A 45,002-nucleotide genomic window follows, 5' to 3' on the forward strand; every position below is an offset into this window, starting at 1 on the left:
ATTAGCAAGACTTATATGACCAGAGTAGAAGGGGAAAATACAAGACTAAGGCATTATCTAGCTAGACTACATCGCAAGACTCTTTGTTATTCTAAATGTGAGGAAATGCTCAAGCATTCTATTAAATTATTAATACATTACTTGAAGTTTGACGATATTCCCATTCCTGGAGCATTCATACCTTGATTCAGCAACGCCAGAAAGCCCTGTGTGGAAGTGCTGGCTTGACAGCTAAAGCATTGTTTGGAGAAGGAAATTATCGCGGTTCTCAAAAAAGTGAGGTATGCCCACGGATGCCTATGCCCTATGCCCTATGCCCAGTCGTACTTCATCCGCTTGAAAGGCTATACACACCTATCGCGTTCATTTAACTAAAATCCATTGGGCGATGCTGAAAATGCTAGCACCCAAACCGGCGGCGATCGGGATTGTCACCACCCAAGCCGAACCAATTGACTGCAAAGTTTTCCAGTGTACCGATTTCCAACCTTTAATCAGCCCGACTCCCACAACTGCACCCACTAAAGCGTGGGATGTGGAAACCGGCAAACCCAAGCGAGATGCTAATAATACTGTGGTAGCTGTGGCTAATTCCGCGCAAAATCCGCCGCTGGGTTCGAGTTTGATGATGTTTTCCCCGACTGTAGCGATCACTTTTTGACCCCAAATGGCTAAACCGATGACGATTCCTGCGCCTCCGAGGACTAAAATCCACAGGGGAACGTTAAAATCTTCTAGGGGAAAGGAGCCTGTGCGCTGGATGTAGACGATCGCAGCTAAAGGCGCAACTGCATTACCTACGTCGTTGGAACCGTGTGCAAATGCCACAAAACAAGCACTCAATACTTGAAATCTCGCCATCTGTTGCTCGATCGAAGAATGTCTGAGGGGGAGAGGGGGGGAGGGGGAAAATATTTCCTCTTGCTTATTCTTTCTATCCGTTACACCGGTGAAATCCGTTACAAAATCCGTTGTTAAACTTCCCTCTTCTTTCTTCCCTCTTCCCTCTTCCCTCTTCCCTCTTCCCTCTTCCCTCTTCCCTCTTCCTTCTTCCTTCTTCCCTCTTCCCTCTTCCTTCTTCCTTCTTCCTTCTTCCTTCTTCCCTCTTCCTTCTTCCTTCTCTAACTTTTTCCAGCTATTGAGGGAAAGCCCGATCGCCGCAATACTCCCGATAGCAATCGCAATATCGTGAATTGGCAGATTCCAGCCAAATCGATCGCGCGCGAAGTCGATCGCGCCTGTCTGCACCAAAGCCACATCCACAACAGACGGCAATACAATTATCCCAAATACACTCAGCAGCGCCGCACTCAGCCAAGGTATCCACTCGCGCAGTTGAAATAGAGGATCGGGGCGATCGAGAATCCAATGCTTCACCCCACTATAAAATAGTGCAGCTAAAGCACCGCTAGCAAAAGGTGTCGCCACCCAAGTTAACGAAATCCTGCCGATAGTCGGCCAATCAACCGCATGAATTCCGGCTGCTACCCAGCTAAAACCTGCGATCGCACCTACCACCGCATGAGACGAAGAAACCGGCAAACCTAGACTGGTAGCGATTTGCAGCCACAATCCGCAAGCTGCTAGCACTGACACCATCCCGATTAAAAATACTTGCGGTTTGGCCGCGAACATTTCTTCATTCACAACTCCTGTAGCGAGAGTTTCGGAAACCCCTTGCCCGAACAGCACGGCGCCGGCAAACTCTAGTATGCCTGCAACAATTATTGCTTGCCGCAGCGTGAGCGCCTTCGAGCCTACCGATGTCCCCATGGAGTTCGCCACATCGTTAGCCCCCAAGTTGGCGGCGACGTACAAAGCTAGTATCGCGATCGCCCCGAGTTGCAGAAATACGACCAAGGAAGTATTTAACATAGAAGTTTTTTGACATAAATCTGGCAGTTCGATATATGATAAGGGATTGTGAGTTTTGGAAAATCCCGTCAGGAACTCAGAGGCTCAAGCCACTGAGCTTGTAAGAAATTACAAGCTGTTCTGACCAGACCCCTCAATTGCGAGGAGACGTTATTCAGGTCACGACACCGGCGAATGCGACGCCAGTTTTCCGCTCTGTCATCTGCAATTAAACAGTTTTAAAGTCACTGAAACAGTGTTGCAGGTCTAACAAGCCTTTATAACCAGGTCGAGGCGAACATTACCCCGCAAGGGAGATTGAGGCAACCATACCTCACTCTTTGAGGCAACCATACCTCTCCAACCCCCTTTCAGGGGATTGACGGGGACTAAAGTCCCCCCTTAGAGTTTCCCTCTCAGGTCTAAAGACTCTGAGTTTCCCACTTACCGAGTGTTTTTTATGAAAGGCGCAGAAATAATCCGTTCGATCGAGACGGAAGAAATAAATAGAGTCAAGGTAGAACTAAGCAAAGTTCTACCAGAAATTTACGTAGGCGACACCGTGCGCGTCGGCGTGAGAATTAAAGAGGGCGCGAAAGAACGGGTTCAGCCCTACGAAGGAACTGTGATTGCGATGCGTAACGGCGGCATCAATGAAACAATCACTGTGCGCCGGGTGTTTCAAGGCGTCGGCGTGGAACGGGTGTTTTTGATTCACTCGCCCCGCATCGCAACTGTCCAAGTCATGCGCCGCGGTAAAGTCCGCAGAGCTAAACTTTACTACCTGCGCGATCGCGTGGGCAAAGCTACTCGCGTCAAACAGCGGTTCGATCGCTCTCTGTAGGAATGCACCCAGCTTCCTCTTGGAGAGACAGAAAATGGGAAATTGAAAAATTAAAAAAAAAGTTTCCCATTTCCGAGCGCACTGTGTTAAAATAGAAATCTAGAGGTTAAGCGAATCAGCAACCTCACCTGTGCGCTCTTAGTTCAGTTGGTAGAACGCAGGTCTCCAAAACCTGATGTCGGGGGTTCAAGTCCTCCAGGGCGCGCTGAATCACCAAAATTTTAATTCTGCCCGAAAGCGCCCGGATAATTGGCTGGAAACAGCCGAAACCGAAGACTTTCGGGTAGAATTAATTTTTGTGGGCGGTTCGCAACAAAGGCCATCAACAAATGCTCGGTTTAAACAGTTGACAGTTGACAGTTGACCTGGGACAGCGAAGTGATAAGAACGAAGATTTAAGCTCCGTTCTTATCATAATCTGCCGACCTGAGTAAGGGCTTCAAACCCCGGCTATTCTGTGGCTTCTGGCTCGTCGGTTTCGGCGATCGGCATTTACACCGTTGATGGCTTAGGCTTGTAAAAAAGTGCTGGCTTTGGATTTGAGATTTTGGACTTGGGCGTAAGTGGTTAGTGTCAAAAAATCAAAGAGCCGCGAGCCACTCACAAAATCTAAAATCTAAAATCTGAAATCTGAAATCGCAAGGGGGATTCGATCGTGGCGAAAAAAGACGAAGCTCAAGAAACTCAAGAAATGACTGCGCCTGGGTTCGATCCTGCGGGTTTTTTTAAGGAAACTAGAGAAGAACTCGATAAAGTGGTCTGGCCGAGCCGCCAGCAGCTAATTAGCGAGTCTTTGGCCGTGCTTTTGATGGTAATCCTCTCAGCAAGCCTGATCTATTTGGTGGATAACTTCTTTAACTGGGGCGCAGGAAAGGTGTTTGGGCCATGACTTTTGCATCAGAAGAATCTGATTATTCCACAGAAGCGACGGGACAGGCAGCATCGCCAGATAAGCCGGAGATTCAGGCTCGCTGGTATGCTGTTCAGGTAGCCTCAGGCTGCGAGAAGCGCGTGAAGGCAAACTTGGATCAGCGGATTCAAACTTTGGATGTTGCCGATCGTATCGTTCAAGTCGAAATTCCGCAAACTCCAGCGATCAAAGTCGGCAAAGACGGTTCCCGGCGCCAGTCAGATGAGAAAATTTTCCCCGGCTACGTACTCATCCGTATGTATATGGACGAGGATACGTGGCAGGTGATTAAAAATACCCCGAACGTAATTAATTTTGTAGGGGCAGAGCAAAAACGCCGCTACGGGCGCGGCAGGGGTCACGTCAAACCGCTACCTCTGAGTCATTCGGAAGTAGAACGGATCTTCAGAAACGCTCAGGAATCAGAACCAGTTGTCAAAGTATCGATGGCGACAGGAGACCACGTTGTGGTACTTTCCGGGCCATTTAAGGATTTTGAAGGTGATGTGATTGAAGTTAGCCCGGAACGGAACAAGCTCAAAGTTTTACTCTCGATTTTTGGGCGCGATACGCCTGTAGAATTAGAGTTCAATCAGGTTCAGAAACAGAACTAACTAATGGCAAAGAAAGTTGTTGCAGTAATTAAGTTGGCGATTACAGCGGGAAAAGCCAACCCAGCTCCTCCGATCGGCCCAGCCTTGGGTCAGCACGGCGTCAATATCATGATGTTTTGCAAGGAGTACAATGCTAGAACCGCAGACCAAGCAGGTCTCGTGGTTCCGGTAGAAATTTCGGTTTTTGAAGACCGCAGTTTTACGTTTATTCTCAAAACCCCTCCGGCGTCGGTTTTGATTCAAAAAGCTGCTGGCATTGCTAAGGGTTCGGGTGAACCTAATCGCAAGCAAGTAGGGACAATCACACAGGCTCAGTTGCGAGAAATCGCTGAAACTAAGATGCCTGACCTTAATGCTAATGATGTTGAAGCTGCTATGAAAATTGTAGCGGGAACAGCTAAAAACATGGGCGTGGCGATCGCGGATTGAAGTCAGTTGACAGTTGACAGTTGACAGTTGACAGTTGGCAATCAATAATTTTCGGTGTTGAAGCTGAAATCTTCAAGCTGAAATATTCAAGCTCAAGTCGCAAGTCTTAAGTCGATTCAGGGGGAGAAGCAAAGCTTCGCTAGGAATCGCAAATGTTTTAGATTTATGAAAAAACCGCAACGGTTCAATTATTCAATCTAAAATCTCAAATCTCAAATCGATTAACCCCAAAAAAAACAATGGCAAAGAAAGTATCGCGAAGACTGCAAGAACTGCAAAAGAAAGTTGAAGACAGACCTTACCTACCAATGGAAGCTCTGCAACTTTTGAAAGAAACAGCAACGGCCAAGTTTGGCGAATCTGCTGAAGCTCACATCCGTTTGGGAATTGACCCGAAATATACTGACCAACAGTTGCGGACAACTGTATCGCTGCCAAAAGGAACTGGTCAAGTAGTCAGAATTGCGGTGATTGCTAAGGGCGAAAAAGTTAAAGAAGCTCTGAATGCCGGCGCAGATATTGCTGGTTCTGAAGAGTTGATCGAGGAAATTCAAAAGGGCATGATGGACTTCGATTGCCTGATTGCTACTCCAGACGTGATGCCGTTGGTGGCAAAATTGGGTCGGTTGTTGGGCCCGCGCGGCTTGATGCCTTCTCCAAAAGGCGGCACAGTGACGACTGACATTGCTCGGGCGATCGACGAATTCAAAGGTGGTAAACTAGAATTCCGTGCCGATCGCACAGGCATCGTTCATGTTATGTTTGGCAAGGCAGCTTTCTCAGCAGAAGATTTGCTCGTCAACCTTCATGCTTTGCAAGAAACAGTTGACCGCAACCGTCCTTCTGGTGCGAAAGGTCGCTACTGGCGCAGTTTGTACATATCCGCAACCATGGGCCCATCGATCGAAGTCGATATCAGTGCCCTGCGCGATACCAAACTTGATGCTGCTTAGCAAGAATTAAGCCAAAGGCAGAAAGTAAAAGACAGCTTCGGCTGTCTGTGTAAATCTCTCACGAGATTTGCTGCATACCCTTGCTAATGTCTGCCGGATGGTGATAGCCTAATCAAAAATCAATAAGCTGAAGACCGCAGGTGCCGAGTGCTTAATTTCCTGCCGAGGCTGAAGAAATAAAAACTGAAGAAAATAAATTAAAAAGTTATATCTTTTAATTCCTAATTCTTAATTTTTAATTCTCTGCCCCGGCTATAAGGTTGGGGTTTTTGATTGGCAGTTTGAGATCCTAAAAGGAGGTGAAATTAGTATGGGCAAAAGTTTAGCAGTAAAAAATGAGATTATTGCAGACCTCAAGCAAACCTTGAGCGAATCTCAACTGGTAATCGCGATCGACTACAAAGGCTTAACTGTTGCTGAAATCACAGATTTGCGGCGGCGTTTGCGTCCCAAAGGCAGCAGTTGCCAAGTGGCAAAAAACACGCTAATGCGAATTGCTGTTGAAGGCAATGAAACATGGCAGCCGATACAGGAATTGCTGACAGGTACGTCGGCGTTTATGTTCGTGCAAGAAGATATTGGCGGCGCGATTAAGGCTTACCAAGAATTCCAAAAAGCTTCCAAGAAGACGGAAGTTCGCGGCGGCGTGATGGAAGGACGGGTGCTGAAAGAAGCTGATGTTAAGGCATTAGCGGATCTGCCGTCGAAGGAACAACTTATGGCTCAAATTGCTGGCGCTATCAACGGTGTCGCAACCAAGTTGGCTGTGGGTATCAATCAAGTTCCTACTTCGATCGCACGCGGTCTCAAAGCTTATGCTGAAAAAGACGGCGATTCGACAGAAGCACAACCTGAAGCAGAAGCACAACCTGAAGCAGAAGCAGAAAGCGTATCTGCTTAGTCATTAGTCATTAGTCATTAGTCATCAGTCATTAGTGTTAATCCACAGGCTGAAGACTGGAGACGAGAAACTAATGATGGAGGAGCAATCCCAAATCCCAAATCCCAAATCTAGAATCGAATTAGGAGTTTAACGAATGTCTACTGCAACCGACGAAATCTTAGAAAAACTGAAGACTCTGACTTTGCTCGAAGCATCTGAATTGGTCAAGCAAATTGAAGAAGCTTTCGGCGTCAGCGCTGCTGCTCCTGTAGGTGGCATGATGATGATGGGCGGCCCTGCTGCTGCTGCCGAAGAAGTAGAAGTACAAACTGAGTTCAGCGTGATTTTGGAAGAAGTTCCTGCTGACAAGAAAATCGCAATCCTGAAGGAAGTCCGCGCGATTACCGGTTTGGGTCTGAAGGAAGCGAAAGACTTGGTAGAAGCCGCACCTAAGGCAGTTAAGGAAGCTATTGCTAAGGAAGCTGCTGAAGAAATGAAGAAGCAGCTTGAAGCTGTGGGCGCCAAGATTGCTATCAAGTAGTCATAGACTGTAGCCGGCAGGTTTCTACCTGTCGCTATTTGACCTCAGTTTGCAGTGCAGACTGAGGTTTTTTTCATGATGGAAAAAGGAATCTGTAGAGTGTGGATGCACCGACAATCTCTAATATCAAAATAATACTCGCGAGCGGGGACGATCGCACTCAAAGAAAAAATGCTTTCTCTATTCTCTCCCTCTGTGTCCTCTGCGGCCTCTGCGGTTTAATAATTCCGGTAAAATTGTAGGGTGTGTCGCCACCGACAATCTCTAACTCAACACCAACAATCTGATAGCGACGCACCTCTGCTTATGCACCCATACCATCACAAAAACAGTTCGTAGTGTGGACTTTAGTCCGCAACATACTGCGGACTAAAGTCCACACTACGAACCTGGACGATCGCACTCAAAGAAAAAATGCTTTCTCTATTCTCTCCCTCTGCGTCCTCTGCGGTTTAATAATTCCGGTAAAATTGTAGGGTGTGTCGCCACCAACAATCTCTAACTCAACACCAACAATCTGATAGCGACGCACCTCTGCTTATGCACCCATACCATCACAAAAACAGTTCGTAGTGTGGACTTTAGTCCGCAGTATTTTGCGGACTAAAGTCCACACTACGAACCTGGACGATCGCACTCAAAGAAAAAATGCTTTCTCTATTCTCTCCCTCTGTGTCCTCTGCGGTCTCTGCGGTTTAATAATTCCGGTAAAATTGTAGGGTGCGTCGCCACCGACAATCTCTAACTCAACACCAACAATCTGATAGCGACGCACCTCTGCTTATGCACCCATACCATCACAAAAACAGTTCGTAGTGTGGACTAAAGTCCGCAGTATGTTGCGGACTAAAGTCCACACTACGAACCTGGGCGATCGCACTCAAAGAAAAAATGCTTTCTCTATTCTCTCCCTCTGTGTCCTCTGCGGTCTCTGCGGTTTAATAATTCCGGTAAAATTGTAGGGTGCGTCGCCACCGACAATCTCTAACTCAACACCAACAATCTGATAGCGACGCACCTCTGCTTATGCACCCATACCATCACAAAAACAGTTCGTAGTGTGGACTAAAGTCCGCAGTATGTTGCGGACTAAAGTCCACACTACGAACCTGGGCGATCGCACTCAAAGAAAAAATGCTTTCTCTATTCTCTCCCTCTGTGTCCTCTGCGGTCTCTGCGGTTTAATAATTCCGGTAAAATTGTAGGGTGCGTCGCCACCGACAATCTCTAACTCAACACCAACAATCTGATAGCGACGCACCTCTGCTTATGCACCCATACCATCACAAAAACAGTTCGTAGTGTGGACTAAAGTCCGCAGTATGTTGCGGACTAAAGTCCACACTACGAACCTGGGCGATCGCACTCAAAGAAAAAATGCTTTCTCTATTCTCTCCCTCTGTGTCCTCTGCGGTCTCTGCGGTTTAATAATTCCGGTAAAATTGTAGGGTGCGTCGCCACCGACAATCTCTAACTCAACACCAACAATCTGATAGCGACGCACCTCTGCTTATGCACCCATACCATCACAAAAACAGTTCGTAGTGTGGACTAAAGTCCGCAAAATACTGCGGACTAAAGTCCACACTACGAACCTGACTTATTGCGGTCAATACTTGATATTGTCGATTATCAAAACTCAGCCTCCATCTGCCGCACCACTGTTAAAGCAGAATAGGAAACACCGGCGGTTCCTTCTCCGGGATGGGTGGAGTCGCCGACTAACCACAAGTTTTTAATTGGCGTGCGGTTGGCAAATCCGAAGGGGCCGAAGGTTGGTATTCGCTGGCCGATGCCACCTACAACGCCTCTATCGCGCGCTGTGTAGCGGGCAAAGGTGCGAGGTGTTGCTGATTCTTGGTGTACAATTTTTTCGGGTGTCAAATTGAAATATTCGCTCAAACGCCCGATCGCACCTTCAGTATATTTTTGCTTCAATCCTTCATAATCAACCGAATTCCACCACATTCGAGTATCAGTAAAAGACGAAGCGATAATTGTCGCCATTCCCTGCGGTGCTCGGCCGTCGCCCGCATGACTGACAGAAACAAATAATGAATTATTCTCACCAATCTCACCGTCGTAGTCGTAGAGAAACTGAAGGTGCGGGGGACAATTTTCTGGAATTGCGCTTTCATGCACTCCCAAATATATCACAAATGCGCCGGATGCGGGCGGCAATTTATCAACTCGATATTTGTAGCCTGCCATTTGATTTGGCAGTTGGTTTGTTGTCTCGGAATTATCTGTTAAAGTTTCTAAAACAGACTCGCTTGACATTAATTTAACTAGATTTTGGGCTGTGACGTTGGCAACAATGCGATCGCCAATTTCTGTCCAAACTTCGCCTGTTTTTTGATTGCGAATCACTGTGCCGGTGGCTTGGCCGTTAGTGGTGACAATACTTTCGACTGTATGCCGCAACAAAACTTTGCCGCCGTAAAGCTCGATCGCACTTACGAGGCGATCGCTCAACACCTGCATACTTCCTTGTAGATGATACAATCCCTGCGGCTCTTGGCTTACTCCCAAAGCTGTCGCCGCATACAGCAGCGCCGTTTCTTCGGTATCAACTTGGGAGTACAATTTTAACTGCAAATCTAGAAAAGTTCTCAAGCGCAAATTGTCGCCCAAACGGCACAAGCGCAAAGCATCTCCCACCGTCATAAAAGTGAAAGGCAAAGTAATTAAAGTATCGGGGCGAACTGCTTGAATTAATTGCCAGAAATCCCAGAAGTTTCTCGGCGGTAAAACTGGATCGCGCCCTTGAAATTTCCAGCTAGCTTGGAACAATGTAGACAATAATTGCCAAAAATGTTCGCTTCCGGGGAATTGTCGCTGTCTTTCTTCCTGCCATTTTTGCGGATCTCGCCAAACGCTAATGGGTGTCGTTTCTCCCGGCAAAATTACTGCACAGGCTGGATCGCAGGGTGTGGCGGGGGGAAGTTCGATGTTTAATTCTGAGAAAATTCGGTGGTGAATGCCTCCGGGTTCCAATCCTGCAACCTGTGTCGCGCCGACATCGAAGGTAAAGCCTTTACGTTTGAAGGTGGAGGCGCATCCTCCAGGGACGATCGCCTGATCTAAGACTAACACTTTGTATCCTCTACGGGCGAGCAGGGCTGCTGCTGTCAGCCCGCCGATGCCGGCCCCAATTACTGTGACGCGGCCCTTGGTGTCTGTGGCACTGGATTTGCTTTTTGGGGTGCGATCGGTCATCATAATTTATTTATTGTAATATTTCTTAATATTATGCTCATATTTTGCCCGAAAAAGCTTCTCAAAAAACGGTTCGTAGTGCGGACTTCAGTCCGCAATATGCTGCGGACTGAAGTCCGCACTACGAACGGCACTACGAACGGATATTATCGCGATCGATCTGACACAATATGACACCCACACTCCGGCAGGGACTTAAGTCCCTGCCTCAAAGTGAAAGTCCTTGCTATGAGGACTCAAGAACTTATAGGTTGTACGGAAGAATACTCTTGCATACACCTCAAGAACTCATTACTCCTCATAGCGAGGACTTTCGCTATTAGCCAGGGACTTAAGTCCTTGGCGGTTTTTCGGGTTAAGTTGAGATTAATGGACACGGCACCCAGTGTCCCTAGTGGCAGGTGAACTTTAAAGAAATGGTATTAGAATCAGAAACGGCGCCACTTATTTAGATAAGCTTCGCCAATCCCAGCCACAGCTTGCATTTGAACTACCTGTTCCCGTAAAGCTTTGATTGTTTTTAGCTGTTCTTGAGACTGTTGCTGCAAAGCCTCGTAATTTAGCTGTTTCGCAGCACTTTGGCTCAATTGATCTTTTAGAGAGTGGAACTCGGTCAGTTGAACTTGCAAGTTGCCGATCGCACTTGACTTTTCGGCTAACTCGTGCTGCAAAGATTCGTAACTTGACTTCGATACAGTTTCCTGCAATTGGCTTTCGAGATTTTGCTTGTCGGCTAATTGCTGCTGTAAAGATGCGATCGCACTTTCTTTTTCGCCCAATTGATGCTGCAAAGATTCCAAATCGCTCGACTTGGAGGCTAGTTGCTGCTGCAATTCGTTTGCCCAATGTTCTTTTTCGCCCAATTGATGCTGCAAAGATTCCAAATCGCTCGACTTGGAGGTTAGTTGCTGCTGTAATTCGTTGCCCAAATGTTCTTTTTCGGCGAATTGATGCTGCAAAGATTCCAAATCGCTCGACTTGGAGGTTAGTTGCTGCTGTAATTCGTTGCCCAAATGTTCTTTTTCGGCGAATTGATGCTGCAAAGATTCCAAATCGCTCGACTTGGAGGCTAGTTGCTGCTGCAATTCGTTTGCCCAATGTTCTTTTTCGGCGAATTGATGCTGCAAAGATTCCAAATCGCTTGATTTGGAGGTTAGTTGCTGCTGCAATTCGTTTGCCCAATGTTCTTTTTCGGCGAATTGATGCTGCAAAGATTCCAAATCGCTTGATTTGGAGGTTAGTTGCTGCTGCAATTCGTTTGCCCAATGTTCTTTTTCGGCGAATTGATGCTGCAAAGATTCCAAATCGCTCGACTTGGAGGTTAGTTGCTGCTGCAATTCGTTTGCCCAATGTTCTTTTTCGCCCAATTGATGCTGTAAAGATTCGTAACTTGACTTCGATACAGTTTCCTGCAATTGGGCTTCGAGATTTTGCTTCTCGGCTAATTGCTGCTGTAAAGATGCGATCGCACTTTCGCCTTCGCTCAACTGCTGCTGTAAAGATTCGTAACTTGACTTCGATACAGTTTCCTGCAATTGGGCTTCGAGATTTTGCTTCTCGGCTAATTGCTGCTGTAAAGATGCGATCGCACTTTCCCGTTCGCTCAACTGCTGCTGTAAAGCTTCGTAACTTGCTTGCAAGGGATTTGACTGTACGCTTACCGAGTCCAATAGGGTTTCTGCCGTTATAGCGTCATTAATGTCGCTTTTTTCGGATGTTTCCCCTTCCAACTCAGCGGTCTCGACCGCAGTTTCTTCACCTTTTTTCCAAGTGACACTAACTTGACTCTTGTCCTTAGAAATATCCAGAGCGCCTTTTGCCAAGCGTTCTAGGAGTTCCGACCTTGATATTCCCAGCTTTCGAGCGATCGCGTTCAATCGATCGGCACTAGAAGGAGTCAGCGAAAGTCCGACTTTGACTTTGCTTTCTGGATTTGAACTAACTACATTGCGATTTTTTTTGACCATTGGCATTTTCCTCATGCCAACCTACACTTATTAGTATAGTGGCTGAAGCTTCTATTAAAATCAATTTTTGTTACTTACCAATTGTGGCAGCTTCTGTTCCCAATCTAACAAAAAACTGTGAATGTACTCGCTTAGTCCATTCCTCGCCGCAGAAGCGCTGCAACATTCCCAGGCCCGGTTTTTTTTCGGTACGATACGGCAGATAGTACAGTTGAGCTGGTTAGATAATATCTAACTTTGAGCTACCTGCCACGGGTTGGGCGCGATCGACCAAATCCAAATCAGCAGCCAGATAGTCTTTGAACGCTGCAAAAACGCGAGTTTCCACAACTCTCACTAACATGAGGTAGGCATAGGGCATAGGCCTCCGTGGGCATGGGGCATAGGGCACAGGCATCGCCCGCATACCTCACACCTCACTTTTTTGAGAACCGCTGTAGTTTTGTGCAAATCCTCAAAGTCAGCACAGCTTTCGGCGTAGAATTTGAAACGGCTGCGATCCGGGTAGATTTTCTGGAAATAGAAGCCGTTAAAAAAACTGTAGAAAAATGGCAAAAAGTATAACATCCAATCCGGTAGCATCGGAATTATATACTACCCACTGCCCTGTCCTCGCTTGTCATAAAGATTGGGCAGTTTAACTTTGCCGCAATCCCATCGCCACGAACGATCGCACCAGAAACTCTGGATCGTCCACTTTCGTCAACAACATTGGTAGCGCCACCGCAGCATCGCACTTTCTCAAAGCAGCGATCGCCCGTAGCCTTTCTTGAGAATCCAAACTTCGCAGCGCTGCTTCGATTTCGCTAATTTTCATAACTCAATTAAAATATATTTTTGTTACTTTTCTTTACAAATTTACCAATTATTGCCGGATTTTGAGAAAATTAAAAAAAAATTACCCATCGAATTATGTCTGCCAATTTAGAGGGGTGCATCCCAATTTTGCAGGGGGCGAAGTATTCCGGCAGATAATTTATTAGTGATAAGCAGAGACTTACTGCCGTCAGGTGCTTCGCCCCTACGGATATATTTGCAAAAATGGGATGCTCCCATTTAGAGGTGCAGCCCGTTTCAATAATCTGCGATAAAATATGGCTCCTAAAAAGTATTCCAAGAAATCTCAATCCAAAGGTGATATTGAAACACCGGAAGAAAAGCAACAGCAAAATCGAAATGACTTATTTCCGGTTGTCGGAATTGGAGCCTCTGCGGGTGGATTGGAAGCCTTTATGCAACTACTGAACCATTTGCCGATCAATACAGGCATGGCATTTGTAATGATTCAGCATATGCTGCCGACTCACGAAAGTTTGTTGAGCGCGATTCTGGGTCGATCGACCCAGATGCAGGTGCATGAGGTGACAGACGGGATGGCCGTAGCACCGAATCAGGTATACGTCATCCCCCCAAATGTTAGCATGAGCATCGATCGGGGGATACTAAGCCTAAGACCTCGCGGCACGGGACGGGGCGTATTTATGTCCGTGGATACCTTCCTGTTGTCCCTCGCCGAAGAACGGGGGAACAAAGCCATCGGCGTCATTCTGTCCGGCGGCGATGGCGATGGTGCCCGAGGATTAGAAGCGATTAAGGCCGCCGGCGGTATTACTTTTGCCCAATGCGAAGACTCGGCACAAGTCAGCAGTATGCCGAACACTGCGGTGGCGACCGGTCAGGTAGACTTTATCTTGACGCCGGAAAAAATTGCCAAAAAAATAGCAGAGATCGCCCTTCATCCTTACATTGCCGATCGGGCTTCGACACAATCAGCCACCCAGGAAGACACGATCGAAACTAAAGATGCGATCGCCGCGATCTACAGTTTGCTGCACACCGCCACGGGAGTTGACTTCACTAACTACAAGCAAACCACCTTGAAGAGGCGGATGCAGCGGCGGATGTTGCTGTACAAGCTCGATCGGATCGAGGATTATGCCAAATATCTCCAAAACACCCCGGCAGAAGTAACGGCGCTTTATCACGATGTCTTCATTCACGTCACCAGCTTTTTTCGCGACCCCGAAAGCTTTAAAGCCTTAAGCAGCAAGGTTTTTCCGGCAATCGTCAAAGATAAACCGCCGCAAACACCGATCCGAATTTGGATTGCCGGCTGTGCGACAGGCGAGGAAGCTTACTCGATCGCCATCTGCTTGCTAGAGTTTTTAGCAGATCGAGCTACTAATCTGCCGATTCAGATTTACGCCACAGACATCAGCGAAACTGCGATCGTCCACGCCCGCAAAGGCTTCTATACGTCGGGCCAAGTCGCCGATGTTTCGCCCGAACGCCTGCACCGGTTCTTCGTTCGAGTCGATGGCGGATACCAAATCGCCACGCCCGTGCGCGAACTCTGCGTTTTTGCCAGACAAAATTTGATTAGCGATCCGCCGTTTTCGCGGATGGATTTGATTACCTGTCGGAACGTGCTGATCTATCTGGGAGCCCCGTTGCAGAAAAAACTGCTGCCAATGTTCCACTACGGACTCGGCCCCGCCGGCTTTTTGATGTTAGGCACTTCCGAAACGGTTGGTGACTTTGCAGAATTGTTTGCGCTATTCGACAAAAAGCACAAAATTTATGCTAAAAAACAGCAGTCGCATTGGCTGGGCATAGATTTAACTACCAGCAGCTATCCTGCGATTGCCATCAATACTTTACCTGTACAGACAGAAAAGTTGGACGAAATCGAAATAGAAAAAGAAGCCGATCGCATTGTTTTGAATCACTATGCCCCAGTCGGGGTGATAATTAACACTGCCAGCGAGATTTTGCAGTTTCGGGGACAGACGAATGCCTACCTAGAACCGGCACCCGGTAGGGCGAGCTTAAATTTGCTAAGAATGGCAAAAGAAGGATTGCGCCTCGAACTGCGGGCTGCAATTCAACAGGCCAACCAGCAGCAGTTGCCTGTTGAACGAACCGGCTTGCAAATTAGAGAGGGCGAGAGCCTGCGGCAGGTGAAAATTAATGTAATTCCATTCCCAGCCGGGGCTGCGAGTAAAGACTATTTTTTAGTGCTGTTTCAAGACGAGCAGCAGATACCTGCAATGGCTACTGCTGCCGACGATGGTAGAGTCAACAGCGGCGCCAAAACCGATGAAAGTTTGGAGATTGCAAGGCTGCAACAGGAACTGAAAACCACAAAAGAACACCTCGGAGCGATCGTCCAAGAGCATCAAGCCGCCAACCAAGATTTGAGAGCCGCCAACGAGGAGATTTTGTCGAGCAATGAAGAGTTGCAAAGCATGAATGAGGAACTCGAAACCGCGAAAGAAGAGATTCAAGCAACCAATGAAGAACTGAACACGATTAATGACGAATTGCAGCGGCGCAATGTGGAATCAACTAAGGTCAGCAACGATTTGCAGAACCTGCTGGGCAGCATCAATATTCCAATTCTGATGCTGGGAGGAGACCTGCGAGTCCGCCGCTTTACTCCCGCAGTCGAAGGCATCTTCAACTTGATTTCTAGCGATATCGGGCGGTCTTTGAGCGACATCACTCACAAGTTGATCGTGCCGGACTTAGAGCAACAGATTTTAGAGGTGATCCGCACGCTCAATTTGAATGTTCAGGAGGTTCAAGATCGAGACGGTCATTGGTACGATTTGCAGATTCGACCCTATCGGACGATCGACAACAAGATAGACGGGGCCGTGCTGGTGTTGGTAGATATCAACGAACTCAAACAAAGCGCCCAGCAGTTGATGGAAGCGAAAACTTACGCCGAAACGATCGTGGAAACCGTGCGGGAACCGCTGCTAGTGCTGGATCTAAACCTGCGGGCGATTACAGCAAACCATGCTTTCTACCAGACGTTTCAGGTGATGCCCGTCCAAACAGAGCAACGATCGATCTTCGACCTGGGTAACGGACAGTGGAATATTCCCAAGTTGCGATCGATCCTAGAAGCAATTCTGGCAGGAAATGCCGAGTTTCAAGATTTTGAGGTCGAGCATGAATTCGAGCAGATCGGGCATCGAATCATGGTGCTGTCGGCGCGCAAAATGCCTCCGATCGGCGATACACAGATGATTCTGCTGGCGATCGAGGATATTACCGAGCAAAAACGGTTAGAGACACAACGCAGCCTGCTGATGCAAGAACAATCCGCTCGGGCGGCGGCAGAGTCAGCGAACCGCGCCAAAGATGAGTTTTTGTCGGTGTTGTCTCACGAACTGCGGACGCCACTGAATGCGATGATTGGCTGGGCGCAGTTGTTGCAGATGAAAACATTTGACGAAACCAGAATCGAAGAAGGGCTAAAAACGATCGAGCGCAGCGCCAAAGCACAAAACCAGCTCATCGAGGACATTTTAGACGTTTCGCGCATTACCACAGGCAAGTTTCGGCTCAACCCTTATCTAATTGAGCTGAATCCACTGGTAGAAAATGCGATCGAGGTAGTTAATTTAGCAGCACAAGCCAAAAATATTCAACTTAAATCCAGCCTCACTCCTTTAACCCCAAAAGTGTTGGGCGATCCGAGCCGCTTGCAGCAGGCGTTGTGGAATCTACTTTCAAATGCAATTAAATTCACCCCAGCCGGAGGCAGAGTTGACATCGAATTAGACTGCATAGATGGCATGGCTCAAATCCAAATTCGGGATACTGGTAAGGGCATTCACCCTGATTTTCTCCCCCACGTGTTCGAGCGCTTCCGTCAGGCGGATAGCAGCTACACTCGAACCGACTCGGGATTGGGACTAGGGCTCTCGATAGTCCACCATTTAGTAGAACTCCACGGCGGTACTGTTGATGCAGAAAGTTCAGGTGAGGGACAGGGGGCAACGTTTACCGTGAAGTTGCCGGTGCGAACAGACATAGAAGGAAGTTCGACGCAGAGAATTTTAGAAGCACTAGATGCGGCAAAATGGCCCGCATTGCCGGCGGAGATTCCATCATTGGCGGGTGTACGAGTTCTGATTGTGGATGACGAATTAGATATGCGTCAGTTATTCACCACAATTTTGGAGCAGTATGAAGTTGAAGCTGGCGCGGCCGCATCGGCAACTGAGGCTTTGTCAATGTTGACGGCAAATCCTGAGAAATATGATGTACTTTTGTTTGATATTGGAATGCCGGAGCAAGACGGTTATTCTCTAATTCGGCAGGTTCGGAGACTGAGTGCCGAGGCTGGGGGACAAATTCCTGCTGCCGCGCTAACGGCCTATGCTAGAGATGACGATCGGCTAGAGGCGATCGCAGCGGGTTTTCAGATCCATGTCGCTAAACCGATCGAGTCAGTTCAATTGGCTGCGATCGTGGCTGCTTTGGCCGGGCGGGTTTAGATAGGGCTTGCTGAAAAAGTGTACGTAGTGGAAAAACGAGACTACACAGCTTAAAAAATAGTACTGTGCGTTCGCTCATTTCAAACAGGTAAGGGGAATTAAAACCCACATTCCGCAGATGTGGATCGGATTTTTTTATCAGTTATAAAAACTTGGAAGCCAAACACTTTTGGGCTGAAATTATGCAGTGTTAGCGTTACAGAAGCTTGTTAAATTTAGCTAAATAAAGTAATTTGAAATAATTGACTTTTCCTCACATATTCACATTGCTTTTTATCGCGATTAATTATTTTTTCAAGCATGGTAACTTATGCCAAGAGCAAATTATCTTGACTAATTAATGACAATTATTGACAACTATCTACACCTCGAACTCAATCGTTATTCACTTGAAAACATTAAATAGTATTGACAGCAATACTCTCCTAAATGCCGCAAGATATCTTGAAGTTCTTTGGTTAAATTGCTAACCTGCTTATCTCCATTTATCGTCACTAAATGCACCGCCTGAAACATCTGAAATATCCAGCGCATTGTCGGCTTATCGGTCAATTTCTTTACCTGATTTTTCACTTGCTCGTTGGTAGCTGATAATTGTTGTCTCAATTTCCTTTGTGCCAGGTTATGTACTAACAAACACAGTCCCATTATCATTCCAATTGCTTCAACTCGCTCCGGCTTTTTCACGAATACACTCGAAGTAAAAAATAAAGGATCTTTGATAAATCTAAATCCTCTCTCATTACTTTGCTGCGCTTTGTATTCCGATAATACCTCTGAATTACTCACTGCTTCAGTATCTATAGCAATCCTAAATCATTTTCATAATTCTTGTAGGGGGTTCTTAAAGAACCCGGTTGCCCCGATAGATAGGGGGTAGGCACGGGGAGTAGGGGTCGCACTACCCCTACAAATCTTGATGAATCATTTAGGATTGCTATAAGATATTTGTAGCTAATATAAATCTCCCAGCTTTGACTTTTTCCGCTTCTATTGCTGAATCTCGGGGTTCTATTTCACCCGTTACTTGATAGATTCTTGTCTGTGTTTCGCTCGATTCTTTGAGCTTTTTTTGTTGTTTTAACTGGCTTTTATTGAGATTTGATTTCTGTTATTTGGTGATACTTCCATGAGTCTGATAACTTTTTTATCGCAGCTTCTGCATCGGGAATACAAGCAAAGTTTTGTGTGGATAGCTTACGCAGTGTGGCTTTTGCTGATTCTAACTGTTTCTCTACTCTCTTGACTATTTTTTTAAGCTCTGCTTGTTTTCTGATTTCACTTTCTATTACTAGCCATCTTTGCTTGATGTTGGCATACTCACTGGTTCTAGTTGCTATTTTATAGCCTTTTATTTGAGAGTCTTCCCAGTCACTCTCTTCTATGTTGCAGATTTTATCTTGAGCTTCTTTTATGCTTAATGGCACTCTGGTTATCCATTTCATTTCAGACAAAAGCTGACAAATTTTCTGCTGTGTATAAGGCACTGTCTGCTACACAGATTCCGTCAAATGTCCATTGTTTTTTAAATTCTTTCAATCTCGCAACAAAGACACTTTTATCATCGGCGTTTCCGTCATCTATTTTGAGATATAATGGTACGTCTTCATCTCCAGTTACGATTGTTTGAAGCATAAATTGTTTCAGGTCTCGTCTTTTATCCCTTGAATAACCGTGAACGATTTTTATGGTTTTCATAGAAGATTCTATATCCTCAGATTCTATCTCAGCTTCCTGGCTTTTTCCCTGACAGTTTTTGTATGCTCCTTCTACTGATATTGAACTGCTGTCTAGGTGAACACTTTTCATTTCTACTTGAAATTTTAGAGCCGCTTTTAGGGCAATTGCTGTGAATAACTTTGTGGTTCCAGCTTGATAATATTTGTCTAAAGCTCTCCCGATTATGTCATCATTTAATTGTTTTGGCGTTACTTCTTTTCCGATTAAATGTTAGTAGTGCTTTTCCCTCAAAAAATGTGTCAAATAGGTAGATTGGGGCGCTCAAAAATCCCAATCCGTTCAAAATCATTGCTTTCATTACTTGTCCTGGGCTGACAGTTTCTTTAACTCTTATTCCCACTTGTTTGTTAACGACTTCTACCAATTCCATTTCATCTATTATCCCCGCTACTATTCCCTGCAGGGTCTAAATTTACGATATTTATAGCTTCAGATGGCTTTTTCATGGTTTTAATGGTTGCTCTACTTGCACCAATTATTATATCTTAAAAAAGCCTCAAATGATTGCAGAGCAATTATTTGAGGCTTTGAGGATTCTGAATTCTTTTGAAATTAAATCCGATCGAATATCTGCGGAATGTGGGTTATAAGAATATTCGGGCTAAATTTAAATAAACCCGGCGGTTGAAACCGCGTCTACACAGACGAAACCAGCCTCCGCGGGTTGAAGATTTTACCTCTTCGTCCACGGAGGTGGACATCGTTTGTGTAGCCGCGATTTCCAATCGCCGTGAATTCTAATCGCCTTTAAAGTGATTTAATATTGAGGAACAGAAGAATCTACTTCTTGACTCCAAGCAGTAATCCCGCCCTTAACATTAATTCCCTCAATTCCGGCTTCCTTCAAAATGCCCAAAGCCTTCGCAGAACGGCCGCCCATTTTGCAATGTGCAATCAAGCGATGTCCGTTCAACAATTCTTTGACTTGTTGAACACCTTGGCCGTGTTCGATATCCGGTAAAGGAACCAAAACTGACCCAGGAATTTGAGCAATTTGATACTCGTTAGGATTGCGAACATCTAACAAGACAAAATCCTTGGCGCCACTGTCGATTAACTTTTTAAGTTCGGTGACAGTCATTTCAGGAATTTTCTGTTGTTCTGCTTCCTCGGCTTTAGCTTGAGGAATGCCGCAGAATTGTTCGTAATCGATTAACTTGTCAATTACCGGGCGCACAGGATTCGGCCGCAATTTCAGTTGGCGGAATGTCATATCTAAGGCGTTGTACAGCAACAATCTGCCGCTCAAAGTTGTACCTTGACCTAAGATGATTTTGATAGCTTCCGTGGCTTGAATGCAGCCAATGACTCCAGGTAAAACTCCTAAAACGCCGCCTTCCGCACAGGAAGGAACCATTCCAGGAGGCGGGGGTTCTGGGTACAAATCGCGGTAATTCGGGCCGCCTTCGTAGTTGAAAACTGTTGCTTGTCCTTCAAATCGGAAGATGGAACCGTAGACGTTGGGCTTGTTCAAAAGCACCGAAACGTCGTTCATTAAATAGCGAGTCGGAAAGTTGTCCGTACCATCGATGATGATATCGTAGGGAGTGGCAATGGCGATCGCATTTTCGGAACTAACGCGAGTCTCGTACAAATCAACTTGACAAAAAGGATTGATTTCTAAAATCCGATTTTTCGCCGAATCAATCTTCGGCTTCCCAACCCAAGAAGTGCCGTGAATTACTTGGCGCTGCAAATTGGAATGGTCTACAACATCAAAGTCTACAATCCCAATGCGGCCAACACCGGCGGCTGCTAAATACAGCAGCAGCGGCGAACCGAGCCCTCCCGTACCGACGCAGAGCACGCTAGCTGCTTTGAGACGCTTCTGCCCTTCCAATCCAACTTCTGGCAGGATCAGGTGGCGAGAGTAGCGTTCGTATTCTTGTTTGTTGAGCTGGATCTCGTCCAGATTAGGATTTAGCATGATATTCTGTTATACGCCGATTTTGAATTACATCCTATCTGAATCTTTCCCATTTTTGCGTGTTTGTTGTGTTTAGTAATTATTTCTTAATCTGAGTCGGTTCGATCGCGATAATTTCCTCTGCTTGAAAGTTTCCCTCTGCGTCAAGACTCCAACTGCAGAGGTCTTCTGAACTGCCTTGCCGCACGGACACTATGATGTAAGAGTATTGGGCCCAGGCCATTTTGCGATCGCACTCCGAAGGCACTGCGGGACAATCTGGGTGAGAATGGTAGATGCCGACGATCTCTAAATTGCGATCGCGCCCGTGTTTCATCGCCCGCAACATATCTTCAGGCTTAATAGCATATCTGCGTCTTTCTGTCAATCCTGTTTGTTCGGGCCAATTCTCCTGGGCTTGGGCACTCCAAGCATTGTCAGCCGGCCAAACTTCTACTAAAGTTTTAATATCGTCAGTGATTGTACCTAACAATAAGCCGCAGCATTCTTCTGGATAAGTGCTTTCGCCGTGGCTGCGGATGGATAATATTTGTTCGGGGGTGAGTGCGATATTTTGCATTTTTTATAGGCTTTTTTTAACGAACCGCGAAGGCGCGAAGGACGCGAAGGAAGAGAGGAGAAGGGAAGGGAAAGTTTTTATATAACTAATGTTAAATAAACCCGGTTTCTTTTTATAAATCTTGAGTTTATTAACGAAGAATTCCTGAAGAAACCGGGTTTATAATGCCGTGCGTAAGTGCTGGGCTATTTAGCTTTCAATTGCTATTAAGTCGGAGTTTGCTGCAATTCGGGACGTTCGTCTGGGACGATCGCATTTTCGACAGGACACACCTGCAAACAAATGCCGCAGTCTATGCAGGTATCGAAGTCAATCCAAAACCAATCAGTGCCTTTGACGTTTTTTCCTGGCCCGGGGTGAATGCAAGCAACCGGACAAGCGCCGACGCAATCAGCAACTCCTTCGCAGATATTTGTAACGATAGTGTGGGCCATGTTTCTATTTTAGATTTTAGATTTTAGATTGGACATTATATCATGTCTTTCTAACTACAACTGTACAATCGGTTCGTAGTGAGGACTTTAGTCCTCGGATTTTATGCGGACTGAAGTCCTCACTACGAACTTTGTTAGAATTTGATTCTTTTGGTTTTTTGCGGACTAAAGTCCGAAGGATCGAACCGTTTTTATTGCTGGTAATTGGTTGGACGCGATTTTAGGAATTAGGTTTCAAATCAATCCTAGTTTACTGTTTCAATTGTTGGGACGCCTTCGGCATTTATCCAAGCAATTTGACCGATTCTGCGATCGCGCGCGTATTCCCTGGCTTCCTCTTCTGTCTCCCGACTCTCCAAATCTATCTCCACCCGCACTAGGTGACTGGACTCTCGGAGTTTGCGGGCATAATCGAAGGCAGCCGCCACTGCTTCTGGTGTTTGAGCCACTACCAACCATTCGCTAGCTGCTGTCTCTGTGGGCAACTGACCCTCTGTCAGCAAAACTTGGTGCAAATCTTCAATATTCAGACAAAACCCGATGCCGGGGGAATTTTGCCCTTGGGGGTCGAACAGTCCTAGCAGTTGGTCGTACCGTCCGCCTTGTCCTAATACTCGCTGTCCGCTCTTGCTGCTGCTGACAACTTCAAACACTATTCCAGTGTAATAGTCAAAGGTTTGAATTAAACTCAAATCGAGGTGGATGTGAGATTTCAGATTGGGGATTTTTGCTTGACATTTTTCCAGCAGTTCGATCGCACTTTTGAGTTCATTTAATGCGGCTTGCTGCGGCACATCTAAATCCAGCTTCGCCACAATCTCCAATACATCTTCTGGGCGGCCGCGCAAGTCAAATAACAGCAGAGCTCTTTCTCGCAATTCGTCCGACAGTGGCAAAGTTTCCAAGGCTATGCGATCGAGATTGGCGATCGCCGATCGCACTTTTTGGCGCACGTTTGGCCCAAACGGTTCTAGCAAACTTGCAGTTAAGCCCGCTTCTCCCAGCACCAAATGCCAGTCATCTATTTCTAAGTTTTGCAAGCACTCAGACAGCAGCAGCAGCACTTCGGCATCCGCAACGCTGCCCCCCGCACCCAACAGTTCTACCCCCGCTTGATAGAACTCCTGTTGCCCGCCTGAACCCGTATCTGAGCCTTTGCGGAAGACATTGGCGTTGTAGTAGAGGCGTTGGGGCTGCCAATTTGTCCCGGACATCCGCATAGCAGCCGCCCGGGCGATGGATGCTGTCAATTCCGGCCGCAAGCCGAGTTCTCCATCCTCGGCGTCTTGGAGTTGAATTAAGGTCGATCGGTCGATCGCGCCCCCAGCCATCAACGTCTCCAGCCTTTCTAGAGTAGAAGTAATAATCCGGTGATAGCCCCAGCGGTGAAACACCTGCTGCAAGCGCCGTTCGATCGCGATTTTTTGAGCAACGTCAAGGGGCAATAAATCTCTTGCACCCGATGGGGGTTGGTGAACCATATCAATTTTAGATTTTAGACCTTATATTTTATACCAATTTCAAAAAAGAATGCGATTTCAGGCAAGTTCCCAACTCTCACCAATTAATTATTCCCCATTCTTTAATTGAAAATCCTATTTGATTGGACTTAGAAGCTTGGCTTTAAAAGGCGTTGTTAAAGTCGAACGCCACCACCCTAACATTCGACTTTAACAAATTAAAGTATCAACAATACGCTTGGGTTCGGAAGACCGGGCGCTTGAAACCGCCCTATTATCTTTTCAACGATGATTCAAAACTGACAACTGAACAACTAAGAGGGCGGACACGCACCATCCACCGCCCCTACCACAGGTCAACTGACAACTTATCATTTCTTCTTCCCGCCAAACAAACTTGCAAAAAATCCCGGTTTCTCCTGATCTTTTTTATCCTTTGCGGAAGCTTGTTCCAGCTTTTTCTTCACCTCCAAAGCCGTCGGTTCTTCAGAATTTGATGCCAAAGCTTTTTGCACCTCAAGTTTTGCCATTGTGGCTTGATTTTGTTGAAAGTAACACATTGCTAACAAACCGTGAGCTCTGCTGTGTTTCGGTTCGCGCTTTACGGCTTCTTTCAACTCCAAAGTTGCTTTAGCGTAACTTTTGCTCTCCATGAATCCTTGAGCTCGGACACAAGCTCGATCTGCCAGCGAGTCGTGATCGACTATGGGTTTGGTCGGTGGTGGTGGAGTTGGGGTGGCTGGGGTTGATGGTTTTGTTGCTGTGGTAGTTTGGTTTGTGGCTGTTGCGGGCGAATCAGTGCCAACCTCACAGCCCACGGGCTCTTTTGGGCGCACACCGGTGCCAACCACACCGCCAAGGCGCTCTTTTCGGAGCAAATAAACCATGTTTAGTTCGCTAATTTGATCGATCGCATCTTGGGCTTCTTGAACCGACTCGTACTGCTTGAGAGCGAGTTTGCCAACTGCTGTTTTATAAGCTTCTTCCAAATCTTTAGCGGTAGCTAACTCTTTGGCTGCTGCGCTTTCGATTTGCATTTTTGCTTGTTCTTTAGCAACGCGCTTGGCGATGGCTGCTAATAGCAGGTTGTATTCTTTGCGATCGCTTTCCTTAGAGAATTTGTTGTAGGCGGGATTGACCACTTTTGACAAAAATTGGTTGGCCCAATCTTTATCCGCTTGGTCTTCAAAAGAGCAAGTATCCGAATGCAAGCGGCGGGCGATTTTCATGTAGCGCTTGCGGATGTCGTTAAACTCGGCATCTAAGGGAACTCCCAAAATTGCGTGCTGATCTGTAAACTCGTACTTGAACAGCCCTTTTGTCATTTCAAAAGACATAACTTTTACTCTCGCTTTCCTGACCTTTGACTATTCTTTAATGTAGCTTGACTTCAGGGGTTGTGACCCCCGTACTATCCCTGAGTCCTTGCTGTCGAAGCGTTACCTCCAGGAAGATAAGGGCGGAACTGAAAGCAATGCACCGCTGAGTTCGGCGTGTATTTTGCCGTTTGTCGCCAAAACCCGACCCGAGCTCATCTCAAAGGCACCGCCGTCATAGGCTGTAACTTGACCTCCGGCTTCAGAAACGATGAGTACACCGGCTGCTACATCCCAAGGGGAGAGTCCCCGTTCCCAGTATCCGTCCAATCGCCCGCAGGCTGTATGTGCGAGGTCTAGGGCTGCGGAACCGCTGCGCCGCACGCCTTGGGTAAGGTGGGTGAGGTGACAGAATTCGGCATAGTTATTGTCTGCTGTTTCGCGCCGATCGTATGCAAAGCCAGTCACTAGCAAGCTGGTTCTCAATTCTAAACTTTGCGAAACTGCGATCGGCTTGCGGTTGCAGGTTGCCCCCAATCCTTTGCCCGCTCGAAATAATTCGTTATGTAAAGGGTCATAAATTACGCCAATTTGTGGTATGCCGTCGATTAAAAGTCCGATCGACACAGCGTAAAAAGGATATTGGTGAGCGTAATTAGTTGTACCGTCCAAAGGGTCGATCGCCCACAGGTATTTGCTAGTTGCATCCCCTAATTTGCCCGATTCTTCAGCGAGGATGGCGTGTTCGGGTACGAAGCGGCCCAGAATTTCTAAGATGACGGCTTCTGAGGCTTTGTCGGCTTCTGTGACTAAATCGCCCGATCGGCCTTTTTCTTGAACATTTTCTAATTTGCCGCAGAAAGATTGCAGTACGGAACCTGCGGCGAGGGCTGCTTCGGTGGCTATTTCAAGGAAGTTTTGCAGTTGATTGTCTATCATTGGGAAGGAAGAAGGAAGAAGGAAGAAGGAAGAAGGAAGAAGGAAGAAGGAAGAAGGAAGAAGGAAGAAGGAAGAAGGAAGAAGGAAGAAGGAAGAAGGAAGAAGGAAGAAGGAAGAAGGAAGAAGGAAGACGCGAAGGACACGAAGAAAGACGGAAAAAAGAAGAGGGAGGAATAATCTCAATGAAATGACTAATGACTAATGACTGCTGTTCGCTCTTCGGGGACAGCACTCTTGACTACTGTCAACTGATTAACGCTGTCAACTGTCAACTGTCAACTGTCAACTGATTAATGCTGTCAACTGTCAACTGTCAACTGTCAACTGATTAACGCTGTCAACTGTCAACTGTCAACTGACTATTTCCGATTTTGCTGTCGGAATTCTGCGGGAGTTTGGCGCAAAGCTCGTTCTGGATTCCACAGGCCTTTACCCATGAGTCTCGCCCATTCTTGAGCGTTGACGAGACGCTGTTGATATTTGGTATTGCGCGATCGCACGGAGGCCAAAACGTAACCTTCTTTGACTAGCAGTTCGTTGAGCAAAATTTTATCTTGCCACAAATACGCTAGTTTGCGATCGAACTGGTCTTTCTGTTCGATGTCTGATTCTAACAATACCTCTTTCCCCCCAATTAGCTGTTCTAATCTTTGTTTCGCTGCTTCTCCCCAAGGCTGCTGTTTTAAATCGGGTGCATCAATCCCAATCAGCCTGATTTGTTCTAATAAGGCGATTTTGTCGGCTGTACTGATAACTTCGATGGTTTGGCCGCTGATAGCCCTTTCTACTTTGGCGATCGTACCTTGGGGCATTTCTGGTTTTTGGCAGCTAGCTAGCAACACGCAAAGGACGATCGCAAATAACCGATAAAGCATTGGGAATTGGGAAGTAGTAATTGGAGAATTAGGCGAAGCGTAGCTGAGGAAAAATCAAACTATTATGTTTCCGAAATAAACTTTTTTCCAGTGTAGTGCTGTCCCCGATCGCGATCGAACATTCCCGATCGGGTTATAATTCCGATTTAACCGGATTTGCTCTCATTCTTCATCCAACGGCAAACCGACTTTCACTTTACCCTTACCGAAATAGCGGCCGAATTGCAATTCGTACACTTCATCTTCGTCTTGCGTCTCTACCTCAATATTAGAACGGGGATAGCAGACGCATAGCAAAGCATAACCCTCTTTTTGCAGTTCCACAGAAAGTCCCATTGCTTCAGGCTGGTGCAGTTGTCCCGACTTGACGCGCACCGCACAGGCTGTACAAGCGCCGTTGCGACACGAAAAGGGCAATTCCACGCCTTGGTTTTCGGCACTTTGCAGGATGTACCTGTCTTCGGGTACTCGCACAGTGTGGCGATCGCCCGTTTGTCTGTTATGAATTTTAATTGTGTAGGAGCGAGTCATAGGGATTTTAGATTTTAGATTTTAGATTTTAGATTGGACTTGGGAGACAAAATCCTTGATATGAAAGCGTTTGCGACACAGGGCAGCAGAATTTTACTCGCCCGTTTAACACCATACCCACATTAAACAACAAATTTATGCCGTTACCCCTTCCCAAATCAGATTTGTTCTGCTAAGATAGTTTAGCTGTGGCTGAATGAATTCATTTAGCCCTGGAGAGGTGGCCGAGCGGTTGAAGGCGCACGCCTGGAAAGTGTGTTTAGGGCAACTTAACGAGGGTTCGAATCCCTCCCTCTCCGTTAAACAAGCTGTTTAGGCAAAAACAACAGCTTGCAAAAAATCTCTGGTATGAGATAAATATTTCAATTCGATCGCCCCTGAGTTTTTTTGATAAAGCCTGGGGCGATGCCTTTATATTTTTGAGTGTAAATTAGCAGTTGTGACGGATCGGGCTCCCATATTCGGTACGTTGTTGGGCTTTAGCCCTCTTAGTGTTTAATGATTGGCGTTGCTTAATCAGGGCATGAAAATGGATAACTTGAAAGTTCACCTATATTAACTGACTGGCTTGTTCATTTGGCGTTGCTGAACTATGGTATGATAACACGATCGTCGGAGTGTCAAAAATCACACACATTTAAAAGAAATATTATGCAATGCCCGGAATGTCAGTCAACCCATATCAATAAAAATGGTCACAAAAAAGGCAAGCAAAATCATATTTGCGTCAGATGTAAAAGACAATTTATAAATGATTATCAATCTCAAAAAGGATACTCGGCAGAAGTGAAACGCGAATGTTTAAAAATGTATGTTAATGGCATGGGTTTTCGAGCCATTGAAAGAGTCAAAAATGTACATCATACTACAATTATTAATTGGGTAAAACAAGCTGGAGAAATCTTGCCAAATTGTTACGAGGAGAGAAACGACTCCTTCGGAAAGAGAATTAGATGAGTTACAAACATTTGTCGGTTCAAAAAAAAACTTGCACCTGGCTGTGGACGGCGGTAGACCATTTTAAGCCAGGTATTTTAGGATGGGTTTTAGGAGACCATAGCGCCAAAACTTTTGAACCACTATGGGAAATTGTTAGTAAATGGAACTGCTACTTTTATGTGACAGATGGCTGGAAAGTTTACCCAAATTTTATTCCGGAGGGAGACCAAATTATTAGCAAAACCTATATAGCGGTTTTCACAAAGATTCGCGGACGTTGTTGGGAAGAGAGCCCTCTTGGTTTAAGCGGTTATATAAGCTGTCAGTTATACCTCATCTTTTTGAGAAAGGCTATATAGCGGTTTTCACAAAGATTCGCGGACGTTGTTGGGAAGAGAGCCCTCTTGATTTCAGCGGTTATGTAAGCTGTCAGCCATACCTCATCTTTTTGAGAAAGGCTATATGACCAGAGTTGAGGGTGAAAATACAAGACTCAGACATTACTTGGCTCGACTAAAAAGAAAAACTCTTTGTTATTCTAACTCGTCACAAATGCTAGAACATTCAATTAAATTACTAATTCATTATCTGAAATTTGGAGATGTTCCAATTCCCAATCAAAATACCAGAAATCATTTTCGGCTCCAATCTCGAATTTTTTCTGGTCTCATACCCTGATTCAGCAACGCCGATAAATTGTATAGGGTGCGTCGCTGTCAGATTTTCAATCTTTAGTTCGGTATTCTTCATAGCGACACACCCTACAACTCGGCGGTTGAAACCGCGTCTAGACAAACGAAGTCTGCCTCCGCAGACTAAGAATTCTACTTATTTCCAGGCTCTGCCTTCAATTATCGTCCACAATCGAGGTAGAGCCTCTAAACATCGGTTCCCAGGCAGAGCCCGGGAACCAGGAAAAAGACTAAAGTCTTTACTACAAACGATCTTGTTTCTTACCCTAAAAAGAAACAATCAAGTAACCGTTCTGGAATTTAGCACCCGTGACAGATTTGCCAGTTAGCGCCGGAGGAAGCAAGATATTGCGCCGCTGATCGCCCGCTTCGATCGTCACTTCCGGCCCAGATTGAATCAATTTAATTTCTTTCTTGTCAAACCCAGGCAAAAACAAACTAACTAGACGCTGTGCAGTGTTGATGTTAATTGGTTTAGGAGCTTTCCCAGCTTCAGAAAAATCTGGCAAAGCATCAATTAGGGGCTGCCAATTATTATCGCTGTGGGCCGGCACAGAAACAGCCGTCAAAGGCTCAAAATCAGCAGCAATCGTTTCTGTAAGCGGTGCTTGATTGACAATCACACCGCCCACAGTCAAACCAACTTGTTGAGAACTTCCCCACAAATAGCGGGCTGTGCCGATCGCACTTGCATCACCAGTCGTCACCAAATAAGCCGCCGTGCGGTTCGGATCTGCCAGCGCTTCCTTACCCTTATCCAACAGATTATCCACTTGCTTGGTAGATTGAAAAGCATTGTCTCCCGACATATCCACTGTCAACACGGTACTAACAACCGGTTGAATAAAAGGCGACAAAGCTTTCCCCAAATCCGAATCTACCAACGCTTGACGGAAGCGACGGATGTACCAGCTCAAAATTTCCGGCATTCCCAACATCCGCAGCGTATCCATGCCGCCGCTACCGTCATACACAATGACATCGTATTGTTTGCTGTCGTCGTATTCCCGAAGTTCGTTCAACGCCAGCGCGCTGTCCATCCCCGGTAAAACTCCCAATTCTTGCCCGTAAATCTGCTTGAAAAACGGTGTGCGAACATATTGAGCTTCTAGTTGTTTAATTTCGTCCCACCTGCGTTCTAGCAGCGGCGCGCTTTGCACCTGAACTGCTTTGAAGTTGGGGGCGATTTCCTGTGGCGTGGGAGTTAGGGGGACTCCTAGCAGAATACCCAATGCAGGCCCCGGATCTTGGCCGAGTAGCAGAACTCGCTTGCCTTGAGCGGCATATTTTTTAGCTGTTGCGATCGCGATCGTGCTGCGGCCAGTGCCGCCTTTGCCCAAAAATGTCAAAATCAAAGCCATTTTCTGTTCTCAGTGCCAAAAGCTTACTACTTAACATTTAAGCGCAACGACCATCGAGATTGGGAGAGTATGACAGTTGACAGTTGACAGTTGACAGTTGACAGTTGACCTGTGTTAGGGGCGGTGCTAAGAGTGCCCGCCATCTCTTAGTTGTCAGTTGTTGTGGGTAGCAGCTAACAACTCACACATCAGGAATCAGAAAGAACAACTACCTACTGCCTACTGACAACTGCCTTCTGTTAAACGGCTTCTAGCTCATCTTCAAAGAACCAAGTCGCAAAACCGTCAAACTTGACAACCACGCCTACTCCGCTGCCATCAACCATTCTGAATCCGTCAACAGTGCCTACTGGATTTTCCTTTATCTTGCCCACCATATTTGCAGGTATCCGATCTCTGAGACGGCGTACCTTAACTCTCTGACCTACTTCTATTGCCACTGAAATTGTTCTCCTGCTCTACATAACTTATATACAAGCGTTCATTTTACCGTTTGGCGGTCTCGATCGAGCAGCAACACCACCGGGCCCGATCGCCCGCCATGATTTTCCAGCGAAATTTTCGATCGAATTTCCCTAAAAGACGGTATTCTAGTCGGAGTTGCTCGATCTTTGCCCCCTTCTCGCTCGGCCCAGCCTGCGTTGGTTGCACAGGCACAAGCTCCACTCCCAAAGCCAGCCGCACCACTTATATAATTATTTTTTATCACTTCCCAAAGGGAATCTTTTTATTAATTGCCACAACTACAGGATTTCTTCCCAATTATTCATCCTTCCGGCCGAAGCCAAAAGACCTTTACTAGCAGTAATTAATTTTATGTTTGCTATATATAAATATTCGCTCTTTCCTATTGAGAGCGGCGAAAACTCTTGTTCTGCAAGACTCTTGGTCTGGGGAACCCAAAAATCACACATCAAATCTGAGGAAACTGCCTCGTTGTAACAGTTTACTAAATTTTGACAATAAAAAGAAGATTTAATGGTAAGCTTTCTTGCTGATAAAGCTTATTTTGGCTGCTGTTTTATGGCAAAAAAAATGGAACGATTTCCGGATTTAAGAAGTCTAATAAAGCAAATGAAGTCTAAGAACTTCAACATGACAAAATAGAAAATATGAATAAAATTTTTACTTGCTGGCGATCGACCAAAATTCCACTCCTAAGTTTGTCCTTAGCTGTGCTGGCAACTCTTCCAGCCTTTCGCCCTACGATCGCCAGTCCGCTGTCTCCATCCCCCAAACAGCAGTCAAACCCTACTAAAATTATCTCGGTCGATCGACCGCCAGTACCACCAACAGGCTCAAAGTCTCCAAAATTTCCGGTAATAGCGGCAGCCAATCCATCCCCAACCAAGACAATCAACGCTCAGGGAACAGCGACAGGCCGATCGCTAGAAATTCAAGAAATTCGCGGTACAGTCACCTTTAAAGGGCGGCCCGCCGTCGTGGGCGATCGGCTCCTCGCCCCCGGAGACGAAATCATCACCGGCACCGATTCCACAGCCCGCTTAGCGATCGACAACAACACCGGCATCGTTGAAGTTGCCGAAAAAACCGCAGTTAGAATATCCGATTTGTCAAGCACTTCAGGCGAAAACGACACAGCTATTTTTGTCAGCAGGGGACGAGTGAGATTGTCGATCGGCAAAACTGCTGCGCCCACGGCCGCAGCTCAAACCTCAGCAATTATCCTCCCGATCCAGATTGCTGCCTTAAATACCTTCAGCGGACTTGCCGAAACCAGTCAAATTGCCCAACAAAAAAAATCTCCCAGAACCGCCCCAGTCAGAGTTGAAACCCCCCAAGGTGTCGCCGGAGTCAGGGGTACATCCTTTGGCGTCAGCGTCGGCCCAGACGGCAAAACCGGAGTCGAAACCATTGAAGGTTCAGTCGGAGTATCTGGCAAAAACGACTCCGAAGTAGTTGTCAACCGCGGTAACGCCACGGAAATTTTCCCTCAAACTCCCCCCGCACCGCCATCAGCCAGCCCTCGCTTAGCCGAACTCAAAGTCCGGAGTTTGTCGAGACTCGGTGGGAATATCTATCGCCTCAGCGGTCAAATTAACCCGATCGACATAATTTATGTCAACAACCAAGCCATTAAGATCGATCGAGAGGGAAAATTCAAAATCCAAGGAATTTTACCTCCCAGCCGCCGCCTCAAAATTGTAGTGAGAGGATCGTCTGTCAGAGAAAAGCATTACAACCTCGCAGTTCCCTAAACAACTCCAGGGCGAACATCAACATCGAATGTCAATTATTGCGTAAAATTAATTGAATGAAGTTCAAACAATTGATCGAGCATCTGAAACACAATCAACTGATTGGCATCCGGCAATATCTCATCACAAATCCTCCCTGGCTGACAGGTGCCGCAGCAGGAATAATGTCTGTCGCCATGCTGCAATTGGGAATGTGGAAACCCCTTGAATATTTGGCATACAAAACCCTATTTCAAATTCGAGAATCGGGAGTTTTGCCAAATCCGGGTTGGGATGAGAGAATTGCGGTAATTGCGATCGAACCCCAAAGCTTGCAGGAATACGGTCAATTTCCGTGGCCGCGCAATCGCTACGCCGCCCTGCTGTCAGCTTTAAAAAAATTTCCCCCCACAGCAGTTGGTTTCGACATTCTTTTCCTCGATCCGAGTCCGAAAGATGAAATGTTAGCGAGTGCGATCGCCACAAATGGCAAAGTTGTACTCCCAAGAACCACCCAAGAACAACCAGTAGTATCTTTAAAAGCAGCCGCCGCAGGTGTCGGACATATAATGCACGAACCCAACAGCGACGGCGTTAGTCGCGATTCAAAAATATTTCTCGACTCCATTCCTAACTTCGGTTTAGTAATGACTCAGAGGTACAACGCTGCTAACCCGCAAAATCCTGTATTGCTGCCGCAGCCACAAAATATGCAGGAACAAACAGTCTGGGTTAACTGGCCCGGGAAAACACAAAATCTGCGTACCTATGCTTTTGTGGATGTTGTAGAAGGTAGAATTCCTGAAAATGCTTTAGCTGATAAATTAGTCTTAGTCGGCCTAGTCGCTACGGGTTTTGACCAGATATCTACACCTCTGAACAAGACTACTGCTGGGGTTTATTTATATGCAGCTTTAGTTGACAATTTGCTCAATCAGCGCTTGCTAAAGCGACTGCCCGCAGCGCTAGAAATTTTGTTATTGTTGGGGATTGGCCCCCTTACTACTTCGGTGCTGTGCAACCGAGGTGTTAAAGCAAGAATTGCGATCGCCCTTGGTTTACCTGTAATTTGGGTTACGGCTGCTGCTGTATTATTTGGCTACTATTTTTGGTGGCTTCCCGTTGCCGCACCCATCGGCACCCTCATTTTATCTGGTACTGCTTTACAAGTGCGGGAACAGTACGAAAAACAGCAGTTGATGAGGTTATTTGAAAAACACGTTGCCCCCGAAACTGCTAAACTTATTTGGGAACGCAAAGCAGAGATATTTGAACAGGGAGAACTCGAACCTCAAGAACTGACAGCAACTGTGCTGTTTATGGATATTCGCAGTTTTACTTCAATTTCCGAAAAAATGCGGCCGCGGGATTTGCTCACCTGGCTGAACCATTATTTGGAAGCGATGACCGACTGTATTATGGATCACGGCGGCGTTGTCGATAAATACATTGGCGATGCAATTATGGCAGTTTTTGGCGTGCCTTTTTGCCATACAGAATATCCCGAAATTCAACAAGATGCTTTAAATGCCGTAGCAGCTTGCATCGCCATGCACGAAAAGCTGCACAAAATTAACGAGCAGCTTAGAATTGACCGCAAACCTTTAATTAAGTTTGGCATTGGTTTGCATACCGGACAGTTAGTTGCCGGCAGCGTCGGCGGTTCCCGGCGTTTGAATTATTCTGTCATCGGCGATGCTGTCAATGTTGCTGCTAGATTGGAGGCGATGAATAAGGAAATTGTGTCTGACAGTCCTTTTAATTTGTTGGTGACGGGGAGAACTTTTGCTTACGTGCGCGATCGCTACGAAGGGCAAAAAGTAGGAGCGATTCAATTGCGCGGCAAAAAAGAAGAAACTGTCGTTTATGCTATTTTGGGCGAAAAGCATTAGTCAGTTGATAGTTGACAGTTGACAGTTGACAGTTGACAGTTGTTATTGGTTATTGGTTATTGGTTATTGGTTATTGGTTATTGGTTATTGGTTATTGGTTATTGGTTATTGGTTATTGGTTATTGGTTATTGGTTATTGGTTATTGGTTATTGGTTATTGGTTATTGGTTAGTTGCCATGCCCCATGCCCCATGCCCCATGCCCAATTTAATCAAAGACACTCAGCCTTAGAGATTTAGCTATTCGTTCCAACAGAAACAAACCGCCGACAGAATTTCCCTCTTTATTCAAAGGCGGACTGTAAGAGCCGATCGCCCCTTCGCCCGGAATAACCGACAACAAAGCCCCGCTAACTCCCGACTTAGCGGGAATTCCCACCCGCAGCGCAAAGCGGGCCGATGCTTCATACAAACCGCAAGTAGCCATCAGTGCTTTCACAGTGCGACAGTTTTCCGAGATCGCTTCACCACCATTTACCAACACCATTCCCAGCTTCGCCAAATCTTCTACACTTCCCGACAAACAGCAAACGCGATTGTAGGTTTCTAACGCAATTTCCGAGTTTTGTAGATAACCAGATTCCACCATTGCCAAGGCAAGATCCCAATTTTTTTGATTAGGCATTGCATTCACTGAATCGAGCATTAACTCGTCAACAAATAACTGACTTTTTGCCTGTTGGTTCAGCCAATTTCGCAGGTTTTGACAGCGCACCACCGCATTTTCACCGGGAATTAAAGACGCTAGGGCGATCGCCCCGCTATTAATCATCGGATTTCTCGGCTTCCCTCGATCTCTTTCGAGTTGAGCCAGGGAATTGAAAGGAAGTTCCGAAGGCTCGCAGCCCACGCAGTCAAAAACTGCTTTTTCGCCCAATTCGCACAGCAAGTAAAGCAAGACGAAAGGTTTGACTGCGCTCATCAGCGGGAATGTGGTAGCAACACTGCCCCAGCTCAAAATTTGACCGTCAATTGACCGAATTTGCACGGAAAACCCTTGTCTGTCGGCTTTGGCAAGAAGAGGTACGTATGCGGGGACTTGACCGGATTTACTGCGATTAATTGCCTCTGTTGCCCAAGCTGCCAGTTGTTCGAGTTGCAGGGAAGATAGTTTGCTGGTGGGTGTGTTCACTTTCAGTTATTTCAATATTTGCGATCGCCCTTTTGAACCAAAAACCCGGTTTGTGAGGTGAGGCAAGTGCGATCGGTCGATCGCAATAAAATCGGTTCGTAGTGCGGACTTCAGTCCGCATAATGCGGACTGAAGTCCGCACTACGAACATCGTTACCGCCTGCGGGCAGCTAATCAATATTATTGACAAAATTTTCCTAAAAATTCTGTACTTTGCATAAAAACCTCCCTTTCACCCAGATAGATAGGTAGCAGCATTAAGGCAGGGCTGCTACCCAAAATCAACAAGCACTAGCTTGAAATGCCTTCAACTTCTTATTTTTAATCCCCAATCAGGGGCGGGGTGCATATTTAATTTAATTTTTTCAGAGTTCGCGCAATCCTTTCCGGAAAACCCCCGAACCTCTGAGAATCTACTATCCAATCGGATCTACTCAAACCCAGGATAAAAAAAATGGCAGACGAACCGAAAACAGATGCAGCAGAAGCACCAAAACCCGCTCCGATGATTTTTAAGGGTGTCTGCAAGGACGGAGTTCTCAAAGGCAAAGAAATTGAAGGCAAATTAGATATCAAAGTAAACGTTGAATCTGTTAAAACCGCAGAAACACCTCCAAAAAAATCCAAGTGGGAGGAGCCTATATTTTGGGCGGTGTTTTTATTAACTGCCAACTTTGCCGTCGGCGATCCCGCCGGAATGAGAAAATACAGCCCCCCACAAAGGTCTCATTCTCAGCAAATGTTAAACCAATCTGGGGAGCAGTCGGTGTTGCCTCAAAAAAACACCACCAACTTGCCGCTTTAGGCTCTGGGAGCCTGCCAGCCACGCAAATAGTAATAAACAGACCCGAAATATTCATCGAATACTCGTGTCGTAGTTACCAAAGCTTCTGCACTGGGCAGGAAATCTGCCGCGTCTAAGCGCAGTTTGGAATGCCCTCCTGACACTGGCTGGTAAGTGTAGAAGTCCGTAGCTCTAGGAATCACCTGGATTCCCATATTCGCAAAAGCGAGGCTGGCACGCCGCATCTGAATTGCAGATGTTACCAGAATTACTTTGCGCCCGACGCCGCGGCTGTCGAGGATCTTTCTCACTTCCTCGGCGCTGGTGCGTATGTTCCTGCCATTATCGTCGAGAACGATATTGTTGCGAGGCACGCCCATGTTGCTTGCCAGCAAAGTCTGGATATCTTTAGCTTCGCCAGTATCATTCTGTAAATTTGCTCTGGGCCCAGCACTAACAATCACCAAAGGTGCTAGTTCTTTTTTGTACAAAACAGCAGCATAGGGCAAGCGATTGCCTGTGTCTGTCAGTTGAATTGCTTCTCGGTTAGCGTTGTGACTGTTAGTCGTTCCCTTGCCCAGCAGGACGATCGCCGCTGCTGTTTCGTCGCAGCAAACTGTGCGGGCTGCGGCATCTCGTTCTGCTTGATCTGCGAACCAATAAGCTACCACTGGCATACTCGACAGAATCAAAACCAGCAGCGCAGCCAGGATCATTCTCGGCGCCGGGTTGCGGATGCCCCCGTTCGTGATCAGCGCCGATGCAATCACCAACAGTGTGATCGAAAAACCTAGCGGCTTAAAGAAGAAAGCTATTAAGCCGAAAATCGCTGCTCCGACTGGCGTGTCTGGGGCAAAAAAAGCGAGGAACAAAAGGCTGATCAGCAGCAAAACGCGCAGCCGGTCTATTAACGGATTGTCTTTGCCTCCTGATTGATCCCACCACGATTTGATCAGTGAGAAGAGGAGGAATAGAAATAGAATGCGAGCGAATAGTTCAGGCATCTTGCAATATTCTGTGTCTTCATAAATTAGTACGGAAGTGTGGAACGAGCGCTAATTTAGCTGCGGTAGGAAATGCCGGCATCGGTTGAGTTGGGTTGTTAACTTTGGCCGATCGCACAGTCCGATCGCATTTCTGAGAAATGCTCTATTCCGGTCAGCTATCAACTATTGGTTGCACGCAAGGAGATCCCGCTACTTCCAGTCAGTCGATTTTAAATTTTAGATTTTAGATTTTAGATTGACTCCACAGATGAATCTAGGAGCTTGCACTTTGGTCTAAAATTTTAGGCTCTCCACACTCATAGCGTCGGGGGGTTGTACCCGTTTTGGGGCGGGTCACAGATTGCTGACAGATAATTGGTAATCGATAGTTGGTTAAAGGTCGATCGGTAATTGATAATGGATGGAGCCGACGGCCGGTCAAATTGACTTGGCAATCTTGCCTGCTTTATGCTGCCTGTATTTTTTCCATTACCTGTTACCCATTCACCAATCCCAATTTATCGGCGTTTCAGTTGATTCCGAATTGCCTGCGTTACCGTTTGAATTACTTTAACACGAGCATAATACTTGTTATCGGCCGCAATTATAGTCCAGGGAGCTGACGGGGTGCTGGTGCGCTGAACCATTTGATTCACCGCCACTTCATAATAATTCCACTTTTCGCGATTCCGCCAATCTTCAGGAGTGAGTTTGTATTGTTTAAATGGATTTTTTTCTCGCTCTGTAAACCGCTTTAGTTGCTCGTCTGGACTGATGTGCAGCCAGAATTTAACTACGACACAACCGAAACTGGTGAGTTGCTCCTCAAATTCGTTAATTTCCTGGTAAGCTCGGCGCCATTCGGGTTCGGTGGCAAATCCTTCCACTCGTTCGACCAGCACTCTACCATACCAACTGCGATCGCAAATGCTGATTTTACCAGCAGTCGGCAACCGCCGCCAGAACCGCCAGAGGTAGTGGTGAGATTTTTCTTCATCCGTGGGGGCAGCAAACGGATTAACGGTGTAACTGCGGGGGTCTAGGATGTCGGTCAAGCGTTTGATCGCGCCTCCTTTACCGGCGGCGTCCCAACCTTCAAACAGCACTAACACGGGGATTTCATCTTCGTCGATGCTTTGTTGCAGTTTGCCAAAACTGGTTTGTGCTGCGCGAAGTTCCTCTTTGTATTCGTCTGGCGACAGCGATTGAGTCAAATCTACTTGGGCGAGCAAATCCGGTTCAGTGGGTGCCAAGCTTTCTTGAGGCGGCAATTTCAGTGGCGTAGATTGCGTGGGGAGTCTCTCTAGGGCTTCTGTAATTGTCGCTGCCATTTGCGTTAAAACTTTGACTCTCGCCCAGCGCTGACAGTCGCCTTCTACTAGCGTCCAAGGTGCCGGGCCCGTGCCGGTTTGAGTTACCATTTCTTCGGCCAAAGTTTTGTATTCTTGGTATTTTTTGGCTTGTTTCCAATCTTCGGGCCGCACTCGCCAAGCTTGTAAGCTGTCGTCTTCTAGTTTTTTGAGCCTGTGCTTGAGTTCTTTTTTGCTCAGGTGAATCCAAAATTTGGCAATTGCCGCGCCGTCATCTACCATCTGCCGCTCGAAGGCGTTGATTTGCCTGATGACTGTCGGTACTTCGGCGTCAGAAACTCTCTGGAACAATCGGTCTTCTAAAACATGAGTGTACCAACTGTGGTAGAAAAAACCAATCCGCCCTCGCGCCGGCAGTTTCTCCCAAAACCGCCACAGGAAAGGATAGCCCATTTCTGCCTCTGACGGCGGCCAAATCGGGTGGACGGCAAACCCCCGCGGATCCATGTACCCCACCATTTTTTTGACCAGGGCGCCTTTGCCGGCGGCCGCCCAGCCTTCGAGTACAATTATTGCGGGCAGTTTTTTTTCCCAGCAGGCTAGTTGGAGCGATCGCAACTGCTGCATTAAAACTTCGATTTTGGCATCATAGGTTTCTTTGTCCAAGGAAATATCTAAATCGAGGTTGTCGAGCATATTGACCTCATGCAAATCCAAGAAAGCAGTTTAACGTTAGTTTAACGTTAGGATAAAATTAAATCTTCAAGTGCCACAAAAAGTTATAAAAACTACACTTATGCCCGGTTAAAAGTGCAGTCCTTCTCTAGCCCAATCCAGGCGACCGTTAATACAAACAAAACTCCCCTCACCTCAAACTTGCCAAAAAAAACCTGAGCGGTTATAGTTGAAATAGGGAACTTTTTAAGAGGTTCAACTGCTCCCCTCCCCCAAGCAGGAGAGTTAACAGGAGCAGCAACAAATCCCTGCAACAGGATTTATTGTAAGACAGAGCCAAAGTAAAAATAAACTACCCGGTGGGGGTGAAAACTTCTTTACTTAGCTGTATCAAATTTATTTAAATCATAGTTAATCGAGCATCAGCCTTGATAACTTCCAGGGCGCTGCTTGCCAACGTTGGGCGCTTCTCGGATCGGCAACTCAAATACAAAACTAGTCCAAAAGGGCAAACCAATTTTTATGATTGCGCTATGAGATAAAACCTGAAAGCCTGGGTGATATAAACAGGTCTCTGAGTTTTATCAACACCATTCTCAACAACTAAAAGCTGTGGAACAGGCATCTTGCCTGTTACCGACATTTGTGCAAAATGTTCGTTTGTGGAACAGCCATCTTGGCTGTTACCGACATTTGTGCAAAATGTCCGAATTACTGTACTCATTTGCCCATACCAATTAACAGGAACAGTCCGAATTTACGGATTGCAAAGTTTTCTATGAATATCTTGACAACACGCTCCTACAAAGGCAAAAGTGACTGGTGTGCGATCGCAAATTTAATCGATGCTTGCGAAGCAGTCGATGGAGTCGGCGAAGAAGTATCCGCTAGCGAAGTAAAGCTTGTACTCGACGCCCCCACACTCGACAAAGCCCGCGACGTACAGTTGTGGGAAGACGGCAACTACAGACTAATTGGTTTAGCACTTTTAGATATGCCCGATTCCCAGGATGAAATAGACGGCTGTCTCTGGTTTTACGTGCATCCAAAGGCGCGGGGCCAAGATTTGGAAAAAGATATCATTAAATGGGGCGAAAAGCGCCTGGGCGAAGTCTCGAAACAACGGAATTTGCCCGCGAAATTGCGTACCTACAGTCGGGAAGATGAAAGCGACGAGATGCGGCTGTTAGAGAAAGAGGGCTTTGAAGTCGATCGCTATTTTCTCACAATGGCGCGATCGCTCGCCGAACCAATTCCCGCACCCGAATTTCCCGCAGATTTTGCGCTGACGCACGTATCCGGGGAAAAAGACATCCAACCCTGGGTAGAAATGTTCAACCAGTCATTTATCGATCACTGGAACCACCACGATTTAACTGCCGAAACCGTGCGATACTGGATGCAAGACGAGAATTATCAGCCAGAATTAGATTTAATTGCTGTTTCGGGCGATCGTAAATTTGCAGCATTTTGCGACTGTCAAATCAAACCCCAAAAAAACCCTCGCAGCGACGCAAAAGACGGTTGGATTGAACTATTGGGTACGCGGCGCGACTTTCGCAAAATGGGCTTAGGAAAAGCAATGCTGCTAGCTGGTTTGCACACCTTAAAAGCGGCGGGTGCAAATACAGCTAAACTCAGCGTCGATGCCGACAGTTTGACAGGTGCAACAAAGCTTTACAAATCAGTCGGTTTCCGCCCGATGGAAACTTGGCTGTCGTGGGCTAAACCAGTTTAAAACAAGGTTGGTACTCAAGGCTATATCCCCGACTTCTTTAATAAGTCGGGTATCTAACATGAATTGAAGAGTGTTTTTAATGCTGTAGGGGCGGGTTCACCAACCATCATCGCCACCAAAAAAACAATCTCGAAAACCCGCCCAACCCAACAAATAATATCAATGTACATTCAAATTTATGGTGTGGTGGGGGCGGGTTTTTATATATTGTTGGTCATCATTATATATGGTTGGCGAACCCGCCCCTACGACATTTGGTAATTAAATCGACATCAACGCGCCAAATCTACATTCACCCCCAAAATCTGCTACAATCACCAACAACACATCACCCACCCAGCCAATGATCCGACAAATTTGGCAACGCATCCTCAACCTGTGGCGGCAAATTCAGCGGCGATTCCGCAAACCAGCACCACCACCGCCCCAGCCAACTCCGATTCGCTCTTTTGGGGAATACGAACAGAAATTCATGGAACTATTGGAGGGTGTTGAACAAGGCTGGAGTCGCGGCACAATTCAAGGCTTTTTAATCGGTAGCAAAATCAATGATGCTGAGTGGGTAAACTGGCTGCAAGAATTTGGAGAAAGGTTGCTGGTATCGCCGGAAAATCATTTAGAGTTGGGTGGGCGGATGGTGCGGCTGGGTGAGATGAATTGCGGGAGAATTAGTGAGGTTGCTGGGAATATTGGTAGGCAATTGTTGTTGCGGGAGAGTTTGATTCGGACTCCTGTGGAGGAGAGTTCGCAGATAAGCGAAGATACTGTTCCTCCATTGTTGGCAAGGGAGAGTGGAAGTGTTTCTTCTACGGATAATTCAGTGGGTGATTTATCGGCTGTAATTGAAGATATTTTGAGATTGTTGGGAAGGGAGAGTTTGAGTGTTTCTTCTACGGATAATTCATCTGCTACTAACCAATCTGATTCTACTTCGCAAGCAAAATCTATAGAAAGAGAAGTCAGTCAAGAGGCTATAGAATTATATAGCGAAGGAGTCGATCGCTATTATGCAGGAGATTTAGAAGGGGCGATCGCAGCCTTCGAGAAAGCCTTAGAAATTGACCCCAAATTCCACGGTGCCTGGTACGGGCTGGGCAATACCCTAAATGATTTGGGCCGCAACAGTGAGGCGATCGCCGCCTTCGATCAAGCCTTAGAAATTAACCCCAAATTCCACGAGGTCTGGAACAACCTGGGCAATGCCCTAAATGGTTTGGGCCGCTACAGTGAGGCGATCACAGCCTTCGATCAAGCCTTAGAAATTGACCCCAAATTCCACGCTGCCTGGAACAACCTGGGCGCTACCCTAAATGATTTGGGCCGCTACAGTGAGTCGATCGCAGCCTTCGAGACAGCCTTAAAAATTGACCCCAAAAGCCACTTTGCCTGGAACGGGCTGGGCTCTACCCTAAGAGGTTTGGGTCGCAACAGTGAGGCGATCACCGCCTTCGATCAAGCCTTAGAATTTACAGGCGATCAATACTGGATGGCTTGGGAAAATCGAGGTTGGGCATTTTTCAACTCAGGCCGCTACAGTGAAGCCATTCAAAACTGGGATGAAGGCTTACAGAAATATCTCCCCAGCAACCACGACTATCGCCTCGCTTGTGGCAATTTGCACAATCAAAAAGGCAAGGCACACTACAAACACGGCAAACAAACATTCACATATTTTGAATCATTCCACAAAGCCAAAGCCAGCTACGAACAAGCCCGCGAATTCTTGAAATCGCCCCTCATCCCAGAAACTTATTTAGAAGTAATGCAAGGCTTAATTACCGTCTGCCGCAGCTTGGGAGATCCCAAAACCAGCGAGTACATTACCGAAGCTACTACCGTCTTAGAAAATCTAATTTTAGACAATGAAACTCACCCCGAAATCAAACAGCGACTCCAGCGCAAATTTGCCGGACTTTACCAACTAGAAGTCGATATCCTCGTCGAGTCTGGCAACAAAGTAAATGCCCTGGAAAAAGCCGAATCCCGGAAAAACTTTTGCCTGCAATGGATGCGCGCCACTTCACAAAACCGCACCGCCAGCCCGACTTATCCCCAAATCCGAGATTTACTGACAAATAACACCGCAACCGCGATTATTTACTGGCATCTCAGCCCAGTTTCCCTGACAGCTTTTATCATTACCCCAGACAAGTTTGAAGTTATCGCCACACCAGTCACCGATATATTCGCAAAACGCGACAGTCACAGTTTAGAAAAATGGCTAGAAAACTGGAAAACCAACTATCAAAATTACTGCCAAACTACCAACAAACAGCAAAGCAAAGAATCCCATCCCTGGCGCGAGTCAATGACAGCGCAATTGCCACAACTCGCTGACATCCTGAAAATTCCCGAAATTTGCACGCACCTTACGGGTATTGAACACTTAATTTTGATTCCCCACCGCGATTTGCACCTGTTGCCGCTAGATTCCCTGTTTCTGCCCTTGGAGGGGGTAGGCACGGAGGGGGTAGGCACGGGGGCACTACCCCTACGGAATCCTGGTGGGGTAGGCACGGAGGGGGTAGGCACGGGGGCACTACCCCTACGGAATCCTGGTGGGGTAGGCACGGAGGGGGTAGGCACGGGGGCACTACCCCTACAGAATCCTGGTAGGGGCAATCCCCCCGTGGTTGCCCCCATAATCCGTTCGATTACCCGCCTTCCCAGTGCTCAAATTGCCATTCAACAGCAACAGCAAACTCCCACGGAAATTGAACCGAATTCAATGCTGATGGTAGAGCACTCCCAAGGCAAAAGCGCCTTAAAATTCACCCAAATCGAAGCAGCCGCCATCAGTCAAATTAACCAAACTAATCGCGCCTCCAATGCAGCCACCAAAACCGCAATTATTCAAGCCCTAAAATCCAATAGTGGCATCTTTCATTACACAGGCCACGCTTACCACAACACCGAAAAGTCCGAGAATTCCGCCTTACTTTTAGGCACCGGCGAAGAATTGACATTAACCGACATTTTACAGTTAAAATTAGTCGATTATTACCTAGTCTGCCTCAGCGCTTGCGAAACCGGCATCACCAAGAAAGGCGAGTTAATCGATGAATTTGTCGGCATAGCCAGCGGCTTTTTGCCGGAGACTAACTATATTATCAGCACTCTGTGGCGAGTGGACGAACGTTCTAGCGCTTTGTTACTGATTTATTTCTACCAGTTATGGAAGCAGGGAATGCAGCCGCCGATCGCCCTGCAACAAGCGAAAGATTGGCTCCGAGTGCTCACGAATGGTAAACTGGGTGAGTGGTACGCGGGCGAGTTGTTGCCTTTGCTGAGAAAGGCTGAGTTTAAAAGCATATTCTTCTTTGAAATGGAAGCTTCGCGACTGCAAGAAAATTTAGATATAATAGATGAGAAACCCTATGAGCATCCTTATCACTGGGCTGCTTTCACTATCACCGGCAACGGCTAAAATATTATGACTTCTACACAAGTTACTTTATCGGGATTCGATCAGTTTGCGCCGAAAGCTTTTTTAATCTCCCTCGCGAGATATGAAGCACCTCTTTCGCCTGAGTTGATAGCTGAAGTGAATGAAGTTGGCGAGGCTTTGGTGAATGGTGAGTTAGAAAAAGCGTCTGCACTTATTAGTATAGCTGAAAAAGATGCGGCTTTTTATGAAGATTTCAAGAATGCTTACAAGGCGTTGCAGACACTTGATGAGTCGGAGGAAAAGAATAAGTTTATGGCTGAGTTGGATGAGAATACTCCGCCGCGAGAGACTGATGATTATAATAATTTTTTAGCGCCTCCTTTGACTAATTCTAATCCGCAGAGTGTTGCGAAGCGGTTGTTGGGAAAGGCTACTGATTTGGTGGAACGGGTTTATCGGTTGAGGTTTTGATTTGTCGGTATTCCATTGGCCACCCGGCGGTTGAAAGAGACTGTTGGCGAATGTCTGAGGGGTAAAACCCCTCAGACATCGCCATGCTGAAATAGGCAAAATGATTGTGCGACCATACACCATATTAAATAATTTATTATGACTCTTC

44 protein-coding genes, 2 tRNA genes, 1 pseudogene and 1 other annotated feature are annotated in these 45,002 nt (G+C 46.5%); of the genes and pseudogenes, 22 read left to right on the forward strand and 25 right to left on the reverse strand.

All coding sequences use genetic code 11. The annotated features are described in order from the left end of the window. On the forward strand, window positions 1–186 hold a 186-nt coding region (locus QZW82_RS27235; RefSeq protein ID WP_293155774.1), incomplete at its 5' end, for an IS1 family transposase. Window positions 187–363: 177 nt separating this feature from the next. On the opposite strand, the gene QZW82_RS27240 is transcribed toward QZW82_RS27235, so the two are convergent. Next, complete coding sequence (locus tag QZW82_RS27240; RefSeq protein ID WP_293155777.1) at window positions 364–1,875, reverse strand: inorganic phosphate transporter; 1,512 nt, start codon at window positions 1,873–1,875, stop codon at window positions 364–366. A gap of 439 nt (window positions 1,876–2,314) precedes the next feature. On the opposite strand from QZW82_RS27240, the gene rplS reads away from it, so the two are divergent. From rplS to rplL, 9 genes are all read left to right on the forward strand, one after another. Continuing rightward, a complete protein-coding gene (rplS, locus tag QZW82_RS27245; protein WP_293155780.1) occupies window positions 2,315–2,698 on the forward strand; it encodes a 50S ribosomal protein L19 in 384 nt (127 codons plus the stop codon). A gap of 132 nt (window positions 2,699–2,830) precedes the next feature. Then, window positions 2,831–2,903, forward strand: a tRNA-Trp gene (locus tag QZW82_RS27250). Then, window positions 2,874–3,062 (forward strand): hypothetical protein, encoded by a 189-nt coding sequence (locus QZW82_RS27255; RefSeq protein WP_293128198.1) that lies wholly within the window; start codon window positions 2,874–2,876, stop codon window positions 3,060–3,062. Before QZW82_RS27250 ends, QZW82_RS27255 begins: the two co-directional genes overlap by 30 nt. Window positions 3,063–3,353: 291 nt before the next feature. Next, window positions 3,354–3,587 (forward strand): preprotein translocase subunit SecE, encoded by a 234-nt coding sequence (secE, locus tag QZW82_RS27260; RefSeq protein WP_293128199.1) that lies wholly within the window; start codon window positions 3,354–3,356, stop codon window positions 3,585–3,587. After that, window positions 3,584–4,222, forward strand: coding sequence for a transcription termination/antitermination protein NusG (gene nusG, locus QZW82_RS27265; protein WP_293128200.1), 639 nt, complete (start codon window positions 3,584–3,586; stop codon window positions 4,220–4,222). Before secE ends, nusG begins: the two co-directional genes overlap by 4 nt. 3 nt (window positions 4,223–4,225) lie before the next feature. Further along, window positions 4,226–4,651: a 50S ribosomal protein L11 gene (gene rplK / locus QZW82_RS27270; protein ID WP_006635588.1), complete on the forward strand. Its 426-nt coding sequence runs from the start codon at window positions 4,226–4,228 to the stop codon at window positions 4,649–4,651. Between the two features lie 239 nt (window positions 4,652–4,890). After that, on the forward strand, window positions 4,891–5,604 hold the full coding sequence (gene rplA, locus QZW82_RS27275) for a 50S ribosomal protein L1 (RefSeq protein ID WP_293155787.1): 714 nt from the start codon (window positions 4,891–4,893) through the stop codon (window positions 5,602–5,604). A 109-nt stretch (window positions 5,605–5,713) separates the two neighbouring features. Next, window positions 5,714–5,885: a sequence feature (ribosomal protein L10 leader region), on the forward strand. A 29-nt stretch (window positions 5,886–5,914) separates the two neighbouring features. Then, on the forward strand, window positions 5,915–6,505 hold the full coding sequence (gene rplJ, locus QZW82_RS27280; RefSeq protein WP_293155790.1) for a 50S ribosomal protein L10: 591 nt from the start codon (window positions 5,915–5,917) through the stop codon (window positions 6,503–6,505). Window positions 6,506–6,641: 136 nt separating this feature from the next. Next, complete coding sequence (gene rplL, locus QZW82_RS27285; protein WP_293155793.1) at window positions 6,642–7,028, forward strand: 50S ribosomal protein L7/L12; 387 nt, start codon at window positions 6,642–6,644, stop codon at window positions 7,026–7,028. Between the two features lie 1,632 nt (window positions 7,029–8,660). On the opposite strand, the gene crtD is transcribed toward rplL, so the two are convergent. The 3 genes from crtD to QZW82_RS27300 all read right to left on the reverse strand — a co-directional run bounded on the left by crtD (window position 8,661) and on the right by QZW82_RS27300 (window position 12,575). Then, window positions 8,661–10,250, reverse strand: coding sequence for a C-3',4' desaturase CrtD (gene crtD / locus QZW82_RS27290; protein WP_293155796.1), 1,590 nt, complete (start codon window positions 10,248–10,250; stop codon window positions 8,661–8,663). A gap of 425 nt (window positions 10,251–10,675) precedes the next feature. After that, complete coding sequence (locus tag QZW82_RS27295) at window positions 10,676–12,214, reverse strand: ribbon-helix-helix protein, CopG family (protein WP_293155799.1); 1,539 nt, start codon at window positions 12,212–12,214, stop codon at window positions 10,676–10,678. 220 nt (window positions 12,215–12,434) lie between these two features. Next, window positions 12,435–12,575, reverse strand: coding sequence for a hypothetical protein (locus tag QZW82_RS27300; protein ID WP_293155802.1), 141 nt, complete (start codon window positions 12,573–12,575; stop codon window positions 12,435–12,437). Window positions 12,576–12,589: 14 nt separating this feature from the next. Between QZW82_RS27300 and QZW82_RS27305 the strand changes: the two genes are divergently transcribed. Further along, on the forward strand, window positions 12,590–12,778 hold the full coding sequence (locus tag QZW82_RS27305; protein ID WP_293155805.1) for a hypothetical protein: 189 nt from the start codon (window positions 12,590–12,592) through the stop codon (window positions 12,776–12,778). Between the two features lie 73 nt (window positions 12,779–12,851). On the opposite strand, the gene QZW82_RS27310 is transcribed toward QZW82_RS27305, so the two are convergent. Further along, on the reverse strand, window positions 12,852–13,031 hold the full coding sequence (locus tag QZW82_RS27310; RefSeq protein ID WP_293155808.1) for a hypothetical protein: 180 nt from the start codon (window positions 13,029–13,031) through the stop codon (window positions 12,852–12,854). A 277-nt stretch (window positions 13,032–13,308) separates the two neighbouring features. Here QZW82_RS27310 and QZW82_RS27315 point away from each other — a divergent pair, with 277 nt between their 5' ends. After that, window positions 13,309–17,508 carry a chemotaxis protein CheB gene (locus QZW82_RS27315; protein WP_293155811.1) on the forward strand — a complete coding sequence of 1,400 codons (4,200 nt, stop codon included), beginning with the start codon at window positions 13,309–13,311 and terminating at the stop codon, window positions 17,506–17,508. A 381-nt stretch (window positions 17,509–17,889) separates the two neighbouring features. Here the strand turns inward: QZW82_RS27315 and QZW82_RS27320 are convergent, their stop codons facing one another. From QZW82_RS27320 to QZW82_RS27365, 10 genes are all read right to left on the reverse strand, one after another. Beyond that, window positions 17,890–18,318 carry an IS1634 family transposase gene (locus QZW82_RS27320; RefSeq protein WP_366665096.1) on the reverse strand — a complete coding sequence of 143 codons (429 nt, stop codon included), beginning with the start codon at window positions 18,316–18,318 and terminating at the stop codon, window positions 17,890–17,892. Between the two features lie 281 nt (window positions 18,319–18,599). Beyond that, complete coding sequence (locus tag QZW82_RS27325) at window positions 18,600–18,962, reverse strand: hypothetical protein (protein ID WP_293155814.1); 363 nt, start codon at window positions 18,960–18,962, stop codon at window positions 18,600–18,602. Beyond that, a complete protein-coding gene (locus tag QZW82_RS27330; RefSeq protein ID WP_366665097.1) occupies window positions 18,955–19,452 on the reverse strand; it encodes an IS1634 family transposase in 498 nt (165 codons plus the stop codon). The genes QZW82_RS27325 and QZW82_RS27330 overlap by 8 nt, the downstream gene beginning before the upstream one ends. Then, window positions 19,418–19,618, reverse strand: coding sequence for a DUF4277 domain-containing protein (locus QZW82_RS27335; protein ID WP_293155817.1), 201 nt, complete (start codon window positions 19,616–19,618; stop codon window positions 19,418–19,420). Before QZW82_RS27335 ends, QZW82_RS27330 begins: the two co-directional genes overlap by 35 nt. Before the next feature lie 387 nt (window positions 19,619–20,005). After that, window positions 20,006–21,175, reverse strand: a complete 1,170-nt coding sequence (gene moeB / locus QZW82_RS27340) for a molybdopterin-synthase adenylyltransferase MoeB (RefSeq protein ID WP_293155819.1) — start codon at window positions 21,173–21,175, stop codon at window positions 20,006–20,008. A 79-nt stretch (window positions 21,176–21,254) separates the two neighbouring features. Beyond that, window positions 21,255–21,734, reverse strand: coding sequence for a M67 family metallopeptidase (locus QZW82_RS27345; protein WP_293155821.1), 480 nt, complete (start codon window positions 21,732–21,734; stop codon window positions 21,255–21,257). A 206-nt stretch (window positions 21,735–21,940) separates the two neighbouring features. Continuing rightward, complete coding sequence (locus tag QZW82_RS27350; protein WP_293155824.1) at window positions 21,941–22,168, reverse strand: ferredoxin family protein; 228 nt, start codon at window positions 22,166–22,168, stop codon at window positions 21,941–21,943. Between the two features lie 245 nt (window positions 22,169–22,413). Continuing rightward, entirely contained in the window at window positions 22,414–23,649 is a 1,236-nt protein-coding gene (locus QZW82_RS27355) for an ATP phosphoribosyltransferase regulatory subunit (RefSeq protein WP_293155827.1), read from the reverse strand. Between the two features lie 350 nt (window positions 23,650–23,999). Beyond that, complete coding sequence (locus tag QZW82_RS27360; protein WP_293155830.1) at window positions 24,000–24,965, reverse strand: DnaJ domain-containing protein; 966 nt, start codon at window positions 24,963–24,965, stop codon at window positions 24,000–24,002. A 102-nt stretch (window positions 24,966–25,067) separates the two neighbouring features. Continuing rightward, window positions 25,068–25,883: an inositol monophosphatase family protein gene (locus QZW82_RS27365; protein ID WP_293155833.1), complete on the reverse strand. Its 816-nt coding sequence runs from the start codon at window positions 25,881–25,883 to the stop codon at window positions 25,068–25,070. On the opposite strand from QZW82_RS27365, the gene QZW82_RS27370 reads away from it, so the two are divergent. Then, the gene (locus QZW82_RS27370; protein ID WP_293155836.1) at window positions 25,869–26,060 is read left to right on the forward strand and encodes a hypothetical protein; all 192 of its coding nucleotides are present in this window, start codon (window positions 25,869–25,871) and stop codon (window positions 26,058–26,060) included. The two genes, QZW82_RS27365 and QZW82_RS27370, sit on opposite strands and share 15 nt — an antisense overlap. Before the next feature lie 182 nt (window positions 26,061–26,242). Here the strand turns inward: QZW82_RS27370 and QZW82_RS27375 are convergent, their stop codons facing one another. After that, window positions 26,243–26,758, reverse strand: a complete 516-nt coding sequence (locus QZW82_RS27375; RefSeq protein ID WP_293155839.1) for a thermonuclease family protein — start codon at window positions 26,756–26,758, stop codon at window positions 26,243–26,245. A 162-nt stretch (window positions 26,759–26,920) separates the two neighbouring features. After that, on the reverse strand, window positions 26,921–27,289 hold the full coding sequence (locus tag QZW82_RS27380; protein WP_293155842.1) for a 2Fe-2S iron-sulfur cluster-binding protein: 369 nt from the start codon (window positions 27,287–27,289) through the stop codon (window positions 26,921–26,923). Window positions 27,290–27,503: 214 nt separating this feature from the next. On the opposite strand from QZW82_RS27380, the gene QZW82_RS27385 reads away from it, so the two are divergent. The 3 genes and pseudogenes from QZW82_RS27385 (at window position 27,504) to QZW82_RS27395 (ending at window position 28,906) form a co-directional block, all read left to right on the forward strand. Beyond that, window positions 27,504–27,588 (forward strand) — tRNA-Ser (locus QZW82_RS27385). A 352-nt stretch (window positions 27,589–27,940) separates the two neighbouring features. Then, window positions 27,941–28,503: pseudogene (locus QZW82_RS27390) on the forward strand (IS1 family transposase); the annotation flags it as partial. A gap of 151 nt (window positions 28,504–28,654) precedes the next feature. Beyond that, window positions 28,655–28,906 carry an IS1 family transposase gene (locus tag QZW82_RS27395; protein ID WP_293155894.1) on the forward strand — a complete coding sequence of 84 codons (252 nt, stop codon included), beginning with the start codon at window positions 28,655–28,657 and terminating at the stop codon, window positions 28,904–28,906. Between the two features lie 280 nt (window positions 28,907–29,186). Here QZW82_RS27395 and QZW82_RS27400 read toward each other — a convergent pair whose 3' ends face one another. The 3 genes from QZW82_RS27400 to QZW82_RS27410 all read right to left on the reverse strand — a co-directional run bounded on the left by QZW82_RS27400 (window position 29,187) and on the right by QZW82_RS27410 (window position 30,990). Beyond that, a complete protein-coding gene (locus tag QZW82_RS27400; RefSeq protein ID WP_293155845.1) occupies window positions 29,187–30,281 on the reverse strand; it encodes an ArsA family ATPase in 1,095 nt (364 codons plus the stop codon). A 239-nt stretch (window positions 30,282–30,520) separates the two neighbouring features. Continuing rightward, entirely contained in the window at window positions 30,521–30,721 is a 201-nt protein-coding gene (locus tag QZW82_RS27405) for a DUF2862 domain-containing protein (RefSeq protein WP_293155850.1), read from the reverse strand. 41 nt (window positions 30,722–30,762) lie between these two features. Continuing rightward, window positions 30,763–30,990 carry a hypothetical protein gene (locus tag QZW82_RS27410; protein WP_293155853.1) on the reverse strand — a complete coding sequence of 76 codons (228 nt, stop codon included), beginning with the start codon at window positions 30,988–30,990 and terminating at the stop codon, window positions 30,763–30,765. Between the two features lie 403 nt (window positions 30,991–31,393). Between QZW82_RS27410 and QZW82_RS27415 the strand changes: the two genes are divergently transcribed. Continuing rightward, entirely contained in the window at window positions 31,394–32,500 is a 1,107-nt protein-coding gene (locus tag QZW82_RS27415) for a FecR family protein (protein WP_293155856.1), read from the forward strand. A gap of 56 nt (window positions 32,501–32,556) precedes the next feature. Continuing rightward, window positions 32,557–34,371, forward strand: coding sequence for an adenylate/guanylate cyclase domain-containing protein (locus QZW82_RS27420; RefSeq protein ID WP_293155859.1), 1,815 nt, complete (start codon window positions 32,557–32,559; stop codon window positions 34,369–34,371). A 207-nt stretch (window positions 34,372–34,578) separates the two neighbouring features. Here the strand turns inward: QZW82_RS27420 and glsA are convergent, their stop codons facing one another. Together glsA and QZW82_RS27430 are read right to left on the reverse strand one after the other, a co-directional pair. Further along, the gene (gene glsA, locus QZW82_RS27425; protein ID WP_293155862.1) at window positions 34,579–35,502 is read right to left on the reverse strand and encodes a glutaminase A; all 924 of its coding nucleotides are present in this window, start codon (window positions 35,500–35,502) and stop codon (window positions 34,579–34,581) included. Then, on the reverse strand, window positions 35,429–35,692 hold the full coding sequence (locus tag QZW82_RS27430; protein ID WP_293155865.1) for a hypothetical protein: 264 nt from the start codon (window positions 35,690–35,692) through the stop codon (window positions 35,429–35,431). The genes glsA and QZW82_RS27430 overlap by 74 nt, the downstream gene beginning before the upstream one ends. A 264-nt stretch (window positions 35,693–35,956) precedes the next feature. Here QZW82_RS27430 and QZW82_RS27435 point away from each other — a divergent pair, with 264 nt between their 5' ends. Then, window positions 35,957–36,307, forward strand: coding sequence for a hypothetical protein (locus tag QZW82_RS27435; protein WP_293155868.1), 351 nt, complete (start codon window positions 35,957–35,959; stop codon window positions 36,305–36,307). Here the strand turns inward: QZW82_RS27435 and QZW82_RS27440 are convergent. The 3 genes from QZW82_RS27440 to QZW82_RS27450 form a co-directional block, all read right to left on the reverse strand. Continuing rightward, window positions 36,304–37,290: a YdcF family protein gene (locus tag QZW82_RS27440; RefSeq protein ID WP_293155871.1), complete on the reverse strand. Its 987-nt coding sequence runs from the start codon at window positions 37,288–37,290 to the stop codon at window positions 36,304–36,306. The genes QZW82_RS27435 and QZW82_RS27440 overlap by 4 nt on opposite strands. A gap of 500 nt (window positions 37,291–37,790) precedes the next feature. After that, entirely contained in the window at window positions 37,791–39,278 is a 1,488-nt protein-coding gene (gene pap / locus QZW82_RS27445; protein WP_293155874.1) for a polyphosphate:AMP phosphotransferase, read from the reverse strand. Between the two features lie 499 nt (window positions 39,279–39,777). Continuing rightward, complete coding sequence (locus tag QZW82_RS27450; RefSeq protein ID WP_293155877.1) at window positions 39,778–39,981, reverse strand: hypothetical protein; 204 nt, start codon at window positions 39,979–39,981, stop codon at window positions 39,778–39,780. Between the two features lie 54 nt (window positions 39,982–40,035). On the opposite strand from QZW82_RS27450, the gene QZW82_RS27455 reads away from it, so the two are divergent. From QZW82_RS27455 to QZW82_RS27465, 3 genes are all read left to right on the forward strand, one after another. Next, window positions 40,036–40,995, forward strand: coding sequence for a GNAT family N-acetyltransferase (locus QZW82_RS27455; RefSeq protein WP_293155880.1), 960 nt, complete (start codon window positions 40,036–40,038; stop codon window positions 40,993–40,995). A gap of 343 nt (window positions 40,996–41,338) precedes the next feature. Continuing rightward, window positions 41,339–44,422, forward strand: a complete 3,084-nt coding sequence (locus tag QZW82_RS27460; RefSeq protein ID WP_293155883.1) for a CHAT domain-containing tetratricopeptide repeat protein — start codon at window positions 41,339–41,341, stop codon at window positions 44,420–44,422. Between the two features lie 6 nt (window positions 44,423–44,428). Continuing rightward, a complete protein-coding gene (locus QZW82_RS27465; RefSeq protein WP_293155886.1) occupies window positions 44,429–44,854 on the forward strand; it encodes a hypothetical protein in 426 nt (141 codons plus the stop codon). Window positions 44,855–45,002 lie beyond the last annotated feature (148 nt).

This window comes from Microcoleus sp. bin48.metabat.b7b8b9.023, assembly GCF_013299185.1.
In the GTDB taxonomy this organism is placed as follows: Bacteria; Cyanobacteriota; Cyanobacteriia; order Cyanobacteriales; family Microcoleaceae; genus Microcoleus.

What these genes read in the sequence shown, in the direction of transcription:
- QZW82_RS27355 (WP_293155827.1), bottom strand. Translation starts at nt 23,649, where the DNA reads ATGGTTCACCAACCCCCATCGGGTGCAAGAGATTTATTGCCCCTTGAC.
- QZW82_RS27300 (WP_293155802.1), bottom strand. Translation starts at nt 12,575, where the DNA reads ATGCCCTATGCCTACCTCATGTTAGTGAGAGTTGTGGAAACTCGCGTT.
- QZW82_RS27255 (WP_293128198.1), top strand. Translation starts at nt 2,874, where the DNA reads ATGTCGGGGGTTCAAGTCCTCCAGGGCGCGCTGAATCACCAAAATTTT.
- QZW82_RS27415 (WP_293155856.1), top strand. Translation starts at nt 31,394, where the DNA reads ATGAATAAAATTTTTACTTGCTGGCGATCGACCAAAATTCCACTCCTA.
- nusG (WP_293128200.1), top strand. Translation starts at nt 3,584, where the DNA reads ATGACTTTTGCATCAGAAGAATCTGATTATTCCACAGAAGCGACGGGA.
- QZW82_RS27400 (WP_293155845.1), bottom strand. Translation starts at nt 30,281, where the DNA reads ATGGCTTTGATTTTGACATTTTTGGGCAAAGGCGGCACTGGCCGCAGC.
- QZW82_RS27295 (WP_293155799.1), bottom strand. Translation starts at nt 12,214, where the DNA reads ATGGTCAAAAAAAATCGCAATGTAGTTAGTTCAAATCCAGAAAGCAAA.
- QZW82_RS27455 (WP_293155880.1), top strand. Translation starts at nt 40,036, where the DNA reads ATGAATATCTTGACAACACGCTCCTACAAAGGCAAAAGTGACTGGTGT.
- rplK (WP_006635588.1), top strand. Translation starts at nt 4,226, where the DNA reads ATGGCAAAGAAAGTTGTTGCAGTAATTAAGTTGGCGATTACAGCGGGA.
- rplL (WP_293155793.1), top strand. Translation starts at nt 6,642, where the DNA reads ATGTCTACTGCAACCGACGAAATCTTAGAAAAACTGAAGACTCTGACT.
- QZW82_RS27440 (WP_293155871.1), bottom strand. Translation starts at nt 37,290, where the DNA reads ATGCCTGAACTATTCGCTCGCATTCTATTTCTATTCCTCCTCTTCTCA.
- rplA (WP_293155787.1), top strand. Translation starts at nt 4,891, where the DNA reads ATGGCAAAGAAAGTATCGCGAAGACTGCAAGAACTGCAAAAGAAAGTT.
- QZW82_RS27360 (WP_293155830.1), bottom strand. Translation starts at nt 24,965, where the DNA reads ATGTCTTTTGAAATGACAAAAGGGCTGTTCAAGTACGAGTTTACAGAT.
- QZW82_RS27365 (WP_293155833.1), bottom strand. Translation starts at nt 25,883, where the DNA reads ATGATAGACAATCAACTGCAAAACTTCCTTGAAATAGCCACCGAAGCA.
- QZW82_RS27310 (WP_293155808.1), bottom strand. Translation starts at nt 13,031, where the DNA reads ATGAAAATTAGCGAAATCGAAGCAGCGCTGCGAAGTTTGGATTCTCAA.
- QZW82_RS27350 (WP_293155824.1), bottom strand. Translation starts at nt 22,168, where the DNA reads ATGGCCCACACTATCGTTACAAATATCTGCGAAGGAGTTGCTGATTGC.
- QZW82_RS27305 (WP_293155805.1), top strand. Translation starts at nt 12,590, where the DNA reads ATGGGGCATAGGGCACAGGCATCGCCCGCATACCTCACACCTCACTTT.
- QZW82_RS27465 (WP_293155886.1), top strand. Translation starts at nt 44,429, where the DNA reads ATGACTTCTACACAAGTTACTTTATCGGGATTCGATCAGTTTGCGCCG.
- moeB (WP_293155819.1), bottom strand. Translation starts at nt 21,175, where the DNA reads ATGCTAAATCCTAATCTGGACGAGATCCAGCTCAACAAACAAGAATAC.
- rplJ (WP_293155790.1), top strand. Translation starts at nt 5,915, where the DNA reads ATGGGCAAAAGTTTAGCAGTAAAAAATGAGATTATTGCAGACCTCAAG.
- QZW82_RS27240 (WP_293155777.1), bottom strand. Translation starts at nt 1,875, where the DNA reads ATGTTAAATACTTCCTTGGTCGTATTTCTGCAACTCGGGGCGATCGCG.
- QZW82_RS27420 (WP_293155859.1), top strand. Translation starts at nt 32,557, where the DNA reads ATGAAGTTCAAACAATTGATCGAGCATCTGAAACACAATCAACTGATT.
- QZW82_RS27335 (WP_293155817.1), bottom strand. Translation starts at nt 19,618, where the DNA reads ATGGAATTGGTAGAAGTCGTTAACAAACAAGTGGGAATAAGAGTTAAA.
- QZW82_RS27435 (WP_293155868.1), top strand. Translation starts at nt 35,957, where the DNA reads ATGGCAGACGAACCGAAAACAGATGCAGCAGAAGCACCAAAACCCGCT.
- QZW82_RS27315 (WP_293155811.1), top strand. Translation starts at nt 13,309, where the DNA reads ATGGCTCCTAAAAAGTATTCCAAGAAATCTCAATCCAAAGGTGATATT.
- crtD (WP_293155796.1), bottom strand. Translation starts at nt 10,250, where the DNA reads ATGATGACCGATCGCACCCCAAAAAGCAAATCCAGTGCCACAGACACC.
- QZW82_RS27375 (WP_293155839.1), bottom strand. Translation starts at nt 26,758, where the DNA reads ATGCTTTATCGGTTATTTGCGATCGTCCTTTGCGTGTTGCTAGCTAGC.
- rplS (WP_293155780.1), top strand. Translation starts at nt 2,315, where the DNA reads ATGAAAGGCGCAGAAATAATCCGTTCGATCGAGACGGAAGAAATAAAT.
- pap (WP_293155874.1), bottom strand. Translation starts at nt 39,278, where the DNA reads ATGCTCGACAACCTCGATTTAGATATTTCCTTGGACAAAGAAACCTAT.
- QZW82_RS27450 (WP_293155877.1), bottom strand. Translation starts at nt 39,981, where the DNA reads ATGAGTACAGTAATTCGGACATTTTGCACAAATGTCGGTAACAGCCAA.
- QZW82_RS27380 (WP_293155842.1), bottom strand. Translation starts at nt 27,289, where the DNA reads ATGACTCGCTCCTACACAATTAAAATTCATAACAGACAAACGGGCGAT.
- QZW82_RS27460 (WP_293155883.1), top strand. Translation starts at nt 41,339, where the DNA reads ATGATCCGACAAATTTGGCAACGCATCCTCAACCTGTGGCGGCAAATT.
- QZW82_RS27345 (WP_293155821.1), bottom strand. Translation starts at nt 21,734, where the DNA reads ATGCAAAATATCGCACTCACCCCCGAACAAATATTATCCATCCGCAGC.